Annotated in this window: 33 protein-coding genes; 18 read left to right on the top strand and 15 right to left on the bottom strand. The window is 61.3% G+C overall.

The features are described from left to right. Window positions 1-183: 183 nt before the first annotated feature. A complete protein-coding gene (gene cimA, locus AAF555_07605; protein ID MEM6911436.1) occupies window positions 184-1,761 on the bottom strand; it encodes a citramalate synthase in 1,578 nt (525 codons plus the stop codon). A 96-nt stretch (window positions 1,762-1,857) separates the two neighbouring features. On the opposite strand from cimA, the gene AAF555_07600 reads away from it, so the two are divergent. The 4 genes from AAF555_07600 to AAF555_07585 are packed head-to-tail and all read left to right on the top strand — an operon-like array spanning window position 1,858 to window position 6,077. After that, on the top strand, window positions 1,858-2,670 hold the full coding sequence (locus tag AAF555_07600; protein ID MEM6911435.1) for a hypothetical protein: 813 nt from the start codon (window positions 1,858-1,860) through the stop codon (window positions 2,668-2,670). Between the two features lie 14 nt (window positions 2,671-2,684). Beyond that, window positions 2,685-3,410 (top strand): deoxyribose-phosphate aldolase, encoded by a 726-nt coding sequence (gene deoC, locus AAF555_07595; GenBank protein ID MEM6911434.1) that lies wholly within the window; start codon window positions 2,685-2,687, stop codon window positions 3,408-3,410. 13 nt (window positions 3,411-3,423) lie between these two features. Next, the gene (locus AAF555_07590) at window positions 3,424-4,719 is read left to right on the top strand and encodes a hypothetical protein (protein ID MEM6911433.1); all 1,296 of its coding nucleotides are present in this window, start codon (window positions 3,424-3,426) and stop codon (window positions 4,717-4,719) included. Further along, window positions 4,716-6,077, top strand: a complete 1,362-nt coding sequence (locus AAF555_07585) for an MBL fold metallo-hydrolase (GenBank protein ID MEM6911432.1) — start codon at window positions 4,716-4,718, stop codon at window positions 6,075-6,077. Before AAF555_07590 ends, AAF555_07585 begins: the two co-directional genes overlap by 4 nt. A gap of 38 nt (window positions 6,078-6,115) precedes the next feature. Here AAF555_07585 and tpiA read toward each other — a convergent pair whose 3' ends face one another. From tpiA to ftsH, 4 genes are all read right to left on the bottom strand, one after another. Then, a complete protein-coding gene (gene tpiA / locus AAF555_07580) occupies window positions 6,116-6,916 on the bottom strand; it encodes a triose-phosphate isomerase (protein MEM6911431.1) in 801 nt (266 codons plus the stop codon). 33 nt (window positions 6,917-6,949) lie between these two features. Further along, window positions 6,950-8,146: a phosphoglycerate kinase gene (locus tag AAF555_07575; protein ID MEM6911430.1), complete on the bottom strand. Its 1,197-nt coding sequence runs from the start codon at window positions 8,144-8,146 to the stop codon at window positions 6,950-6,952. A gap of 67 nt (window positions 8,147-8,213) precedes the next feature. Next, window positions 8,214-9,239 carry a type I glyceraldehyde-3-phosphate dehydrogenase gene (gene gap, locus AAF555_07570; GenBank protein MEM6911429.1) on the bottom strand — a complete coding sequence of 342 codons (1,026 nt, stop codon included), beginning with the start codon at window positions 9,237-9,239 and terminating at the stop codon, window positions 8,214-8,216. Window positions 9,240-9,466: 227 nt separating this feature from the next. Then, complete coding sequence (gene ftsH / locus AAF555_07565) at window positions 9,467-11,536, bottom strand: ATP-dependent zinc metalloprotease FtsH (protein MEM6911428.1); 2,070 nt, start codon at window positions 11,534-11,536, stop codon at window positions 9,467-9,469. Between the two features lie 232 nt (window positions 11,537-11,768). On the opposite strand from ftsH, the gene AAF555_07560 reads away from it, so the two are divergent. After that, window positions 11,769-15,368, top strand: coding sequence for an ATP-binding cassette domain-containing protein (locus AAF555_07560; protein MEM6911427.1), 3,600 nt, complete (start codon window positions 11,769-11,771; stop codon window positions 15,366-15,368). A 214-nt stretch (window positions 15,369-15,582) separates the two neighbouring features. Here the strand turns inward: AAF555_07560 and AAF555_07555 are convergent, their stop codons facing one another. After that, entirely contained in the window at window positions 15,583-16,332 is a 750-nt protein-coding gene (locus AAF555_07555) for a hypothetical protein (protein MEM6911426.1), read from the bottom strand. Next, window positions 16,298-17,101 carry a ParA family protein gene (locus tag AAF555_07550; GenBank protein ID MEM6911425.1) on the bottom strand — a complete coding sequence of 268 codons (804 nt, stop codon included), beginning with the start codon at window positions 17,099-17,101 and terminating at the stop codon, window positions 16,298-16,300. The genes AAF555_07555 and AAF555_07550 overlap by 35 nt, the downstream gene beginning before the upstream one ends. Window positions 17,102-17,292: 191 nt before the next feature. On the opposite strand from AAF555_07550, the gene AAF555_07545 reads away from it, so the two are divergent. The 3 genes from AAF555_07545 to hisH are packed head-to-tail and all read left to right on the top strand — an operon-like array spanning window position 17,293 to window position 19,731. Beyond that, complete coding sequence (locus tag AAF555_07545; protein ID MEM6911424.1) at window positions 17,293-18,471, top strand: PTPDL family protein; 1,179 nt, start codon at window positions 17,293-17,295, stop codon at window positions 18,469-18,471. Between the two features lie 55 nt (window positions 18,472-18,526). Then, window positions 18,527-19,120: an imidazoleglycerol-phosphate dehydratase HisB gene (gene hisB / locus AAF555_07540; protein MEM6911423.1), complete on the top strand. Its 594-nt coding sequence runs from the start codon at window positions 18,527-18,529 to the stop codon at window positions 19,118-19,120. Further along, window positions 19,120-19,731 (top strand): imidazole glycerol phosphate synthase subunit HisH, encoded by a 612-nt coding sequence (gene hisH / locus AAF555_07535; GenBank protein ID MEM6911422.1) that lies wholly within the window; start codon window positions 19,120-19,122, stop codon window positions 19,729-19,731. The genes hisB and hisH overlap by 1 nt, the downstream gene beginning before the upstream one ends. Here hisH and AAF555_07530 read toward each other — a convergent pair. Genes AAF555_07530 through AAF555_07520 form a run of 3 tightly spaced genes read right to left on the bottom strand, consistent with a single transcriptional unit; the run spans window position 19,728 to window position 23,356 of the window. Beyond that, the gene (locus AAF555_07530; GenBank protein MEM6911421.1) at window positions 19,728-22,088 is read right to left on the bottom strand and encodes a tetratricopeptide repeat protein; all 2,361 of its coding nucleotides are present in this window, start codon (window positions 22,086-22,088) and stop codon (window positions 19,728-19,730) included. The two genes, hisH and AAF555_07530, sit on opposite strands and share 4 nt — an antisense overlap. Then, window positions 22,085-22,504, bottom strand: coding sequence for a biopolymer transporter ExbD (locus AAF555_07525; GenBank protein ID MEM6911420.1), 420 nt, complete (start codon window positions 22,502-22,504; stop codon window positions 22,085-22,087). The genes AAF555_07530 and AAF555_07525 overlap by 4 nt, the downstream gene beginning before the upstream one ends. Before the next feature lie 15 nt (window positions 22,505-22,519). Beyond that, complete coding sequence (locus tag AAF555_07520; protein ID MEM6911419.1) at window positions 22,520-23,356, bottom strand: MotA/TolQ/ExbB proton channel family protein; 837 nt, start codon at window positions 23,354-23,356, stop codon at window positions 22,520-22,522. A 253-nt stretch (window positions 23,357-23,609) separates the two neighbouring features. Here AAF555_07520 and AAF555_07515 point away from each other — a divergent pair, with 253 nt between their 5' ends. Then, the gene (locus tag AAF555_07515) at window positions 23,610-25,226 is read left to right on the top strand and encodes an excinuclease ABC subunit UvrC (GenBank protein ID MEM6911418.1); all 1,617 of its coding nucleotides are present in this window, start codon (window positions 23,610-23,612) and stop codon (window positions 25,224-25,226) included. 87 nt (window positions 25,227-25,313) lie between these two features. Here the strand turns inward: AAF555_07515 and AAF555_07510 are convergent, their stop codons facing one another. Further along, a complete protein-coding gene (locus AAF555_07510) occupies window positions 25,314-26,321 on the bottom strand; it encodes a hypothetical protein (GenBank protein ID MEM6911417.1) in 1,008 nt (335 codons plus the stop codon). 24 nt (window positions 26,322-26,345) lie between these two features. Continuing rightward, complete coding sequence (locus AAF555_07505; protein MEM6911416.1) at window positions 26,346-26,747, bottom strand: DoxX family protein; 402 nt, start codon at window positions 26,745-26,747, stop codon at window positions 26,346-26,348. Between the two features lie 190 nt (window positions 26,748-26,937). Here AAF555_07505 and AAF555_07500 point away from each other — a divergent pair, with 190 nt between their 5' ends. From AAF555_07500 to AAF555_07475, 6 genes are all read left to right on the top strand, one after another. Continuing rightward, window positions 26,938-28,230, top strand: a complete 1,293-nt coding sequence (locus AAF555_07500) for an O-acetylhomoserine aminocarboxypropyltransferase/cysteine synthase family protein (protein MEM6911415.1) — start codon at window positions 26,938-26,940, stop codon at window positions 28,228-28,230. A gap of 307 nt (window positions 28,231-28,537) precedes the next feature. Beyond that, entirely contained in the window at window positions 28,538-30,202 is a 1,665-nt protein-coding gene (locus AAF555_07495) for an LptF/LptG family permease (protein MEM6911414.1), read from the top strand. Window positions 30,203-30,212: 10 nt separating this feature from the next. Beyond that, window positions 30,213-30,761: a hypothetical protein gene (locus AAF555_07490; GenBank protein MEM6911413.1), complete on the top strand. Its 549-nt coding sequence runs from the start codon at window positions 30,213-30,215 to the stop codon at window positions 30,759-30,761. A 27-nt stretch (window positions 30,762-30,788) separates the two neighbouring features. Then, the gene (gene dusB / locus AAF555_07485; protein ID MEM6911412.1) at window positions 30,789-31,817 is read left to right on the top strand and encodes a tRNA dihydrouridine synthase DusB; all 1,029 of its coding nucleotides are present in this window, start codon (window positions 30,789-30,791) and stop codon (window positions 31,815-31,817) included. A 112-nt stretch (window positions 31,818-31,929) separates the two neighbouring features. Further along, entirely contained in the window at window positions 31,930-33,189 is a 1,260-nt protein-coding gene (locus AAF555_07480) for a M48 family metallopeptidase (protein ID MEM6911411.1), read from the top strand. Window positions 33,190-33,308: 119 nt separating this feature from the next. Next, window positions 33,309-33,950, top strand: coding sequence for a protocatechuate 3,4-dioxygenase (locus AAF555_07475; GenBank protein MEM6911410.1), 642 nt, complete (start codon window positions 33,309-33,311; stop codon window positions 33,948-33,950). 222 nt (window positions 33,951-34,172) lie between these two features. Here AAF555_07475 and AAF555_07470 read toward each other — a convergent pair whose 3' ends face one another. From AAF555_07470 to rdgB, 3 genes are all read right to left on the bottom strand, one after another. Then, entirely contained in the window at window positions 34,173-35,699 is a 1,527-nt protein-coding gene (locus AAF555_07470; protein ID MEM6911409.1) for a sulfatase-like hydrolase/transferase, read from the bottom strand. 348 nt (window positions 35,700-36,047) lie between these two features. Then, window positions 36,048-39,128 carry a DUF1566 domain-containing protein gene (locus AAF555_07465; GenBank protein ID MEM6911408.1) on the bottom strand — a complete coding sequence of 1,027 codons (3,081 nt, stop codon included), beginning with the start codon at window positions 39,126-39,128 and terminating at the stop codon, window positions 36,048-36,050. A 465-nt stretch (window positions 39,129-39,593) separates the two neighbouring features. Then, window positions 39,594-40,226, bottom strand: coding sequence for an RdgB/HAM1 family non-canonical purine NTP pyrophosphatase (gene rdgB, locus AAF555_07460; protein MEM6911407.1), 633 nt, complete (start codon window positions 40,224-40,226; stop codon window positions 39,594-39,596). An 85-nt stretch (window positions 40,227-40,311) separates the two neighbouring features. Between rdgB and AAF555_07455 the strand changes: the two genes are divergently transcribed. The 3 genes from AAF555_07455 to AAF555_07445 form a co-directional block, all read left to right on the top strand. Further along, window positions 40,312-40,761: a thioredoxin family protein gene (locus AAF555_07455; GenBank protein MEM6911406.1), complete on the top strand. Its 450-nt coding sequence runs from the start codon at window positions 40,312-40,314 to the stop codon at window positions 40,759-40,761. A gap of 102 nt (window positions 40,762-40,863) precedes the next feature. Continuing rightward, window positions 40,864-43,467 (top strand): class I tRNA ligase family protein, encoded by a 2,604-nt coding sequence (locus AAF555_07450; protein ID MEM6911405.1) that lies wholly within the window; start codon window positions 40,864-40,866, stop codon window positions 43,465-43,467. 268 nt (window positions 43,468-43,735) lie between these two features. Beyond that, window positions 43,736-44,594, top strand: an 859-nt coding sequence (locus tag AAF555_07445) for an IS630 family transposase (protein ID MEM6911404.1), incomplete at its 3' end; no start/stop codon positions are given.

Genomic DNA, 44,594 nt, shown 5'->3' with positions numbered 1-44,594 from the left:
GGTAGAATGGCCGAGTGGATTTCGGGCCAGACCAAGGCGCGACGAGGGCGCGGTGCAGGCACCGTAACCGAGGAGCAACGCAGGGCTGGCTCGAAAGACACCGGCTCTCCCTTCCACGCGCTTCAGCGCCTCTTCCCCACATCACCTTCCCTCCATTCTTCCAGTCAATTCTGGAGCTTGGTATTAGGCGCTCTTTCTGCCTTGGAGAAAGAGATCGAGCCCTTCGGTCAGCGCGATCCAACTGGCCTCGATGATGCTCTCGCTCACGCCCACCGTCCCCCATTCACGCAAGCCGTCGGTGTGCACGATGAGGACCCGCGTCTTGGCGGCGGTTGCGCTCGTGCTATCGATGATCCGAACCTTGTAATCGGCCAAACTGACTCGCTCGATCTCGGGAACAAACCGCTGCAAGCCCTGTCGCAGGGCCTTGTCCAAGGCGTTCACCACCCCGTGCCCCTCGGCCACGGTGTAGGCATGCTCCTCCCCATGAAGCAATTTTACAGTGGCCTCACAAACCGGCGAGTGGCCATCGCCATAACGCCGGAAGCTGCAGTGGTACTCCCGTAACTCCCAGGGCTTTTGGTAGAGCCCCAATTCCTTGCGAATCAAAAGCTCCAGAGAACCGCTGGCGGTCTCATAAGAATACCCCTCATTCTCCCGCTCCTTGACCTTCTTGAGCACGGCCTTGGCCTCCGGGCTGCCCTTTTCCAAGGGCAGTCCCAGCTCCCGGGACTTCATGAGAATGTTCGACTGGCCGGCCAAGTCACTCACCAAAATGTGGGTTTCGTTCCCCACGGCCTCGGGAGCGATGTGTTCGTAACTACGGCGAATTTTCTGGACCGCATTCACGTGCATCCCACCTTTGTGGGTGAAGCAATTCTTGCCCACGAAGGGCGCGCTCGCGTCATGGGGCATGTTGCCGGTGTCATCCACGAAGAAGCTCAGTTCCCGGAGTTTGGAAAGATCCGGCACCACGGGATGGTTCATCTTCAATTGCAGCGCGGGGATCACGCTCGTGAGATTGCAGTTTCCGGTGCGTTCTCCGTAGCCATTGATGGTCCCCTGCACCTGACGCCCCCCCGCCCGCACCGCAGCCAGCGCATTGGCCACACCCAAGCCGCAATCATCATGGGTGTGAATGCCGAAAGGAAGGGAGCAAGCGGCCGAGACCTGGGCCGCAATTTGAGAAACTTCCTCCGGGAGCGTGCCCCCATTGGTATCGCAGAGCACCAAAAGATCGGCCCCGCCGGCTTCCGCTGCCAGGAGGGTAGCCAGCGCGTGCTCGGGATCCTCCTTGAACCCATCAAAAAAATGCTCGGCATCATAGATGACCTCCTTGCCATGCGCTTTGAAAAAGCGGGCGGTGTCGGCAATCATGGAGCGGTTCTCTTCGGGCGTCGTTCGGAGAACCTCCGTCACATGGAGGGCCCAGCTCTTGCCAAAAAAGGTCACCACAGGCGTCTCGGCTGCCAGCAGGGTCGCGATTTGAGGGTCCTCTTCGACCGCCAGATCCGCTCGTCTCGTGCTGCCGAAGGCGGCCATCTTGGCGTGTTTCCAGGAGCGTTTCTTGGCCTCTTCGAAGAAGGCCACATCCTTGGGATTGGAACCGGGCCAGCCGCCCTCGATGTAATCGATGCCGAAGGCATCCAGCCGCTCAGCAATTCGGATTTTGTCGAAGCTGCTGAGATTGAAATCAGCGCCCTGGGTTCCATCGCGCAAGGTGGTGTCATAGAGGGTGACGGGCTGGCTGGGGGAGGTCATGGCAACCGGGAGAATACCGGCTTTCCCGGAAAAATCCAGTCGGCAAGCCCCTTCGCGAGTTGAAAGAGACCCCGCCATCCGTAGGCTGGCCGCCTCGTGTTCTCTTTCCTCCTCGTGGTCGGCATCTTTGTCCTGGCCTTCGCCTGCCGGACCTTCGCGGAACCGCGTTTGCGAAGATTGGGGGCGGTGGGCTTGGTGGTCGGGAGCTTCCTCGCAGGCTACTTTCTGGTGGGGATCTGGTTGGGAGTGCTGGCCGCTTTGGTGTGGTTTTGTCTCCCTTGGTATGAAATCCTGACCCGCATCCGCCATCTTCGCCTCCCGCTGGACAAACGCTTTCGCGAGGGCCGAGCCCCCATGGCCGAAATCGCGGAACCCTTGCAACACCTCAGTGGCGAGGTGGAGGAGAGCCACTTTCGCTTTGTGGCGGACTTCGGATGGGACTGGCAAGACATGCGCCACTTCTTTCGCATCTACTACCACTCCGAAAAACGCATGCAGGCCACCATCGCCGCGCTCGAGCAAAATGGCCTGACCTTTCTTTTTCTCTCCGTCAGCAATCGCACGACCGATGGCCAGGTCCTCCGCACCTGGAACTACCCCTTCAGCTACACCTTGGCCCACCCGCCCGCACTCAAGCTCCAGCGCGCCACCGACATCCGGACCTTTGAAGATCTCTTGCTCCGGCACGAGCTGCACCTTTCGCGAAACCAAGTGGGAGACACCAAGATCCGAGAGATCGATGAAACGCAGTTCCGCGAGGAGATGGAGAAAGAAATCCTCCAGCAAACCGATTACAATCTGCAAAACGGCCTCATCGTGAAGGCGGATGAAACCACCTTCCGCTACTCCTGGCGCGGCCTGGTTTACCTTTGGCGACAGTTCCTCATCGATCTCTTGAAATACAGCTAAGCTCCACCCACCCGATGTTTGAATTCCTCGACCTGACCGATCTCAGCTCCACCTCTGGTCCCGCCACCATCAAGGCTCTTTGTAAACGGGCCTCCGATCCGGCCGGGGACGGTTCCGTTCCAGCCTGCGCCGGCGTCTGTGTCTACGCCCATCATCTGCCGCTCGTCGTCAGCCAGCTCGCAGGGAAAGCGCCCAAGAGTGTCGTCGTGGCGGGAGGCTTTCCCCATGGTCTCTCCAGCCCCTTATCCAAGACCCGGGAAATCGAGGACTGCGTGGCAGCGGGGGCCGAGGAGATCGACATCGTGTTCAATCGAGCCAACTTCCTCTCGGGCCAAGAGACCGCCGCCCTGACCGACTTGAAACTCCAGAGAGAAGCGGCCGGGGATGCCTACCTCAAGATCATCTTGGAAATCTGCGAGCTGGGCGATTCCGAGACCATCCGCCGCGCCTCCGAACTGGCCCTGCAAGCAGGGGCCGATTTCCTGAAAACCTCCACCGGCAAGTCCACCTCCGGCGCTAGCCTGAGCGGCTCCCGGCCCATGCTGGAAGCCATCCGCGATCACGCGCAAAAGACCGGCCAAGCGGTCGGTTTCAAAGCGGCTGGCGGGGTCCGCACTCGGGAAGAGGGCCAGGCCTACCTCGATCTGGTGAACGAGATTCTCGGGGAGAAATGGATGAACGCCGATCGTTTTCGCCTCGGCGCGAGCAGCCTCTTGCAGAGTCTGCTGGACTCGCGTTAAGGGGCTCCTCTTCATGCCCCCACTTCGTTTTTTTGCTTTTGGCGTTCTCGCCTCGCTCGCTCTCGGTCTGAGCGCTTGGCTTGGGCGCGGCCCTCTCGCTGCGCTGGAGGGCCCTCTCCTGGGCCTGTTTCTGAACGGGGGCGTCTCCCTTCCAGGATTCGAGCAAGCCCAATTCCAATCGTCTTCCACCACTCCGACCCATTTCTCGTATGTCGCCACCCACGCGGCCAAAGCCGAGCAAGCCCGCGTTCTCCTGGTGGCCTTTACCGAAGAAGATCGAGACCTCTTTTTGGAATGGCCGCCCTCGCCCCTCGATCTCGCCACCGTCCTGGCCCCCATTCGGCAAGCAGGCTCCGCCACCATTGCGCTCATCGACTTGCCAGACTGGCAGGGGCAACCGGCCACCCACCTCCGCGTCCTGCTGCGCCAACTGCAAGCCACGCCCTCCGTTTTCTGGAGCGCCCGGGGAGAGAGCCTCCTCGACCCCTCTCTCAGCGTGCTCCAAAGCGAGCGACTGGCCCACACACCCCTTCCCCCGGAGCAGGGCAGCCAACTGCCTGGCCTCGATCGCTTGGTCCAACTGCCCAGCCCCGACGTCCTCTGGGAAAAGCAGCCCCTCGCCATCCTTTGGCCAGACCTCTTCGACGCCTCCCACCCTGAAGGCCTGCGCCTGCCGACCGCGGTCCGTCATCGGGACCGGGCCTGCCTCTTGACCGGCTTGGCCGCCGCCCTCTCCGCCTCGAAGCTGTCCCCCCAAGACCTCCATTGGAAAGAAAGTGGCTGGCAATTGCCCGGGGTCTTCCTCCCGGCGAGCGCCGACGGCGGCCTGCTGCTGGACGCGGACGCCCTCTCGCTGGATCGCGTGACAGCCTCCGATCTAGCGAGCGGCCTGGCCGACCTAGCGCGGCCTCTCGAAGACTACTCCCTAGTCGTCGCGGGGAGCGATCAAGAAGCCGACCGTTCTCTGGACGGCCCTCGAGGCCGACTTTCCCTGGCGGCGGCCCATGCCCATCTGGCCCAATTCATCCTGCGGGAAATCCAATCGAAAGAAACCCTCTCCCTGGCCCGGGCGGGCCTGCTCGGGAACCTCGCTCCTCCCTTCTTGGCCTTTCTATTACTCTGGGCCTGTCTTCCCCGCAGCCAAGCAGACCGGTGGCTCTTCACGCTCATGGCAGGGGCGACCTATCTTCTGGTCGTCTTTGTCTTTCTGGGCGAATCCCAGACCGCCTTGCCGCTCCTGGTCCCCGGTCTAAGCCTCTTGACCCTTCCGTTTCTTGCCCCGAGGCTCCGCCCTCTCCGCTCGGCATGACCCACTTCTTTCGCAACCTGACCTGCGCCAACGAAATCGGTGCCAACTCCTACTACCTGGAAGTGGGGGGAACCAAGTTGGTGCTGGATAGCGGGATGCATCCAAAGCGGGAAGCTCGCGAATCGCTCCCCCATCACCAAACCATTCGCGATGAGGTCCTGGACGCCATCCTCGTGACCCACTCTCACCTCGATCACGTGGGCAGCTTGCCGGTGCTCATGCGGCAACACCCGGCGGCCGAAGTCCACATGACAGAACCCTGCCGGGCCCTGGCCGAGGCCATGCTGCACAATTCGGTCAACGTCATGATGTCGAAACGCGAGGAGCTGGACATCACCGAGTATCCCTTCTTCAGCCACGGCGAGCTGGACGACCTCTTTCCGGGCATCCGCGGCCATGGTTTGGAAAAGGCGTTTTACCTCGATCGCAGTGAGGTGGTGGTCAGCTTCCACGATGCCGGCCACATTCTGGGCGCGGCCGGGGTGCTTTTGGAGCACGGAGGGAAGCGCCTCTTCTACACGGGCGACGTCAATTTCGACTCCCAGACCATTCTTCAAGGGGCCAACTTCCCTCAAGAACCCGTCGACGTCCTCATCATGGAAACGACCCGAGGCGACGCCCCTCGCCCGCCCGGCTTCTCGCGGGCCCGTGAAATTGAACGACTGGCGGACTGCATCGAAGCGACCTTCGACCGGGCGGGAGGCGTCCTCATTCCCGTCTTTGCGATCGGCAAAACCCAAGAACTCCTCCTGACGCTCAATCAGCTCAAGATCGACGGAAAAATCCGCAATGCGCCCATTCACATCGGCGGCTTGAGCACCAAGATGACCACCATTTACGACAAGTTCGCTCACCGCTGGCCCCGGCACTACCCGGGCTTTCGCATCCTGGATCAGATGTCGGTCACCGTCGCCTCCCGCAAACGCCGCAAGGCCATTCGCTACAGCCCGGGGAGCCTCTACGCTCTTTCCAGCGGCATGATGACCGAAAACACCGTCTCCAACGGCTTCGCCCGCCACTTCCTCCCCAACTCCCGCAACGGGCTCTTCTTCGTGGGCTACGCCGACCCCGACTCCCCAGCCGGAAAAATTCTGGCAGCCCAACCGGGCGAGCAAATCGAACTCGATCCCCGGCAGAGAACGGTGCCTCTCGAGTGCCAAGTAGAGCGCTTTGACTTCAGCGGCCACGCCGACCGCGAGGCCTTGCGCGCTTATGCCAATCAGCTACAGCCAAAAAAGATCTTCCTGGTTCACGGCGACCGCCAGGCCAGCGAATGGTTCCAGCAGACCCTAAGCGCGGACATGCCAGCGTGCGAAGTGCTCTTGCCGGAGCCGGGCCAAGACATCCCGCTTTGGTGAGCGGAGACCAAACGGCCCGGTCCGCTGGGAGAGCCGCCTCATCCGGTCGGCTGGGACGAAGCCTCGCCCTTCGCCTGTTCCACGGCAGCCCGCACGATTTCCTGGAAACTCGGTGCTTCTAGACTGGCTCCCCCTACCAGGCCACCGTCCACGTCCGGCTGGCTGAGGAGTTTGGCCGCGTTGTTGGGCTTCATGCTGCCGCCATACTGGATGCGCACCTTGCTCGCGGTGTCTTCATCGAAGATCTCGCCTAGCACTTGGCGAACGAAAGCGTGGGCTTCCTGGGCCTGCTCCGGGGTCGCGGTGCGCCCGGTGCCGATCGCCCAAACCGGCTCGTAGGCGATCACGGTATTGACCATGCGGCGCGGTCCCAGTCCGGCCAAGCCCGCCTCCAGTTGCCCGCGGAGCACGGCTTCGATCTGGTCCGCGTCCCTTTCCTCAAGCGTCTCGCCGACACAGAAAATCGGCATCAGCTTGGCCTCGTGGGCCGCCAGCACCTTCTTGTTGATGAGCGCATCGTCCTCTCCGTAGAGGGAGCGGCGTTCGCTATGCCCGAGAATGACATACTTCACCCCACACTCCAAGAGCATGCGGGCGCTGATCTCTCCGGTGTGCGCGCCGGCGGGCTCGGCCGACATATTTTGCGCGCCCAACTCCACCGCAGGGGACTCCTTGAGAAAGGTCTGGGCCGTGGTGAGCGAAGTGAAGGTGGGACAGAGCACCACGTCCGCGGCGGACTTTTCCGTGAAGTAACGCAGGAAAGGACGAAGGAATTCCTCCGTTTCAGTTTGCGTCATGTGCATTTTCCAGTTGGCGGCAACGATGGGTCGGCGGGGCATTTTGGGTCAGGGTTGAGGGAAGAATCTTAGGGCTCAGGCGTCGGTCAAAGCCGCCACTCCAGGGAGGGTCTTGCCTTCCAGCAGTTCCAGCGAAGCTCCCCCACCCGTGGAAATGAAGGTCATTTGCTCCGCGTAGCCAAACTTTTTGACGGCGGTCACCGAATCACCCCCACCCACGATGGTGATGGCACGGCTCTCGGCGATGGCGCGAGCCACCTCCCGAGTGCCTTTGGAGAAGGCTTCGATTTCGAAGACCCCCATCGGCCCATTCCACACGATGGTGCCAGCGCCCTGGATGACCGCTCGAAAGTTCTCGATCGCCTTGTCCCCAATGTCGATGCCTTCCCAATCAGCCGGGACCTCCCCCCCTTGCCCGAAGGGTTCGGTCACCTTGGTTTCGGCCCCCTCTTTGAATTCCTGGGTGATCCGCGTATCGATCGGCAGAAGCATCTGCACTCCCTTGGATTCCGCTGACTTGAGCAGCTCAATCGCCAGATCCGCCTTGTCGTCCTCCTTGAGGCTCTTGCCCATCTGATAGCCTTGCGCGTGGCGAAACGTATTGGCCATGGCACCGCCGATGATGATGGCGTTGGCCTTGTCGAGGAGGGCCTTGATGACTTCGATTTTGTCTGAGACTTTCGCTCCCCCGAGAATCACCAAAAAGGGGCGATCCGGCTCCTCCAGCTCTCCCTGGAGATACTGGAGTTCTTTCTGCAAGAGGTAGCCGGCCGCGCAGAGCTCGATCGAGGCACACACCCCCGCCGTGGAGGCGTGCGCTCGGTGGGCCGTGCCGAAAGCGTCATTGACATAGACTTCTCCCAAGCGGGCCAGCGCCTGGGCGAACCCCTCTTCGTTCTCCGTTTCCTCGGAGTGAAAACGAACATTCTCCAGCAGGGCGACTTGCCCATTCTCCAAGGCCTCAACCGTGCTCTGGGCGCTCTCTCCGATGGTGTCCTTCGCAAAAGCCACCGGCTTGCCCAGCAATTCGCTCAAGCGTTCGGCGGCGGGGCGGAGGGAGAATTCCGGGTTGGGCTGGCCTTTGGGTCGACCCAGGTGCGACATCAAAATGACTTTCGCCCCCTTGTGAGAAAGTTCCTCAATCGTGGGCAAGGCCGCTTGGATGCGGGTGTCATCCGTGATGAGACCGTCCTGGAGGGGGACATTGAAATCCACCCGCACCAGGACGCGTTTGCCGGTGACGTCGAGGTCTTGAACGTTGAGCTTGGCCATAGGAAAAGAAGGCGCCCCCGGTGCGACGAAGCAGCAAGCCGGGGGCGCAGTTGAAACTCACATTCGGTCAGAGAAGGCCGACTACTTTCCGGGTCAGCTCGACACAGCGGTTCGAGTAACCCCATTCATTGTCATACCAACTGACAAGCTTGAAGAAGGTCGAACTCAAGCCGACCCCCGAACCAGCGTCGAAGATCGAGGAAAGCGGATCGTGGATGAAGTCACTCGAGACCACTTCGTCTTCCGTGTAGCCGAGCACCCCTTGCAGGCTGCCCGTGGAGGCCTCCTTCATCTTGGCGCAGATGGCTTCGTAAGAAGTTTCCTTCTCGGTCTTCACCGTCAGGTCGACCACCGAAACCGTAGGCGTCGGCACGCGGAAGGCCATTCCCGTCAGCTTGCCCTGCACCTCGGGCAGCACGAGACCGACCGCTTTGGCCGCCCCTGTGGTGCTTGGAATGATATTGATGGCTGCGGAACGTCCGCCCTTCCAATCCTTGCGGCTGGCTCCGTCGACCGTCTTCTGGGTCGCGGTGTAGCTGTGCACCGTGGTCATGAGACCTTCCACGATACCGTATTCATCCAAAACCACCTTGGTCATAGGGGCCAGGCAGTTGGTGGTGCAGGAGGCGTTCGAAATGATGTCGTGGTCGGCCGTCAATTCATGGTCATTCACACCGATGACCACCGTCTTGACGCCATCGCCTTTCCCCGGTGCGGAAATGATGACTTTCTTGGCCCCCGCATCGAGGTGGCCCTTGGCTGCTTCGTCGCTTGTGAACAGCCCGGTCGACTCGATCACAATGTCCACGCCCATTTCCTTCCAAGGCATGGCTCCCGGGCCTTCTCGAACGGAGAGCGACTTGATGGTGTGCCCGTTCACAATCAGCGTGTCGTCATCGGGAGCTTCCACGGTTCCGTGGAAGCGGCCTTGGATGGAATCGTATTTCACCAAGTAGGCGAGATTGTCGGCTGAGACGAGATCGTTCACTGCCACGACTTCTAGCTCGTCCCCGAGCAAACCTTGCTCGACGAGCGCGCGGAAAACGAGGCGACCGATGCGTCCGAAGCCGTTGATTGCGATTTTTGCCATGATTCTTGTGGTATTTCTGGTGTTTGCTTGAGGCCCTCCGGCCAGAGTGGCGACACTATGCCGCGTGGGCCTAGAGCGTCAAACCGGACTTGCTAGGAGTGGCCACCACCCCCCCTTTTTCCGCCCAGGCAGAAGGGCCTACTTCGCAAAAGAGGGAGCTCCACCCGGGGGCAGCTCCTTGAAGCCCGCCCCCCGGCTCGTAGCTCTGGCATGCTGCAAGCGGAACCTGATCAAGCGGGCGCCCCGGCCAGTCCGCCCGGAAGGGGGCCCTCTTCGTCCGGTTTGCCCTCTTCTTTCGGCTCGACCTTGGCCTCTTCCGTCGGCAGTTGAGGAGGGGTCGGCGGCGTGGGAGGATTCTTCATCTCTCCATACTCGATGATTTCAGCAATGTGCCGCCCATCCAGGGTCTCGAATTCCAACAGGGCGCGGGCGATTTTTTCGAGCGCGTCCCGATTTTCACCGATCATCTGCTGCGCCTTGGCGTAGGCATCGTCGATGAAGCGCTTGACCTCGGAATCGATTTTTTCCGCGGTGCTCTCGCTGTAGTTCTTGGAGCGCCCCATATCGCGAGCCAGGAACACATTTTCGCTGTTCTCGCCATACTCGACCATCCCGAGTTCGGAACTCATTCCCCATTCGCAGACCATGCGCTTGGCGATGGAAGTGGCCATGCGGATGTCGCCGGAGGCCCCCGTAGTGTAGTTTCCAAAGACCAACTCCTCGGCCACCCTTCCGCCCATGATCATGACCAACTCATCCAAAAGCTCGTAGCGGCGTTGGCTGAACTTGTCCTCCAAGGGCAGAGACATGGCCATGCCGAGAGCCGGACCCCGTGGAATGATGGTGACCTTGTGAAGAGGGTCGGTGTTCTCGAGCAGGACGTTCAAAAGAGCGTGCCCGGCCTCGTGGAAGGCGGTGTTTTCTTTCTCTTTCTCGCTCAGGGCCAGGCTGCGTCGCTCGCGACCCCACCGCACCTTGTCGCGCGCTTCTTCCAACTCAGCCAAGCCGATTCCCTTCAGGCCTTTGCGTGCAGCCAAAAGCGCTGCCTCGTTGATGACGTTCGCCAACTCCGCTCCGGAATACCCGGGGGTGCCGCGAGCGACCACCCCCAGATCGACATTCGCCGAAATTTTCACCTTCTTGGAATGCACTCGGAGAATCTCCTCGCGTCCCTTCACATCAGGAAGATTGACGGTCACTTGGCGATCAAAGCGACCAGGCCGCAAGAGCGCCGGATCGAGGACGTCGGGGCGGTTGGTGGCCGCGATGATGATGACCCCTTCCTGGGTATCGAACCCATCCATCTCCACCAGCAAGGCATTGAGCGTTTGCTCCCGTTCATCGTGCCCGCCTCCCATGCCGTGCCCTCGGTGGCGACCCACCGCATCGATCTCATCTACAAAAATCAAGCAGGGCGCATTCTTCTTCCCCTGTTCGAACATATCGCGGACCCGGCTGGCCCCCACTCCCACGAACATCTCCACAAAATCCGAACCACTGATGCTGAAGAAAGGGACATCGGCCTCGCCCGCGATGGCCTTGGCCAAAAGGGTTTTGCCCGTGCCGGGAGGGCCTACCAAAAGCACGCCCTTGGGAATCTTTCCGCCCAGTCGTTGGAATTTCTTGGGGTCGCGGAGATACTCCACCAGCTCCCAGACCTCTTCCTTGGCCTCTTCCACCCCAGCCACGTTTTTGAAGGTCACCTTGTTGCGGTCCATTGTGAGGAGCTTGGCCTTGCTCTTGCCGAAGTTCATGGCTCCGCGACCTGCGGTCTTCATCTGCTGCCTGATCAGGAAGAAAATGATCAAGACAATCAAAAGGACGGGCAACAGGCTCAAAAGAGCGGCACTCCAGAGGCTCTGCTCATTGTATTCGTAATCGGGAACGATTGGCCCCGTCGTGGTGCCATCGCTCAGCGGCAGGCCTGCTTCGAGGAGGGCCCGCAGCTCCTCCCCCTCCATCGTGACGTTGATGACGGTGCGGAAGGCTTGTTTGACCTCCTTTCCCTCCTTGGTGGTGAGGTAGGTGCCTTCGATGTATTCGCGGGTCCGACCCTCCTCTCGCACGATCTTGAGCGGATTCTCCTCATCGATGACGAGCTGCGAGCTGGCCCAGATTTCACGGAATTTCGGGTAGGAAACCGACTCGATGTTGCGGTCGTTGCCGCGGGTCGTGAAAGCCAGCACGATCAGCAAAAGGGCTACCGAAATGAGGACGAGACCGCGCCAGTTGAAGCCGCCAGATTCTGGGGGCGACTTCTGCTGGGACGGGCCGCCGGAGGAAGAAGGATCTTGAGACATAAGAAATAAGAAAACCGAAGAGACCGACCCAAGATCGATCCTCGCATATTTTTAAAAAACTAGCACTTTTTGGGCAGACAGCCAACGACCGCTGGTGATTCGACAATTGGCGAACTAAATTCTTCCGAAAGCCTTCCTCCCGCGCAGTGTTTCTACGTTTCTGCGAAAAAGCCCGATCCTCATCGCCTTCGCTTGGCGGAGAAGGGTATTGGCCCTATCAGCTGTTTCCGAAATGAGCGCCCCGCCCCAGTCCGATGCCCGCCCGCGCGGTCTCGAAGACGCCACGCCCCAGAGAGACGAGACGCGGGCTCAGGGCTCCCAAGCCTGGCGCGGACGCCTCAGCCGCTTCGTGCGTCGGCGAAAGATCTCGAGTCGGGAGCGGCTCTCCCTGCTCATCAAAGTATTTGCTGGCTTCACCCAAGCCGATGGGGTCTTAGAGCAACGCGAGATCGACTCCATCCTGGGTTTCCTCCGCTACGATTACCCCAAGGCAGTCTACTCGGAACTGCGCGAGGAATTCAAGTCAGCGCTCCGCGAGCCCCAGCGTCCCACCCGAATTGCGCGCCAGCTGGCTGGGCAGCTCACCACGGATGAGAAAGTCCACCTGGGTCTTCAGCTCTATATTCTCCTGGCCCGCTCGGGTCAGGACCAGCAGTTGGAGCTATTTTATCACTTCATGACCGAACTCGAGGTGGCCCGGGAAGCCATCGACCTCGTCTACCAACTCAATCGGGACCCGGAAGCGGAAGCCTGCGAGCTTCCTTCCCTCGACCCCAGCTCGGACAGCACCCAACTGCAAACCCTCCGAATCGCCTGCTGCGGAGGGGCGGACGTCGAATTGCCCTCTCTCGAAAAAGACGAGGAGCTGACCGCCTTTCGGGTCCACAACCTCGTCATCCTCAAGAATACTGGGGAAAAAACCGTCATCGCTCAGGGTCGCGAGCTGAGGCCCGGTGCCTTCGGCCGCATCTATGAAGGCCAGCGCGCGCTCTTGGGCGACACCGTTATGACCTACGGGGACCTCGACTTCTACTTCAACGCCGCCAAGGGCGTGGCCTCCACCCGCATCTACCTCTCTTACAGTGCGAACGGCCACTTCGTGGCCAAGACCCGGAGCAAGACCTCCGAATTGGAACTCACTTTCGGGCTCGACGTCACTCTCCGCGTTCTTCGGCCCACCTCCATTCGGCTCAACCAGCAAAAACTCCAGCCCGGCCAACGCTTGCCCGCCTCGCTCGAAGACAAGTTGCGCTTCGCCGACCAAACAGAAGTCCCGCTGGGCGACCTCCGTCGTCGCGGTCGCGAACTAGGCGGCCGCTTTCCCCTCAAAGCCAGTAAGGCGGAATACCTCGTCTCCAACAATCCCTCCCTCTTGGAACCGGGGGACATCCTCCTTTCGCCCGACTTCGGAGGCGATCTCCTCCTGCGCATCACCTGCAACTACCAGGAGAAAAAAGGCACCCTCTCCATCCTGCAATCGCCCCGCCCGCTCTACCTCGAAGGGCAAGCCATCCGCTTCCGGACCGATCTCGCGGATGGAGATACCATCGTCTTGGGAGAGGGCCACTACCTCCGCGTCCACTACAGCGACCAAACGATCGAAGAGGAGCGCAATATCATCCGCCGCCTCGAAGTCAGCGAACTCAGCCATCGCTACCAAGCCCGCGAAACCGCCCTCGACAGCCTCTCCTTCTCAGTCCGTCGCGGCGAAATGATCGGCGTGATCGGCCCCAGCGGCTGCGGCAAAAGCACCCTCCTGCGGGTCCTCGCCGCACAGCTCAAACCCTCCAGCGGAAAAGTCCTCCTGAATGGCTACAGCCTCTACCGTCACCGGCTGAACCTGGCGCCCTACATCGCCTTCATGCCCCACGAGGAAAGCTTCGACCCTCTTCTGACGGTGCAGGAAAATCTCCGAGCGGCCGCCGCCATCCGGGCTGCGCACCAGCCGGGTCGCGAACGCCGTCGCCGTGTCGAAGGCAAGCTGACCGAACTCGGCTTGGCCGAACGACGCGACCGCCTCGTAGGCGACCCCGCCCGCAAAAGCCTCTCCGGGGGCGAGCGCAAACGGCTCAACATCGGCCTCGACCTCATCGGCATGGCCGACGTCTACCTCTTCGACGAAGCGACCTCCGGGCTCAGCTCGAAAGACTCCGAGCACGTCCTCGAAATCATCAGCGGGATTTCGCACAACAAAATCACCTTCGTCAGCCTCCACCAACCGGGACTGAAACTCTTCCGGATGTTCCACAAAATCCTCGTCTTGGACAAAGGCGGCAAAATGGCCTTCTTCGGCCAGCCCGAGGAAGCGCTTGGCTACTTCCAACAGGCCGCCGAAGAAGAAAACCTCGCCCTCGAATCCGGCGGCACGGAGCGGAGCGCCTTCCTCCCGGACAATATTTTCGACGTCCTCGAATACCCGCTGCGCGACCTCGGGGGCGATATCATTTACGACCGCGATGAAAGCGGCCACCTCGTCCCCGCCCGTCGCTTCACTCCCGAATCCTGGCGAGACCGCTTCCAAGCCCGAGAAGTCACCCAAGAGGCCCAGAAAAGCACCGAAGCTCGGGACGAAAGCGGTCGCCCCGAGCGGGACGCCCTTCCCCGCCCCTCCGCCCTCCATCTCTGGGACGAAGTGGTCCACCTTCGCACCCACTTTCTGCGCTCCTTCCACTCCAAACTGCGCAACCGCAGCAACCTCATCACCACCCTCCTGGAAGCCCCCCTCCTGGCCGCCCTCATCGCCTGGGCCCTCCGCTACTCCGAAGCGGACACTTACAACTTCCAGGACGCCTTCCACATCCCTACCTACCTCTTCCTCTCGCTCGTGGTGGCCATGTTCCTCGGCATGACCAACAGCGCGGACGAAATCATCCGAGACCGCCCCATCCTCTTGCGGGAGCGCAATCACCACCCCCGGCTCTCCTACTACTTGGCCTCGAAATTCGCCGTTCTCGCCCTCTTCGCCGTCCTCCAATGCCTCATCTACCTCTTGGTCGGCAACGCCATCCTCGGCATCCGCGGCATGCTCGGCCCGCACCTCCTCTGGATGAGCGGCTCCGCCCTGGCCGGGATCGGCGTTGGCCTCCTCGTCTCCTCCATCGTGAAAGACGGCAAAACCGCCCTCAACATCATCCCCCTCGTCCTCATCCCACAAATCATCCTGGGGGGCGCCCTCATCAAGTATGAGGAAATGAACCGCAGCCTCCAAGCCCTCCCCTCCTTCACCCAATGGACCGGCCACCGCAGCCAAGACGTCGCAAGCGAACTGGAAGTGCCCCTCCTCTGCGAATTCATGCCCCTACGCTGGGCCTACGAAGGCCTCCTCCTCACGCAGGCGGAATCCAATCCCCTCCAGAGCCAACTGGCCCAAGTCAGCCGAGAAATCGACCGCCTGACCGCCATTCCCCTGGGCGACATGACCGAAGAGGAACTCCAGCAACTCCGCCAATACAAAGACGCCCGCGTCCTCCTTTACAGCTTGGAAGCTCGGGACGCCCAAGCGCTCGATGAGAAAATGGCCACCATCCTGCCGCGAGCGGCCCGGGGCCAGCTTCAGCCGGGCGACTACCGCGCAACCCCAGGAGACCCCACCGTCAGCGCCGAGGAATTGTATCTCAACGAAAAGGTCGGCAACCTCTTCGACAAAGCGGAAATGGAGCGCCTCGACCGCACGCGCGACCAGCAGCCCAACGTCTTCTTCGGACGCGAGAAAACCTACTTCGACCAAGTCCTCCCGACCCGGACCGCCAACACCCTGGCCCTCCTCCTCTTTCCCACCCTCTCGCTCCTCCTCGCCTTCGTGCGCCTCGTCTACCTCAACCGCGTCACCTGAGGCTCCCTAATACCAAGCTGCAGAATTGGCTGGTAGAATGGCCGAGTGGATTTCGGGCCAGACCAAGGCGCGACGAGGGCGCGGTGCAGGCACCGTAACCGAGGAGCAACGCAGCGCTGGCCCGAAAGACACCGGCTCTCCCTTCCCCGCGCTTCAGCGCCTCTTCCCCACACCTCCTTCCCTCCATTCTACCTGTGAATTCTGGAGCTTGGTATTACCCCAAGACCCGCTGCAAGGCGTCCCCCACGGACCGACAGGCCTCCGCGGACAGCACCCGCTCCCCCACCAGCGCCGCGCAAGCTGCGCTCACCCCCGGCAATCCCACCAGGGTCAAGCACCGCCCATCCGGCAAGACTGCCGCGAGGGCGGGCGGGAGCTCTGGGGCCCCGGGATCTTCCCAGAGTCGCGCCAGCCGACTCGCCAGCACCCCCTCCGGACTGGCGGAACCCTCGCCACTCCGCCAGACACTCAAGCCACCCCGATCCAACAACGAACCCTCCTCCACCGGAAAGCTCTCCATCATCCACTGCCCGAGCGATTCCAGCTTCGCCGCATGGCCCTCCCCCCCTGCTTGGAAAGGCGCCACCGCGCCACCCTCCGGACTGGCTTCCTCCACTGAAACTTCGCCTGACTCCGGTTCCTCCGCCTCCTTCCTGTCCTCCCCCTCTGGCCCCTCTGGCAGGGCCGGCTCACTGGGCGGCACCACCCCACCGCGTTCCGCCAACTGGCGCACTTCCGCCAAGCGACGCCGCAGCGCCTCCAAGGCCTCCGGATCGGGCGGAGCCGGGGTGGCCAGGACCCCCTCCGCCTGGTGGCCGGTGGGGGCGGGCGAGGCCGCCTCCGTCTCGAGAGGAGCGGCCTTCGGGAGAGCGGCCACCGCTCGTTCCACTTGGGCCACGTCTTGGGCGAGCCGACGGATCTCTTCTGGATCAGTCCATGAGCGTAGTGAATCCTTCGCTTCCATAGGGAGTTTCTTCGCTTAAGTGGAGTCGCTTTTCCAATTCTTCTGCCAATCGCTCAAAAACAGCCGCTTGCGGCGGCGGCGTCTTCCGCGCCAGCGCCACCGGCGTGCCCGCGGCACTCGCTTCCAAAAAGATCGGGTCCCGCTCAATCGTCTCGCCGAAAACCAGCCCCTCCGGCAGCATCTCGCGGATCTCTTTCACCACCTCCTGGGTGGCCGCCTCCGGGCCGGTCATGGTGAGAAGCACCCCGAGGGCGCGCACCGCCGAGCCCTGCGCCCGACAAGCCTTCACCACCTTCAAAAGACGGCTGACCGAGCGGAGACCGAGCGGCTCGGCCTGTTGCGGGGCCAGCATGCCGTGGGAATGCAGCAGGGCCGCCCGCGTCGCTCCCGAGGTGCCCGCCGGGGTATCCAGGATCACTAACTCCTGGCCGAGCTCCTTCAGGCTCTCCAGCACCGCGCCCATGCCCTCGCTCGGGACGTCCTCGGCCGCCTCCTCCTCGGGATCACAGTGCCCCGCCGGCAGGACCCGGAGATTGCCCAAGCGCGTTTCCAGCAAAACGTCTTTCACCTCGGAATGGCCTGCCACCACCTCGTAAAAGCCGGGACAGCTGGCGGCTTTGCGGCTGAGGGAGAGCGCCACCGAACCCTGGGGATCGATGTCCACCAAGGTCACCCGCCAACGCTTGCGAGCGAAGGCGTAGGCCAGATTCACGGCCAAAGTCGTCTTGCCGACGCCGCCCTTTTGACTCGCGATGGTGAGGATTTTCATGGGGAAGGCACCCAGCATCCACGCGACCCCGTGGCGGCTCAATCGAATTGTTTCTCCTACCGTCGCTACCAGGCCCTCACGGAGTGGCCCGCCCCAGCCCTTTTCCCGCTTGGCAGAACTGCCGAAGCAACCTAGACTCCTCCCCTCGCGCACCCCGAACTCCCCACCCCCTTCCCCCCAAAAAAACCTCTATGAAGAATCGACTTCTTCTCCCACTGGCCACCGCCTGGGTCTGCCTCCTCGGCTCCGCTCTCGCCGACACCGTCGTGACCAAAGACGGCCAAAGTTTCCAGGGCAAAGTGCTCTCCGACACCGAAGCCTACGTCGTGCTCCGGATGGAAATCGGCTCCGGCATCGTGACCGAAAAACGCATCCCCAAAACCGAGGTCGCCTCCATCGATCGGGACAGCCCGGCCAAGAAAGCCCTCTCCCGCCTGAACAGCCTCCTTCCCACCCAGGACCTCCTCACGGCCGAGCAATATGACCGCCTCTTGCAGGAAGTGGTCGAGCCAGCCGTGGCCGAGACCACCGGGACCGACCTGCAAGCCCAAGCCGAGGAAATCGCCTCCGAACTCCGGGCTGAAGCTAGCAAGGCCCGGGAAGGACAAATCCGTTTCAATGGCATCTGGTTCGGTCCGAAAGGCCGCGCCCTCTACCAGCAAGAGATCGCGGCCGGCCGCTTGCTCGCTGGGATGAAGGAGGCGCTCCAGTCCAAGCGTTGGCTGCAAGCGCTCCGAATTTATGAGCGCCTCGAAGGCGAATACCTCCTCACCCAGAGCTACGGGGAAGCCCTCCGCTCCCTGTCTCCCGCTCTCCGAGGCCTCTTGGGAGAGATCAAGCAACAACTCCAGCTGCTCCCGCTCAAATTGCAGGAACAGAGAAAGGGATTGGAAGCCATGACTCCGGCGGAGCGCTCTCGGACAGAGGACGCCATCGCCCAGGAAATGGCGCGCTTCGAGGCCACCTTGGAGCGGGAAGAGGCCTCGGGAACGCGCTGGCTCTCCAGCCATTACTTGGATGAAAAATCGCTCGGAGACAGCGAGGAAACCATCCTCGACGAGGCGGATCGCCTGAAAGCGCTCGATCGCGAAAGCCTGGCCCAAACCAGCGAACAACTTTCCGCCGCCCTCGCCGCCCTCTCAGCTGGCAGCCCGCAGCTAGCCGCGGACAAGCTGGAAGCCGTCTCCAAATCTTTTCACAAGCACCCTCAATTCCTCTTCGTGGAAGAACAAATCGAGGCCGCCTTTTCCCAAGCCCCGGAGCCCCCCACCGAAGCCACGTCTCAGGAAGCCGCCGCTCCCGAAGAAAAGGAAGCCGAAAGTTCGCCAGCGAGCCCGGACAGCCAGGGAGATGCGGCCGAGGGCGCCTAGCTCCCGGCGCCGCGGTTGACAGTCTCTCCCCGCACGGCGAGGGAGCCCCGTAACCATGGCCACCGCGCGCATCGCAGAACAAAGCCGCCGAACCGGCGAGACCGACATCACCGTCTGTCTGGACCTTGACGGTTCAGGAAAATCAAAGATCGAGACCGGCGTGCCCTTTTTTGATCACATGCTCACGCTCTTGGCCAAGCACGGCCTCCTCGACCTAGAGGTCAAGGCGGTGGGCGACATCGAGGTCGATTACCACCACACCGTGGAAGACACCGGCATCGTCCTAGGCCAGTGCTTCAAGCAAGCCCTGGGAGACAAAGTCGGGATCCGCCGCTACGGCTGGTGCCTCCTGCCCATGGATGAATGCCTGGCCCGCGTGGCCCTCGATCTCAGCGGACGCCCCTTCCTCCACTTTGAAGCCCCCGGCAAGCCCGAGCCCGTGCGCGAATTCTCCTTCCAGCTGGTAGAGGAGTTCTTCCGCGCTTTCAGCAATACCCTGGGCTGCAATCTCCACGCGACCATTCTCACGGGGCGCGATAGCCACCACATGGCCGAAGCCCTCTTCAAAGGCTTGGCCAAGTCATTGGAAACCGCCTGCAGCCTCCACCCGCGGGTCACAGGCGTCCCCAGCACCAAGGACGTTCTCTGATGGCGGCCGTCGGCATCGTCGATTACAACAGCGGCAATCTTCTCAGCGTGCAAAACACGCTCCAAGCGCTCGGCGCCGCCCCGCAGCTCCTCCACTCACCGGGAGACTTCGCCCAGGTGGATCGTCTGGTTCTCCCGGGCGTGGGGGCCTTTGGCGATTGTGTCCGCAATCTCCGGGAAAGCGGATTGTGGGACGGTGTCAAAGAGTGGCTTGCCAGCGGCCGGCCCTTCTTTGGCATCTGTGTCGGCTACCAACTGCTCTTCGAGCGGAGTGAAGAATCGCCCGAAGTGGAGGGACTGGCTCACTACCGGGGAATCGTAAAGCGCTTCCCGCGCGGCTCCCTGAAAGTGCCCCACATGGGCTGGAACGTGGCCCGCCCTGTCAGCACCTCGGCCGCGGCCTGGGCAGCCCTTCCAGAAGACCCGCACTTCTACTTCGTGCACTCCTACTACCCGGAACCAGAAGACCCAGCGCTGGTGGCCGCGTGGACCGACTACGGAGTGCGCTTCGCCTCGGCTCTCCAAGACGGCCCCCTCTTCGCGACCCAATTCCACCCAGAGAAAAGCCAAGACAATGGCCTCCAGCTCCTGCGAAATTTCCTTAAAACCTAAAAATCAGGATACTCACTCGCCAAGCGAGCCTGGTATTTGGCGGCCTCATTCCGTTTGCCCGCCGCCTGGAGCGCCCGGGCTGCCCCTGCCAAAGCGCGGGGCGTCACCTCTGGGTGGGTGATATTGAGCGCGGGAATGACGTAATGCTTGGCCGCCTCGTCCGGGTTGCCGCGAGCCATCTCGACATCGCCCTTCTCCAGGCGAAGTGAGGCATTGAGCTGCCCTTCCTTGACCAAGGCCAGGCCGACGTCCGCCGCCGCCAGCGCCTCGTCATAGCGACTCAACTTCCGGAGAGCCTGCGCTTTCAGAATGGCTCCATTGGCTTGGTTGCCTACGTTCTCGACCGTTTCCAAATAAGCCTCGGCCGCCGTGAGCGCACTCTCCGCCGAACCGAGCTGCAAACGCGCCATCGCCAAATAGCGCCACACCAAGCTCTTGGTCAGCTTGGGCTCGCCCGGAGTGGACGCCAGCGCCAAGAACCGCTCTGCTTTTTCAAAACGGTCCCGCTCGAAGAGGGTGGCACCCAACCAAGCCAGGACCCGCGGAGGAATGCGCGTGGCGTCGTCCCGCACTTCCAAAAAGAACTCCACCTCTTCCAAAAGGGGATCCACCAGCTGGAGCGCATACTGGCAGAGAATGATCTGGAGCGAGCAATCGGTTCCAAAGGCCACCTCGTCGAGCTCTCGGGCCCGGGCGAGGTAGGGAACCGCTTCGGCGTATTTTTCCAGTTTGAAGTAACCCGTGCCAATCTTGTAGTTGGCCTCGGGCGCGGCCTTTGTTTCCGGGAACTTCTCCAACAGCCCCTCGAACTGGGCGATCATTTCCGGAACGCGATTCATCTGCTCGTAGGCAAAGGCGCTCTGCTGGTAGGAAAATTCGGCCGCCTTGTGCTCGGGAAAGTCGCGGATGACCTTCTCGTAATCCTCGATGGCCGCGGTGTATTGCTTGGTTTGTTGGTAGCTGAACCCGCGCTGGGCCAGAGCCGTGGGCACCGCGGGGTCGTCTTGGAACCCTCTCACGAAGTCGGTGAAGGCCCCGGCTGCACGACCATAGTTCTTGGCCTCGGCATAGGCCCAAGCCCGGTCATAATAAAAAGTCCGGAGGTGCTGGTCCTCCAGCTTGGTCACACGAATGGCCTCGAAGGCCTGGGTGGCCTCTCCCGGGCGATCCATGTGATGATACAAATGCATGGCCTTGAGAAAGAGCGCGCGGTGGATGTACTTGGAGTCGGGATCAATGGCCGCGACCGTCTTGAGGAAGAAATCCACAAAGTCCGGCATGTTCTTGTCCTCCAGATTGTAGAAGCAAATCAGCTTGCGGTAGCCGGCCTCGACCCGCTCCGGGGCCTCCCCTCCAAAGCTCTCGATGATGCCGAAGACGCGCACCGCCTTAATGAATTGCTCCAATTGCTGGTAAGCGATTCCCACCAGCATGAGCATTTTGAGCCGCGTCTCGTCTTCAAACTTGTAGACCCCGCTTTCGTAGGCCTCGACCACTCCTTGGTGGTCCCCCTGGGCGTGGGCATTGCGGATCAGGCCAAACTGGGCGGCTGGCTTCCAATTGCTCTTGTCAGGCAGGCGGAGCACCTCCTGGAAGTAGCGGTTGGCTTGTTCCAGCTTTTCGTTCTCCGTGTAGAGGAGACCGACCTGCATGAGCGCCTCACTCCGGATGTGAGAAGGAGAGTCCGGACCGGAAAGCGGCAAGAAGGCCGCGAGCGCCTTTTCATCATCGCCCAGCTCTTTCTCAAGGTAGGCGATGCGCAGCTGGGAGGCATCCAGAAACGGATTGCCCTCCCCTTCCTCCACCACCCGTTTGAACTCCAAAAGCGCCTCTTTCTTGCGGTCCAAAAAGGAGAGCGACCAGGCCCGGCGGTAAGAGGCCTCGATCCGGATTTCATCGACCTGCGCCTCATCCCGCGCCAAGCCAAAGAGACGTTCCGCGTCCGCGTGCTGTTCCTCATTGTAATGCATGACCGCCAAGCGGAAGGCCGCCTCGGAAATGTAGGCTCCTGAGCGGTAGCGTTTGATGAGCGCGTGGTAGCCATTGGCCGCCTTGTCCGCCAAGCCCATCTGCAACCAACACTCCGCCAAACGGAAAATGGCGATCCGGGCGTTCGGGTGCGTCTGCCCCTGGCGGAGGTAGCCCTCATACTTGCGAGAGGCGATCTCGAAGTCGCTCTGGCGGAAGGCCAGGTTCGCGAGATCGAAGAGCGGTTGGTTGGCATCCGGCGCCACGGGGCGAGCCGGGACGGCCGGAGGCGTGACCGGACGGGCCGGTCGGATCTCGATCTCGTCCTGAGCCAGAACCTGCCCCACCAGACCGATCGCTAGCAGCCAAATGATCGTTCGTGTTTTCATCCTGATTCCGGGCGCTCGGTGGCAAAGGCCACATTCCATATCTTGGCCTTGGCGCAAATGTCGAGAATTCTCACCACGTCCTCGTAAGCCGTCTGGCGGTCGCCCCGGAGAATGACCGCTTGGTCCTGAAAGACCGCCGCAATGCTGACCAAGCGCTCCAGCAACTGGTCCTCGCTCAAGCTTTGCCCTTCCAGCACGATGGTGCCATCGGCCCGCACATTGATGATGATCTCGCCCACCGTCCGCTCCGGGTCCTCCCCCTCCTCCGCGGCCGGCACCGAAACCTCCAACTCGGTTTCAAAGCGAACAAAGCTCCACGTCACAATGAAAAAAATCAGCAGCAGAAAGACGATGTCGACCATGGGGGCCAACTGGAAAGTCGCCTTCTCGGACTGGACGGTGCTCCGGAACTTCATCAGGGGAGGCTCGTCTTAGAGTCCTTGGGGGTCGCGTCGCTCGCGACCCAAGGCATAGCGGCCATAGGCCTCATCGGGATGGCCTTCGGGCGAGAAGCCTTGCACCGCCCCGCCGCGCTTTTGCTGCGCAGAGAAAAGCGCCATCAAATGGGTGGCAGCCGCCTCCAGCTCCGAGACATAGCTTTGAACCCGGCCTCGGAAGTAGGAATAAAAGACGAGCGCCGGGATCCCCACCACCAAGCCACTGGCCGTCGTGATGAGCGCCTCGGACACCCCCCCGGCAAAGTCCATCTGACGGGCACCGATCTGGGCCGTCTCCGCGATCTCATTGAAGCTCTTGATCATCCCGAGCACCGTTCCCAAGAGACCGACCATGGGCGCGATCGACCCAATGTCGTTCAAGTAGGTGATGCGCTGGTTGAGCAAGCCCGCTTGGCGCGTTCCCTCGGCCTCCGCCACCTCCCGGGCTTCGTCGAAATCGGTCTCCGGATTCTTGGTCACAAAATCCAGCGTCTTGTTCATAACGTGGGAAATCGCCTGGTTGCTGCGGGAGCAAACCGCGATCAGCCCCAGGTAGTCGCGGGAGCGGAGGAGGGACTCCGCTTGGTTCATGAATCGATTGGTCACCACCGTGCCTTTGCGGATGGTGAAAAAGTAGAAAAAAACCAGCAGGACCACGAAAAAGGAAAGGGCCGCCAGCGGATACATCATGATGCCGCCTTGCTGGAGGTAATCGCGAAAAGCGATCCAATCGAGAGGCTCACCCGTTGGCTGGGTCAGGGTCTCGGGAAGCTGCGCCGAGGCCGAGGCCAGCAGCAGGAACGAGAACAGGATCGTGGAAAAGCACTTCATATGGAAAACGCCCCTAGTCTACCCCGTCGGCCGGGCCATGCAAAGGCAAGAGCGCTCCTAGGACGGGAAAGTCCGTAAAAGCTTCAAATCTCCATAATGAAAAAACCGAATTTCATTCCCCGGGGCTCTCCGCACCTGTCCCCCCTCTCCCACTCCCCCTGCCTTGGCCTGGGGGCGCTTGCGATTCCTCCCTCCCCAGAATTGACCCGCAGCGGGTCGAACTCGTAAACTGTCCCTGTAAGCCTCCGGCACCCTGAAACCCGAAAAAACAGACTTCAAAGCCCGCCTGCGAGACGTCCCTCACCGTCCCGGCGTCTATTTGATGCGGGATCGACTCAACAAGGTCATCTACGTAGGCAAGGCGCGCGACCTCCGAAAACGCCTCTCGAACTACTTCCAGCCCTCCCGTCAAACCCTGGCCGAAGCCAAGACTCGGGCCCTCATCCACTCCATTTGGGACTTCGAAATCCACCTCGTCCGCAACGAGCCGGAAGCCCTCCTCCTGGAAGGCAAGCTCATCAAGGAGTTCCGCCCTCGCTACAACATCGCCTTCCGCGATGACAAACGCTTCCTCCTCCTCAAAATCCACCTGGAGGACCCCTACCCCCGCTTCCAGACCACCCGATTGAAAAAACCCGATGGTGCCCGCTACTTCGGCCCCTTCGCCAGCTCCGGCGCCCTCCGCGCCACCCTTGACTGGATCAATAAGGAATACGGCCTCCGCGTCTGTCGGCCCAAGACCCCCGGCGAGCGGGACTACAAACACTGCAACGCAGACGTCATCCGCAACTGCGCCGCGCCCTGCATCGGCCGCGTCAACCGGGACACCTACCGGGAACGGATCGCCTCCGCCTGCTCCTTCCTCGAACGCGGCGATCGCGCCATTCTCAAAAGCGTGAAAGCGGAGATGGAAGAAGCCGCCAGCCAGCTCGACTTCGAACGGGCGGCCCAACTGCGAGACGTCCTCACCAACCTCGAAAAAACCCTCCGTCCCACCCGCCAATTTCGCTCCACCAACACCCAACGCATGGGCGAAGCCATCCAGCCGGAGAGCGACATCGAAGAACTGGGCGAATATCTCCGCCTGAGCGGTCCGCCCAAGCTCATTGAATGCTTCGACATCTCGAACATCAGCACCACCTACAGCGTGGCCTCCATGGTGCGCTTTCGGGACGGCAAACCGGACAATGCCGCCTACCGCCGCTACAAAATCAAAACCCTGGAAAACGCCCAGAACGACTTCGCCTCCATGGCGGAAGTCATTCGCCGCCGTTACTCCCGCATCCTGCTCGAAGCCCGCCAAGCCGCCCGAGACCAAGCCACCGAAACGACCGAAAGCCCACGCGAAGCCACCCAACGGCTCATCCACCAAGCCGAAAAGGCCGAAAGCGAAGGCCGCGCCTCCCAGCGGAAAAAGCCCCTCGTCCGGCTGCCGGACCTCATCGTAGTCGACGGGGGCAAAGGCCAACTCAGCAGCGCCTTGGAAGAGCTTCGACGCCTCGGCCTCCACGATCAACCCATCGTCGGCCTCGCCAAACAACGAGAAGAAATCTTCTTCCCTGGGGAAAGCACGCCTCTCCGGATTCCTCACGACCGCGGATCGCTCAAACTCCTGCAACGCCTGCGCGACGAAGCCCACCGCACCGCCAATGGCTACCACCAACTGCTCATGAAACGCCGGGTCCGGGAAAGCCTCCTCGACGACGTCCCCGGGATCAGCCAGGCCAAGAAAAAGATCCTGCTGGAAAAATTTGGAAGCGTCACCCGCCTCCAAAACGCCTCCGCTGAAGAAATCGCACAAATCAAAGGCATCTCGCGAGCCGGAGCCGAAAAAATCCTCGCCTCCCTCTTGGAAATCTCGGCAATCTAAAGGCAGGCGGCCACCGGAACCCGAACCCTGCTCTCGCGCGCGCCCCCCCCCGGCGCCTCCCACCAAGCGCCCTCACGAAGTCATTCCTCAAGGCTCGTCCAGCAAATCTCCCACAGAAATCGCCTCCACCGAATCCAACTCCGGCTTGCCCCCCCGCTTGCCGCTCCCGGAGGCCACATACATCTGCCCGCCGTGAATGGCCAAGCCCGCTCCATGCCGGCCCCGGTTCAAGGGCGGGCAGGGGAGCCAACGGCTCTCAGCAAAGGAAAATCGCTCCACCTCTCGGTGGGCCAAATCCTGGCCCGACTCGCCACCAACCACAAAAATCGTCTCCTCGTGCGCCACCGCCATGCACCCAGCCCGGGGCGTGGGCAGACGAGCTTCGTGGGTGAACCACGCCTCTCTCTCCAAATCAAAGTAATCCACCTCCGCAATCGTCTCTTGGAAGGTCCGCTTGACGGCCGCATGGGTCGTCCTCCCGCCCGCTGCCACCACCTTGCCATCAATGACCGCCACATGAAAATGGTCCCGCGCCCTGGGAGCATCCGGCAACTCCGTCCAGCGCCCCGTCTTCCAATTCCAGCGATCCGTCCAAGGGACAAACCCATCCCAATGGCCATTCACAATCCCAGCCACCAGGTAGACCTCCTCCCCCACCACCGCCACCCCAGCCGCGCCTCGTCTCCGGTTTTTCGGAATCCGGGGCCCCTTCTCCCAACTATCCTCCTCGGGATCAAAAAACCAGATATTCGGCACCGGCTTTTCCTTAGGATACTTGCCCGTGAAGGCGCCGATCACGGCAATCCTCCCCTCGATGACGACCGCTTGAAAATGGTGCAATTCCAAAGGCGGCTTGGCCATCGGGACCCAAGTCTGGCTGGCCAGGTCGAAACGATCGACGGGGTTCTTGCGTCGCCCACCCACTAGATAGAGCGACTCTCCCAAGGTCACCATGCTGGCCTCATGCCGCGCCGTGCACTCTCCCCGGGTCGGGAGAGTCTTCCAAGACGCCCCTTCTAAAACCGAAAGCGAGGCCAGAAAAAAAGCCGCCCCCCAGCGACCGACCGCCGGCCGAAGGTATGTCAAAAACGCCATCCGCAACACGCTCCGCCCTCCCCCTCAGGCCTTGGCCGCCTCCTTCCGGAAAAGCGTGGCGCGAGAAATGATCACCATCACAAAAGGCAAGACCGCAATGAGATCGTTGTCCTCCGGGTTGATGGGATTGAAGACATGCGCACCGATCGCCAGCAGAAGATTGAAAAACATCCCGGCGTAGGCCCACTCGCGGATCCACTTCGGCACAAAAGGCAGCCAGAGCGCGAGCGCCCCCGCCACTTTCATGATCCCCATCGGCAAAATGAGCCAGCCGGGAAAACCAATCGCATTGTAGTCACCCTGCATCTCAAAGCTAAAGGCCGCTTCGATCCGCTCACTACCAGCCAAGTAAGTCAAGCCGCCCCCGACCATGAAAAGGGTCACCAGCCCGGTCGAAAGATAGTAAAGAATATTGTTCACCTTCATCCCGCACCAAGGCAGCGCCCCGTCCCCGTCGTCAATCGGGAAAATTTTCCTTCCAATGGCCAATTTTCCGCGAAGAAAGGGCCGCAGCGCCAAAGCGGACGCCAATCGCGGGCAAAGGCCAACCATTCTCCCCGAACTCCCGGCGAGAACTCCTTGCTCAGAAGGGAACCCCGGCCACCTTCCCTCCCTCATGAAACTCGAAACTCTCTGTCTCCACGGCGGGCAAGCGCCCGACCCCACCACCAACTCCCGAGCCGTCCCCGTCTACCGGACCAGCTCCTTTGTTTTTGATTCGACAGAGCACGCAGCCAACCTCTTCGCCCTCAAAGAACTGGGAAACATCTACTCCCGGCTCATGAACCCCACGAACGACGTGCTCGAAAAGCGTCTCTCCCTCCTGGAAGGAGCGCCCGAGCCCGGGGGACTGGCGCACGCCTCCGGCACGGCCGCCGTCTTCAACACCGTCATCAACCTGGCCCAAGCCGGGGACAACATCATCTCCGCGCGCAACCTCTACGGCGGCTCCTACACCCAATTCCACGACATCTTGCCGAAACTGGGGATCGAAGTCCGCTTCGTCGACTCGCAAGACCCGGCCAACTTTGCAGCCGCCGCCGATGACAAAACCCGCGCCTTCTTCACGGAAACCGTCTCCAATCCCGCCCTGGAAGTCGCCGACTTGGAAGCCATCGCCCAGCACGCGCACGACCTGGGCTTGCCCTTGGTGGTGGACTCCACCTTCACCACCCCGGCTATGCTGCGCCCCCTCGACTTCGGGGCCGACATCGTGATCCACTCCCTGACCAAATGGCTGGGAGGCCACGGAGCCGGCATCGGCGGCCTGGTGATTGACTCCGGCCGCTTCTCTTGGGGCGCCGGCAAGCACCCGCTCTACGACGAGCCGGACACCTCCTACCACGGCCTCCGCTGGGGCCACGACCTCCCGGAACCGCTCGCCCCCCTCGCCTTCATCCTTCGCATGCGGACCGTGCCCATGCGGAACCTCGGGGCCTGCCTCGCGCCCGACGCGGCTTGGACCTTCCTCCAGGGAGTGGAAACCCTCTCTTTGCGGATGGAGCGCCACTGCGCCAACTCGCTGGCCGTCGCCCAGCACCTCTCCCAACACCCGAGCGTGGAATGGGTCCGCTACCCGGGGCTTGCCTCCGACCCCGAATACGCCAAGAACCAGAAATACCTCGGCGGGCAAGGCGGCCCCATGGTCGTGTTCGGCATCCAGGGCGGCGCGGAAGCCGGCAAAAAATTCATCGAAGCCCTCGGCCTCTTCTCCCACCTCGCGAACGTGGGAGACGCCAAAAGCCTCGCCATCCATCCCGCCACCACCACCCACAGCCAACTCAATGAAGAGCAGCAGCTCGCCGGAGGCATCCGCCCCGAGCTCATCCGCCTGAGCGTGGGCATCGAGCACATCGACGACATCCTAGCCGACCTCGATCAGGCCCTCTCGGTGGCCGCCACTTCCTGAGCCAGGAACGTTTCACCCCCTTCGCTGGGCGAAGGGGGGAGACTGGCAAAATAGGCCCCCTCCGGAGCCGGCGGGCTCACCCTCAATGAGTGCGAAGCGCTTCTCAAAACGCTGAAAGTGGCCCCCTCCTCGTTTGAGGAAACTCCAGCAGAAGACGGGGCCAAACACGGCTCTCTTTGCCACAGCGGCTTCGAAGCTTCCGCTGACTTCTGTCCCGACTGCGGGCACATCAAACTGCTGCCGAGGGCCAACCCTTCCACGTTGACAGACCCCTCCTGCTGACCGCTTTTGCTACCTGGTCAGGCCCATGGATTTTCAGCGTTATGCCATCAAAGTCGCAAAAGAAGCTGAGCGCTTTTGGCAACGCCTCATGGGCAGCCGGCGCGCCTTGGGACTCTATGTCCTCGGCACCCTCCTCGTCTTCGCGCTCTGGTTCCGGGATGCCTGGCCCAGCCAAGGGTTTCAGGAGAGTGGCTTTGTGGCCATCGCCCCGGCTCTCTGGCCACAAATCGCCGCTCTTTTGTTGGCGCTTCTTCCGCTGAAAGTGCGAATCGCTCGTCGCCTGGGCAGCGCCCTCCCGACGACCGCTCTCTTCAGCACCCTCGGGATCATGCTCTGGCTCCCAGCGGAACTGGCCCTCAATTTCCGCGCCGCCACCGAAGGCGGCTTGGGTGAACCTCCCGCCTTGGGAGCCTACCTCGGCTACCTGGCGCTGGTGGCCTTTCTTCTGGCCTCTCCCGTCTTGATGGTCTGGCTCTACTCCAAAGCCACCCGCCAAGATCGCTACCTCGTCGGCCACCTCCTCCCCCCAGTCGTCATCAGCTTGCTGGCCTTCAGCAGCATCTGGATTGTGATCGACTTGAGCGACAATGGGCCGGACTTCGCGCAAGGGGGTCTCGGCCTCTCCGAGGTAGCCGGTTTTTACTTCAAGCAGCTTCCGGAAATCCTGGTCCTCATCCTACCGATTTCCCTCCTCCTCGGCACCCTCTACTCGCTGACCCGTATGTCGAAGGCCAACGAACTGACCGCCATGATCGGCTCCGGTCGCCACCCTCTGCGAGTGCTGCTCCCCGTCCTCCTGGCCGGGGCCTACGCCAGCTTGGCCGCCCTCGCCATGAACTACCAGTGGTCGGCCTGGGCCCGCGCCAGCAATGACTCCACTCTCAATGCCCTCACCTCGAGGGAAGAGGGGCAGACGCTCATCGAAAACCATCCCTTCCTCAATCGAAGTGAGCATCGAGACTGGTTCATCGGTCGCTTCCCCTTCGCCTTCCACCTGGGAGAGCCCCTCCGCCACGTCATCGTCCGCCAGTTCGACGCCGCTCGCAACCCCGTCGCCACCTACCACGCCACGGAAGTCACCTGGGACGCGGAAACCAACCACTGGACCTTGGAAAAGGGACGCGTCGAGCACTTCGATGGCGAAGCCGTCCCCATGCGAATCGTGCCCTTCACGGCCAGCCATGAACGAGGAGAGGATCGCTTGGTCCTTCGCGAATGGAGCGAAACCCCCTTCCAAGTGGCCTCCAGTGGCCTCCTCGAAAAACACCTCGGCGTCCCTCAGCTGCAAAGCTACCTCATCGCCAATCGCCAAAGCCCGGACAAGCAGTTGGCCCCTTACCGCACCCACCTTCACCGCCTCTTGGCCGAGCCCTTCGTGACCTTTCTCCTCTGCTTCTTGGCGGCTCCCTTGGCCCTCGTCAGCTCCCGGCGAGGGGTCCTCGGGGGCGTGGCCACCGCCATCGGCCTCTTCGCTGGCATCACCATCCTGACCAGCTTTTTCTCAGCCCTCGGCCAGTCCCACGCCCTCCCCGCGCCGCTGGCAGCCTGGGCCGCCAACCTCCTCTTTGGCGGAATCGGGGGATGGATCATCTACTGCCGCTTCGCCAACCGGCCCACTTGGCCCTTCCAAAAACAGAGAGAAGCCAAGCCTCTTGAACCCAGCTCCCTGCCCGAACACTCCCCCAGCTAAAAAAGCCCCCATGATCCAGGAAAAATGGAACCTTCGCCGACGGGGCACCCGTTGCGCGATCACAGAAGAAGCCTTCGCCGACCAACAAATCATCGTGACCGCTCTCTTTGAGGACCCGGAGTCAAACGACCTGCTCCGTCGTGACTACTCGGAAGAAGGCTGGGCTGAGCGCCCCTCTCAGGACCGCCCCTTCTCCTCGTGGCGGAGCGAATTCAAAGCAGACCCCCCGAAAGAAGAAGCCGTCCAAGTAGTCCCGCACGATCCCGAATCCCTGCTCCGCGCCCTCATCGAACAAGACGACCCCCTGACCGAAAACGCTCGTTACATCTTGGCCGTCATGCTGGAACGTAAGAAACTCCTCCGCCCGCAAGACGAGCAAAACCTCGGTGAAACCCGTCTGCTCATCTACGAGCACGCCAAAAGCGGGGAGGTCTTCATGGTGGCCGACCCGCGCATCCCCTTGTCCCAGGTCGATCAAGTGCAAAGCGAAGTCACCGAACTCCTAGAAAACCCCGAGCGCCTCTTCCCCGAACCCCGAACCCCGAACCCCGAAAACTGAAAACTGAAAACTGAAAACTGAAACCCCATGAAATGGCTCTCCCCCCAACGCCCCCCCCTCTACCTCGCCCCCATGGCAGGCATCACGGACCTCATCTTCCGGGATCTCTGCAAGGAGCAAGGAGCCGAGGTCATGGTGACGGAATTCGTGAGCGCGGAAGGGATCTTGCAGGCAGACGAGCGGACCCGTAAATACACCGAATTTGAGGAAGGCCAGCGCCCGGTGGGGGTGCAGCTCTTCGGCGCGGACGGGACCCGCATGGGAGAAGCCGCCCGCAAGATCATCGACTGGAAACAACCGGATTTTATCGACATCAACTTCGGCTGCCCGGTCAACAAAGTGGTCGCCAAAAATGGAGGTTCCTCCCTCCTGCGCGATTGCCCTCTCTTAACCAGCGTGGCCGAAGAAATCGTCCGAGCCGTTGAACCCACCGGCATCCCGGTGACCGCCAAAATCCGCATCGGCTGGGACAGCCAAAGCATCAACGCCCCTCAGGTCGTCGGTCTGCTAGAGGGCTGCGGGATCCAAGCGGTCACCATCCACGGCCGGACCCGCGCTCAGGGTTACAGCGGGGAAGCGGATTGGGAAGTGATTGGCGACTGCGCCGAACTGGCCCGCATTCCCATCATTGGAAATGGCGACCTGCGGAGCGGGCACGACGTGCAACGCCGCCTCCAAGAAACCAAAGTCCGTGGCGTCATGATCGGCCGCGCCGCCATGCAACGCCCCTGGCTCTTCCGAGAAGCCCGCCACTACCTCGAAACCGGCACACAAATGCCCGAGCCGAGCGCCCAAGAACGCTGGGGATTCATCCGCCGCCACTGCGCCATCGCCATCGAGCAAAAGTATCGCCCGACCGAGGAACTCACTCTCATGTCCATGCGCAGCCGGCTCATGGCCTACAGCAAAGGCCTCCCTTTCGGCAAAAATCTCCGCCAGCAATTCAGCCACCTCAGCAGCCTGACCGAGTTAGAAGACATCGCCGCCACCCACCTCGCCGACCTCGAAAAGCGCGGGGAAGCCCTGGCCGCGCAGCTCATCAGCCTACCATCCTAACCGCAGCGCAGCCGCTTTGACCACCTTGGAATCGAGCCTTCTAACTCCGCGACCAAACTTGGATTGCCCCCCACCTCTCCCCGAAAACTGAACACCGCACCCTAGCAAACTCGTGCTCAACACCTGGTTCTTTCTCCTCCTCTTGATCGTGGTCGGCCTCTACGCCCTCAACGTCATCGCCTCGCTCCTGAATCTCAAAGCGCTGCAGCCAAAACTCCCACAGGAATTCGCCGACACCTTTGACGCCGAGAAATACACCCAGAGCCAGGAATACACCCGCGCCCACACCCGCTTCGACCTCGTCGAGAGCACCTTCTCCCTCCTGGTCTTCCTCGCCTTCTGGCTGCTGGGTGGGTTCCCTTGGCTCGACGGCATCATCGCCAGCTGGGGCTGGGGGCCAGTCGGCACCGGCCTCGCCTTCTTCGGCCTGCTCTTTTTAGCCAACACGCTCTTAGGCCTTCCCTTCAACCTCTATGACACCTTCGTGCTCGAAGAACGATTCGGCTTCAACCAAACCACGCCCGCCACCTTTGTGGCCGACTTCTGCAAGAACCTGGCGCTCGCGGCCCTCCTCGGGCTGCCACTTCTCGCGCTCTTGCTCTGGATCTTCGCCACGGTGCCTGCCGCCTGGTTCTGGGCGTGGATCGTGGTTTCGGCCTTCTCCCTGCTGCTAACTTGGCTCGCCCCCACCTACCTCCTCCCCCTCTTTAACAAGTTCCAAGCGCTGGAAGACGGAGAACTGAAGAACAAGATCCACGCTATGGCGGAAAAGTGCCATTTCCCGCTCACCGAGATCTCCATCATGGACGGCTCCAAACGCTCTGCCAAGGCCAACGCCTTCTTCACCGGTTTCGGCAAGCGCAAGAAAATCGCTCTCTACGACACCTTGGTTGAAAAACAAACCACCGGCGAACTCGTGGCCGTGCTCGCGCACGAGATTGGTCACTTCAAGAAAAAGCATATCCACCAGACCATCGTCCTCAGCCTGCTTCAAACCGGCCTTCTCTTCTTTCTCTTGGGTCTCTTCCTGAACCAGGCCGGACTTTACGAAGCCTTCGGCGTCGACACCACGAGCGGCCAACTTCCTGTCTATCTTGGCATTCTTTTCTTCACGGTCCTTTTCAAACCCATCAGCCGCATCATCGGCATCGGCATGAACATCTTCAGTCGCAAAAACGAATTCGAAGCCGACGCCTACGCCGCCGAAGTGACCAGCCAGCCCAACGATCTGGTGACCGCGCTCAAAAAACTCAGTGCCAGCAACTTGAGCAATCTCACGCCCCATCCGCTCCACGTCTTTATGGACCACTCCCACCCCCCGGTTTTGCAGCGAATCCGCGCGCTCCGGACCCTGGCGGTGGCTACGCCCTAGTCGTGGGCAAAGAAGACCCTGTCCTGGGAATGACTTGGAAGAAGGAGCCAGGACGCGCCTCCGGCAGGATTGAGAAAACATCCGGGAAATACTTGGGCGGCTCCAGCCTCTCACCTCGCATGAAGCGACGAAACTTCCTTCTCCACACGGCGGGCGGCGGCTTGGCGGCTGCCGGAACCGCCCTCGGAGCCAACCGTGTCTCGCCACCCCAGCCGGCCACCCCCTCCGAAGTGCAAGGGCCGTTCTATCCTGTTTTTGCGCCAGCCGACCAGGACTTCGACCTCACCCAAGTCGAAGGCTACCCCGTCCAGGCTCAAGGGCGCCCCATCTTCATCTCTGGCACAGTCCAAGACACCTCGGGCCAGGCCGTGGAGGGGGCGACCGTCGACCTCTGGCAAGCCAACGCGGCCGGCCGCTATCGCCATCCGCACGACCGCAATCCCGCCCCCCTCGACGAGGGCTTCCAAGGCTGGGCCATCGTGCCCAGCGGAAAAGCCGGTCGCTTCCGCTTTCGCACCATCTTTCCGGGCGCCTACCCCGTCGCCGAAGGCTGGGACCGGCCCCCTCATATTCACTTCAAGGTCAGCAAACGGGGGTATGAGGAACTGGTCACCCAAATGTATTTCCCGGGACAAGCGCTCAACCAAAAGGATGCCCTTCTCCAGCGAAAGAGCCCGGAAGAACAGCGGCTCCTGATCGCAGAGCGCGTCTCACGCGATCCGGAGACCTATCTCTTCCGGATCACCCTCCAGAAGGTCTGATACCAAGCTGCAGAATTGGCTGGTAGAATGGCCGAGTGGATTTCGGGCCAGACCAAGGCGCCACGAGGGCGCGGTGCAGGCGCCGTAACCGAGGAGCAACCCAGGGCTAGCTCGAAAGACACCGGCTCTCCCTTCCCCGCTCTTCAGCGCCTCTTCCCCAAAACACCTTCCCTCCATTCTACCAGCCAATTCTGGAGGTTGGTATGAGACCAAACTCCGGGATCACAACTCGTCCTCCGCCAGCGGACGCGTTCCCTCAAAGGGTCCCCAGCGCTGGTATTTGGCGTAGTTTTTGTGCCGCTGGTAGACCTCTGGGTCATACTCTGGATTGACCTTCGGAAAGCGAGCTTCCACCTCCTCCAAGTAAGTCATCATTTGCTCAAAGAGTCTCTCATGGGTCTCGGGAAACTGCCGGGCGATGTTGGTGGTTTCACCCGGGTCGTCCGCCAAATTGAAAAGCATCGGAATATCCGGACGCTCATAGAAGTGGATGACCTTGGCATCGCCTGCCACGATGATGGAGTGCGGAATTTCTTCTCGGTAGTGGGGCACATGGAGATAGAGCGGACGGTTTAGGAACTCCCGATCCGGATCTTGGCCAGCCATATAGGCTGCCAGGCTCACGCCATCTATCTCGGGAAGCGTTTCCGGATCTCCTCCGGCCCATTCCACGAAGGTGGGCAGAAAGTCATAGTTGATGACATTGCCTTCGAAAGTGGAGTTGGCTGCAATCCCAGGGCCCTTCACAAACATGGGAACCCGGATGCCCCCTTGCCAAGCCCACCACTTGTGGGCGTGGAGGGGCTGCTTGGTGCCCGGGGTGATTCCCAGCGCGGAGTGGCGGTAGCCATTGTCTGAGACCACCACCACATAGGTGTTGTCCTCGATCCCCAAGCTGGCCAGCGTGTCGAGCACCGCTCCGATGCGACCATCCAAATCCTCTCCCATGCCCAGCCACATCGCAGGATCCTGCTTGGGCTTGGGGCGCTTTGCGAGCGTTTCGTAGTAGGCCTGGAGCTTCGGATGAGCAGCGTATTTCTCAAAAGTTTCCGGCAGGCACTGGCTCCCGGCATGCATGGCATAGTGGGAGATCTGGCAATAGAACGGACGGTCTTGAGCTGCCTGCTCCTTGATGAAGCCAATGGCTTTTTCCGTGATGCTGAACATCAGCTTGGGATCCTTTTCCGCGATCGCGGGGTCCTTCGGAGTGCCCGGCTTGTTGTCGGTATCGCCGTCGTGCAAGACATACCCCTCCGCTCCCGGGTCGCTGTAGAGATGCCATTTCCCCAAATGGGCACTCACATAACCAAGGGGCTCCAGGGCCTCGGGAATGGTGAGGGCATCGGCATCGAGAGACTCATCTGCGATATTGGGCACCAGAGGAAGATTACGGTATTGCGGCCGGGTGTCATAGTAGTCGTCTTTTTGATTTCCGAGAACGAGCGTCAAGCCCGTGCGGGGACCGGACTGCCCGGTTTGCAGGGAAGCCCTGGCCGGGGCGCATTGGTGGGAGCCGTAGGCATTCGTGAACTTCATCCCCTCCCGCGCGAGCTGCTCCAAACGCGGCATCTCCAGAATCGGCATGAAGGAGTTCTCCACCGAATCATTCATTGGAATGGGCGAGCCATTCCAAGCCCAATCGTCGAGGTAAAACAAAACGATATTCGGCTTCTCCTGTCCCACCAGGCCAGTCGAGGCCCAGCCAAGGAAGGAGCACACCAGCAACAAGAAAAAACGGGGGGCAATCATCGCAAAAAGCTTTCAGGTTTCAAAAAGAATCCCTGCCACAAAGAGGCCCCGCAAGCAACCGTCAGACTAAGGCACCGCCTTGACCTCCCCGAAACCTGAAACCTACCAATCCCTCCCATCGCCGAGCATGCGGTGGACTCCTCATACCAAGCTGCAGAATCGGCTGGGAGAATGGCCGAGTGGATTTCGGGCCAGGCCAAGGCGCGACGAGGGCGCGGTGCAGGCACCGTAACCGAGGAGCAACGCAGGGCTGGTTCGAAAGACACCGGCTCTTCCTTCCCCGCGCTTCAGCGCCTCTTCCCCACACCTCCTTCCCTCCATTCTACCAGTGAATTCTGGAGGTTGGTATCAGAGAGAGGAGCGCACTTCAATCGAAACCGCATCGAACTCGCGAGCCGCACCGCCCTGTCCCGCCGGCTGGTCGGGAAAAATGACTCGGGCGGCCGCATAGGGACCTCCATTGGCTGGCGCGAGGCGCACTTTGACCCAGTAGCGGTCTGCCAGGTCATCGCTCTCGTCCGCCAGGCTCGTCCCCGAGTTGAACCTCCCGAGAATGGTGGCCGCTTGGCCGTCCACCGTGACGGAGGTGACCGCAATCTCGTTGCCGTTCGGACGGGTGAACCCAGGCACGACCGGGGTCACTCCCGTGGTGGGCAGCTCCAGATAAAGCGTGTCAAAGCTGGAACTCGGGCCATCACTGTAGCCCCCGCCGAGCGAGGCCTCCTTGGCCAGACAGGCCTGGTAGGCCGCGAGGGCCGCTCCGCTCAAGCTGTTGAGATCGAGGGGACTCTGTTCGTTCTCGTCGAAAGCGGGCCAGCCGACGTTGTAGAACTCGAAAATTGGGTCGTCCAGCTCGCTCGTGAGGTCTTGGAGAACGATCAGCTTGTAGTCAGGGTGGCTTGCGAGGCGGAGGGAGCGCCGGGCCTCGTCCCCGTCATTGCTCTCACAAACGACGCAGCGCCCGCCACTCTCCCCTCCCTCCAGCAGAGGAAGGAGGCTCTCGGACTGGGTATTCTGTGCCGCCAACTGGGGGACCCCCAGCTCGTTGATACCAGCCAGCTCCAAAATCGTGGCAAAGAGATCCACGCAATGAACGAGCGCATCGCTCGTCGATCCCGGCGCGACCGTGACTGCGGGACCCTTCACCAGGAAAGGCACATGGGTTCCCCCATTGTAAATGGAGCCCTTGGAATTCCCGTTGCCATAGGGCGCTTGCACGATGGCCCCAGGGGTGCCGTTGTCCCCCATCAGCAGGATAGTGGTCTGCGCTGGGTCGATCGCTTGCAAAAGCCGCCCCATCTCGGTGTCGAGCGCCTCCAGCATCTTACGGTATTGGAAGGAACTGGTGGACTCCCCCACCTCTTGGGCGGAATAGCCATCCGGCGGAGCCAGCTCTGCCGGCGGATCGTGATAGGGGGAGTGGGGCGCATTGAAGGCCACCCAAGCGAACCAAGGCTGGCCCGCGGCGACCCGCTCTCTGATGAAAGCCTCGGCTTCATTCACTTGGTCGGTGGTGCTGTAGACCGAAGTCGTCTCGACCGATCCATTGCTGTTTTTCGACCAGTTGGCGTAGTTGCCCACGCCTCCGCCATTGATGCCGTAAAACTCGGGCCAGCCCCCCCGGTCCGCATAACCGCTGTCCTCTCCTCCCAGATGCCACTTGCCCACCGAGAGCAGGTCATGCGGCGCGCCCATGGTCGCGAAGATCTCCGGCAAAGTGATTTCGGCTTCCGAGAAGTTGCCGGAATCCGCAGGCATCCCCACCCCATGCTGCCAAACTTGACGCCCTGTGAGAATGCTGGCGCGGGTGGGAGAGCAGGCCGGTTGCGAATAGGCTTGGGTGAAGCGCAAGCCTTCGTCAGCCAAGCTTTGGAGAGTCGGCATCTTGGCCAGGAAGACGCCTGGCTCCTGGTTGTCGAGCGGGCTGGCGTCGTGGCCCCAATCATACACAATCAAAAGCAAGATGCTGGCATGCACCCGATGCACCCCGGTCAAAAGCTCTTCCGAATCGGCGAAGCGCACTTCCACGGCGTAGTCGCCCGGCGGCAAACCATAAGTCTCAAAGTCAAAGCTGATCTCGTTGCGGCTGCTCCGAAAGACCGTCTCTAAGTCCACCTCCACCCCGCCCAAAGTCACCGACCGCGGCCCAACCGCCAAATCCTCCGGCGCCGTTCCCGCCAGGGTCACCACGAGGTCGCCCGGCTCCGTCGCCGGCACCAGAGGGGGAGTCAGGCAAGACCGGACCGCCCTGGCATAGTTGTAAATCCGCACCTGGTCGTTTTGCGGGCCATGCCCAGCCGCATAGTCCGCTGGATTGCCGGTTTTGGGATCACTGCGAACCGCGCCCGCTCCGTGGGCGTTGACCGTGGCTTCCAAGGTCGTTTGGTCGATCGCGAGCGACCGCCCGAAAGTTTGGTAGACTCCCCAAGCAAAGAGATCGTCCCCCAGGGAAGTGCTGCTCCAGAACCAGGATTCGGTCTCGCTCACCGAGAACAGGGGGTCGATCGCGACCGTTTGGGCCGCCGCTTCCTCAGCATCGGGGGCCCGGCTGTAATCGACCAAAGTGTGCAACTGCTTGATGTCGGGTAGCAACCAATCGTCATACCCAGCGAAATCGAGCGCTTCCGCCCAAGCGAGCGCCTCCTGCCAATCGAGGGTCCCATCGCCCTGGGAACCTGCCGCGGGAAAGGCCCCACTGTCTTGCGCCATCCACATCAGGCCGGTCGCCAAATCCGTGATCGTTCCATCCCCGTTGTCGATGAAATTGTTCTTGCCATAGGCCGAGTTCCCGCGAACGCAGCGAACAAAGGCCGTCCCAGTCGGGCCGCTCAGCAAGCCATTGGGATAGCCCTTGAGGCGGCCATCAATGAAATTGAAGCCGAAGGTCGCCGAATCGTCGTTGATGGTCCGTCCCACATAGTGAGTCGATGACCAAAACTGCCCATCGATCGCGCGCTTGGTTCCGCCTGTGCTCGCGGGAAAAAAGTTCGTCACACTCAGAGGGTCATGGATCGTGAAAACCGACTCGTCCAAGTAAGGCCGTTCTATCCCGGCGCGGCTGCTGCCATTGTAGTCAGCCAGCGAAAACAACTCCTTGATGGTCGGCAAGCGCCAATCACTCTCCCCCGCCAAAACCAAATTCTCGGCATAGCTCTGCGCTTCGCTCCAAGAGTAAAAAGCCAAGGGTGGCACCTGCTGCCAAATGAGCCCAGTGCGTCGGTCCGTGACCGTGCCGTCTCCGTTGTCCTGATAGCTCGGGGGAGAAACCGCATAGGCCGCATCCTGCCCGCTGAGCGGGGCTCCATCGCTCGGCTCGGGATCGATGACCTGTCCCAAAAGATCGTAGGAACGGCTCTGATTGGTATCCACCGGCAGATACCCGAAAGTGTCATAGTGGACTCGGAAAAAGGAGCGGTCCGAATCGGACATCGCCCAAGCGTGCGGAGACGTCGCCCCTTCCACCTCAGTCCAAGGGTCCCCGAGACGATCGCTCGAAAACAAGCGCCCCTCACCCGGCCAAGTCAAAAGGGCTTGCTCGCCTTGCAGGGCCAGATCCGGCCTCGGCAGCGCATCGGCCCCAACTGGCAACGGGGCACAAAGAGACGAAACGCAAAGAATCCACTCAGGGGAGCGAGGCAGCATAGGGGGAGGGGGTTGGAGAGTGAAACCTTACCAACACCAGAGGCCAGCAAAAGTCGCATCCGGATTTGGCTCCCCTTCACCCCTTATACCAAGCCGCAGAATTGGCTGGTAGAATGGCCGAGTGGATTTCGGCCAGACCAAGGCGCGACGAGGGCGCGGTGCAGGCACCGTAACCGAGGAGCAACCCAGGGCTGGCTCGAAAGACACCGGCTCTCCCTTCCCCGCGCTTCAGCGCCTCTTCCCCACATCACCTTACCTCCATTCTAACAGTGACTTCTGGAGGTTGGTATTAGCCTGCAGCCAATCGAGAACGCCTTGCAAGGCCTTCCCTCGATGGCTCAGCGCATTCTTGATAGCCGCGGGCAACTCCGCAAAGGACCTCTGGTAGCCGATCGGCACAAAAAGGGGATCGTAGCCGAAACCGCCTTTCCCGGCCTCCTCCACTCGGACCACGCCTTCGACCGCTCCCTCAAAAGAGCCAATCGTCTCCCCGCCCCGCGCCAAGGCCATGACACAGCGAAAGCGCGCCGTGCTCTCTGACAGCCCCTTGCCCCGGAGGGCCGCCATCAGCTTCCCACGATTGTCCGCATCGCTCGCCCCCTCCCCCGCATAGCGCGCCGAGCGGACTCCGGGCTGCCTCTTCAGCGCATCCACCTCCAAGCCGCTGTCATCCGCCAAAACCAAACCGGCCACCTGCCGACTGACACTCTCCGCCTTGATGCGCGCATTCCCGTCGAAGGTCGTGGCCGTTTCCTCCTCGGGCTCGATCCCAGGGAACTCCCTCAAGCCGACCACCTCCACGCCCTCCCCCAAGATCTGTCGGATCTCCTCCAGCTTGTGCGCATTGCCGGTCGCGATCACCAACTTCCACTTTCCCTCGGCCATCTTGCACCATGCCCCTTTGGCCCCTTCTTGCAGCTGACTTCTTTTGAGGGAATAAAATGACCTGCCGAAACGACCAATCCTCACCATGAAGCCCATCCCACTCCTCGCCATCAGCCTACTCCTTAGCGTGAGCAGCCCGGCCGATGAACTCTCTTGGCAAACCGACTGGGAAGCCGCCAAGGCCCAAGCTGCCCAGGAACAGAAAGACCTCTTCATTCACTTCACCGGCTCCGACTGGTGCGCCTGGTGCATCAAACTGGACGAAGAAGTCTTCTCCCAAGAAACCTTCCGAGAATACGCTGCGGAGGAATTCATCCTCGTGGAAGTCGACTTCCCACAGCAAATCGAGCAAAGCGAAGCCCTCAAAAAGCAAAACGCCGCCCTCAAAGCCGAATACCACCCCCCCGGCTACCCCAGCATCTTTCTCACCAATCCCGACGGCCTCCCCTACGCCCGCACGGGTTACCGCCCGGGCGGCCCCGAAGCCTACATCGACTATCTCGAGCTCCTCTTGGACTGGAAAGACATGGATTGAAACTTGTTGCAGTTGCTGTGAGGCCCCGGTCGCGCCTCGGTGCTTCCGGGGTTTTCTTTTTGTGCAAACTGGCTACCTTCCGGCCCTTTTTGCACCGCCACCATGAGCCGCACCCGCAAGCAATTTCCCTTCGACGAATTCGAACCCGCCTGGCAAAAACATTGGGTTCAGGAAAAAACCTTTCGCACCCCCCAGCCCGGCGACCTCGACTTCGACCCCAGCAAGCCGAAATACTACGTCCTCGACATGTTTCCCTACCCAAGCGGGGCAGGGCTCCACGTCGGCCACCCCGAAGGCTACACCGCCACCGACATCATCGCTCGCTACAAGCGCATGCGGGGCTTCAACGTGCTCCACCCCATGGGCTGGGACGCCTTCGGCCTGCCCGCGGAGCAATACGCCATCAAAACCGGCCAGCACCCGGCCCTCACCACCGCGGAAAACGTCGCCAACTTCCGCCGCCAACTGCAAGCGCTCGGCTTCGCCTACGACTGGGACCGCGAAGTCAACACCACCGAGCCCGACTACGTCAAATGGACCCAATGGATCTTCCTCCAGCTTTACCATAGCTACTTCGACGAAGCAGAAAACAAGGCCAAGCCCATCAGCGAACTGGAAGCCAAAGGCTGGAAGCGCGAAGATATCGACGACGTCCGCCTCGCCTACGTCGCCGAAACCCCCGTCAACTGGTCCCCCGACCTCGGCACCGTCCTCGCCAACGAAGAAGTCGAAGAATGGAAAGCGAAAGGCCACACCGTCGAGCGTCGCCCCCTCCGCCAATGGATGCTCCGCATCACCGCCTACGCCCAGCGCCTCATCGACGAACTCGAGCCGCTCGACTGGCCTGAATCCATCAAACTACTCCAGCGCAACTGGATCGGGCGCTCCGAAGGCGCGAGTGTGAAGTTTCAGGTTTCAGGTTCTCAGCAGGAAATCGAAGTCTTCACCACCAGACCCGACACCCTCTTCGGCGCCACCTACATGGTCCTCGCCCCCGAACACCCCCTCGTCGCCGACATCACCACCGCCGAGCAAAAGCAAGCCGTCCAAGCCTACCAACAAGCCTGTGCCACCAAAAGCGACCGCGAACGCGGCGACCTCAACCAAGACAAAAGCGGCGTCTTCACCGGCGCCCACGCCCTCAACCCCGTCAACGACGAGCCAATCCCCGTCTGGATCGCCGACTACGTCATGATGGGCTACGGCACCGGCGCCATCATGGCCGTCCCCGCCCACGACGAGCGCGACTTCGAATTCGCCCGAAAATTCGCGCTCGAAATCAAGCAAGTCGTCCAGCCAAACGACGACTCCGATTGGCAAGGCCACACCGCTCCCGGCACCGCCATCCACAGCGGATTTCTCGACGGCCTCCCCACCGCCGAAGCCAAAATCAAAATGATCGCCTGGCTCGAAGAGAAAGGCCTCGGCTCCGGTCGCACCACCTACAAACTGCGCGACTGGCTCTTCAGCCGCCAGCGCTACTGGGGCGAGCCCTTCCCCATCCTCTGGCGCGATGGTCACCACGAAGCCCTTCCCGAAAGCGAACTCCCCCTCCTCGCGCCACCGCTCGAAGACTACAAACCCACCGGCAACCCCGAGCCCATCCTCAGCAAAGCCACCGACTGGGTCAACCAACCCGAAGGCGCCACCCGCGAGACCAACACCATGCCCCAATGGGGCGGAAGCTGCTGGTACTACCTCCGCTACTGCGACGCCCAAAACAACGACCGCTTCCTCTCCGAAGAAGCCGAGCACTACTGGAGCAATGCCGCCGACGGCGGCGAGCCAAATACCGAAAACCCAAAACCGAAAACCGAAAACTTCGCGCGTGGAAGTGCACTCGTTGACTTGTATGTAGGCGGCACCGAACACGCCGTCCTCCACCTCCTCTACGCGCGTTTCTGGCACAAAGTCCTCTTCGACCTCGGCCACCTCAGCACCCCCGAGCCCTTCCAAAAACTCGTCAACCAAGGCCTCATCATGGGCGAAGACGGGCAGAAAATGTCCAAATCCCGCGGCAACGTCGTCAACCCGGACGAAGTGGTCGGCGAATACGGAGCGGACGCCCTCCGGCTCTACGAAATGTTCATGGGCCCCCTCGAACAAGTCAAACCGTGGAGCATGAAAGGCGTCGAAGGCGTCTACCGCTTCCTCGGCCGCGTCTGGCGCGTCGCCTTCACCGAGCAGCAAAACGGCACCTGGCAACTCAGCGAAAAAGTCCAAGACAGCGACCCCCTGGCCGACAAAAAACTCCTCAAAGTCGTCCATGAAACCATCAAAAAAGTCACCGAAGACATCGAACGCCTCAGCTTCAACACCGCCATCAGCCAAATGATGGTCTGCACCAACGCCTTCACCCAGGCCCAAATCATCCCTCACGCCCTCCTCAGCGACTTCCTCAAAGTCCTCAACCCCTTCGCCCCCCACCTCACCGAAGAAATCACCAAGGCGTTGGGCGATAGCCTCCTCAGCGAAAGCACCTGGCCCACCTGGAACGAAGACTACCTCATCGAAAGCGAGATCCAGATCGTCATCCAAGTAAACGGCAAAGTGCGGGACAAGCTCACCGTCCCCAAAGACATCAGCAAAGAAGACATGGAAAAAACGGCCCTCGCTGCCGATAAAATCCAGCCCTACACCGAAGGCAAAACCCTCCGCAAAGTCATCGTCATCCCCGGCAAGCTGGTGAACATCGTTGTAAACTGAAGCTTTACATGAACCTATCTCAAATTCGTTTGAGGTAGAGTTGAAGAGCTGAGAGCTCGATAAAACCAAGGAAGTTGAGCCATTTGAACTCCCAGCGGGAAGTGATTCTACGAGACCAGCGCATCCAGGCAAAGGTTCTCTCGACGGTGAAGCGTCGTCGCATTCTGCGCAGCATTCGTTTGTCTTGAGTCGGCTTCCTCTTTCGATTCTTCTTATACCAATCCACATAAATAACTAGTATAATAGAGGAGAAGTGTTAGTAAGGAGGATGGGAAGACCGCGAGCGAAATTGGATGTGCTGGGGGAGGCCGAGCGATTGAAGCAGGAGTTGAGGAAGCAGAAAGCCGGGATCGTGCGAGAGCGAATGCAGGCGGTAACGCTGGGGCTGGAGGGAGAGTTGAGTTTGCCGGAAATCGCGGCGCAATTGGGGAGAAGTCGGGCCACGATCCAGAACTGGCTGAACACGTATCGGGAGAAGGGAGTGGCAGGGCTGCGAGAGAGCGGACACCATCGGGCTGGCCGCAAGGCCGCATTGGATGAGCGAGGGTGGAAGCAGTTTCGCAAGAAATTGAACCGTGGAAGCTTTCGCACCGTGCGGCAGGCCCAGCAATGGGTGGAGCAACAGTTGAGAGTTCAACGCAGCGAGGAAACAGTGAGGAGGTGGATGGGAAAGCTCGGGGCGAGGCTGAAAGTGGTTCGGCCTCGCCATCCCCGCAGTAAGCACAACAACAAACAAGCCTTCAGAGAGCAGCTGGCCAGAGTTGGCTACCAAGCGCTTCTGGACAAGGGAGCCGAGCGTTGGCGCCAGCGTCCCCTGCGTCTGTGGGTGGCCGATGAAGCGCGCTTCGGCCTGCAAACCAGCCACCGGCGGGCTTGGGTCAGCCGTGGCGTGCGCGCCCACAAGGACAGCACCATCCGCTATGACTGGCAGTATGTCTGGGCGGCTCTGCAGATCGGGGGAGGAGGCAGTGAGTTCCTCTACACCAACAAAGCCGACACCGAGATGAGCGGAAGCTTCCTGGAGCAGATCAGCCGACGTGATCCCCACGCCATCCACCTTGTCATCTGGGACGGAGCGGGCTTCCACCCCCACCATCATCACGCGTCGGTGCCCGAGAACATCGTGC

The organism is Verrucomicrobiota bacterium (assembly GCA_039027815.1).
GTDB lineage: Bacteria > Verrucomicrobiota > Verrucomicrobiia > Verrucomicrobiales > JBCCJK01 > JBCCJK01.
Note: the sequence above shows the minus strand (reverse complement) of the source record. Positions and strands in the feature narration are given on the sequence as shown.

What these genes read in the sequence shown, in the direction of transcription:
- cimA (MEM6911436.1), bottom strand. Translation starts at nt 1,761, where the DNA reads ATGACCTCCCCCAGCCAGCCCGTCACCCTCTATGACACCACCTTGCGC.
- deoC (MEM6911434.1), top strand. Translation starts at nt 2,685, where the DNA reads ATGTTTGAATTCCTCGACCTGACCGATCTCAGCTCCACCTCTGGTCCC.
- AAF555_07590 (MEM6911433.1), top strand. Translation starts at nt 3,424, where the DNA reads ATGCCCCCACTTCGTTTTTTTGCTTTTGGCGTTCTCGCCTCGCTCGCT.
- AAF555_07585 (MEM6911432.1), top strand. Translation starts at nt 4,716, where the DNA reads ATGACCCACTTCTTTCGCAACCTGACCTGCGCCAACGAAATCGGTGCC.
- tpiA (MEM6911431.1), bottom strand. Translation starts at nt 6,916, where the DNA reads ATGCCCCGCCGACCCATCGTTGCCGCCAACTGGAAAATGCACATGACG.
- AAF555_07575 (MEM6911430.1), bottom strand. Translation starts at nt 8,146, where the DNA reads ATGGCCAAGCTCAACGTTCAAGACCTCGACGTCACCGGCAAACGCGTC.
- ftsH (MEM6911428.1), bottom strand. Translation starts at nt 11,536, where the DNA reads ATGTCTCAAGATCCTTCTTCCTCCGGCGGCCCGTCCCAGCAGAAGTCG.
- AAF555_07560 (MEM6911427.1), top strand. Translation starts at nt 11,769, where the DNA reads ATGAGCGCCCCGCCCCAGTCCGATGCCCGCCCGCGCGGTCTCGAAGAC.
- AAF555_07555 (MEM6911426.1), bottom strand. Translation starts at nt 16,332, where the DNA reads ATGGAAGCGAAGGATTCACTACGCTCATGGACTGATCCAGAAGAGATC.
- AAF555_07550 (MEM6911425.1), bottom strand. Translation starts at nt 17,101, where the DNA reads ATGAAAATCCTCACCATCGCGAGTCAAAAGGGCGGCGTCGGCAAGACG.
- AAF555_07545 (MEM6911424.1), top strand. Translation starts at nt 17,293, where the DNA reads ATGAAGAATCGACTTCTTCTCCCACTGGCCACCGCCTGGGTCTGCCTC.
- hisB (MEM6911423.1), top strand. Translation starts at nt 18,527, where the DNA reads ATGGCCACCGCGCGCATCGCAGAACAAAGCCGCCGAACCGGCGAGACC.
- hisH (MEM6911422.1), top strand. Translation starts at nt 19,120, where the DNA reads ATGGCGGCCGTCGGCATCGTCGATTACAACAGCGGCAATCTTCTCAGC.
- AAF555_07530 (MEM6911421.1), bottom strand. Translation starts at nt 22,088, where the DNA reads ATGAAAACACGAACGATCATTTGGCTGCTAGCGATCGGTCTGGTGGGG.
- AAF555_07525 (MEM6911420.1), bottom strand. Translation starts at nt 22,504, where the DNA reads ATGAAGTTCCGGAGCACCGTCCAGTCCGAGAAGGCGACTTTCCAGTTG.
- AAF555_07520 (MEM6911419.1), bottom strand. Translation starts at nt 23,356, where the DNA reads ATGAAGTGCTTTTCCACGATCCTGTTCTCGTTCCTGCTGCTGGCCTCG.
- AAF555_07510 (MEM6911417.1), bottom strand. Translation starts at nt 26,321, where the DNA reads ATGGCGTTTTTGACATACCTTCGGCCGGCGGTCGGTCGCTGGGGGGCG.
- AAF555_07505 (MEM6911416.1), bottom strand. Translation starts at nt 26,747, where the DNA reads ATGAAGGTGAACAATATTCTTTACTATCTTTCGACCGGGCTGGTGACC.
- AAF555_07500 (MEM6911415.1), top strand. Translation starts at nt 26,938, where the DNA reads ATGAAACTCGAAACTCTCTGTCTCCACGGCGGGCAAGCGCCCGACCCC.
- AAF555_07495 (MEM6911414.1), top strand. Translation starts at nt 28,538, where the DNA reads ATGGATTTTCAGCGTTATGCCATCAAAGTCGCAAAAGAAGCTGAGCGC.
- AAF555_07490 (MEM6911413.1), top strand. Translation starts at nt 30,213, where the DNA reads ATGATCCAGGAAAAATGGAACCTTCGCCGACGGGGCACCCGTTGCGCG.
- dusB (MEM6911412.1), top strand. Translation starts at nt 30,789, where the DNA reads ATGAAATGGCTCTCCCCCCAACGCCCCCCCCTCTACCTCGCCCCCATG.
- AAF555_07475 (MEM6911410.1), top strand. Translation starts at nt 33,309, where the DNA reads ATGAAGCGACGAAACTTCCTTCTCCACACGGCGGGCGGCGGCTTGGCG.
- AAF555_07470 (MEM6911409.1), bottom strand. Translation starts at nt 35,699, where the DNA reads ATGATTGCCCCCCGTTTTTTCTTGTTGCTGGTGTGCTCCTTCCTTGGC.
- AAF555_07465 (MEM6911408.1), bottom strand. Translation starts at nt 39,128, where the DNA reads ATGTCCGATTCGGACCGCTCCTTTTTCCGAGTCCACTATGACACTTTC.
- rdgB (MEM6911407.1), bottom strand. Translation starts at nt 40,226, where the DNA reads ATGGCCGAGGGAAAGTGGAAGTTGGTGATCGCGACCGGCAATGCGCAC.
- AAF555_07455 (MEM6911406.1), top strand. Translation starts at nt 40,312, where the DNA reads ATGAAGCCCATCCCACTCCTCGCCATCAGCCTACTCCTTAGCGTGAGC.
- AAF555_07450 (MEM6911405.1), top strand. Translation starts at nt 40,864, where the DNA reads ATGAGCCGCACCCGCAAGCAATTTCCCTTCGACGAATTCGAACCCGCC.